At 32.7% G+C, this 57,671-nt stretch carries 65 protein-coding genes, 1 other RNA gene and 1 riboswitch (1 of these 67 running past the window's edge); of the genes, 19 read left to right on the top strand and 47 right to left on the bottom strand.

Features of this window, described 5'->3' with window-relative positions:
- Window positions 1–178: 178 nt before the first annotated feature.
- The gene (locus AC1RRU_RS04795; RefSeq protein WP_011276307.1) at window positions 179–373 is read right to left on the bottom strand and encodes a CsbD family protein; all 195 of its coding nucleotides are present in this window, start codon (window positions 371–373) and stop codon (window positions 179–181) included.
- 168 nt (window positions 374–541) lie between these two features.
- On the opposite strand from AC1RRU_RS04795, the gene AC1RRU_RS04800 reads away from it, so the two are divergent.
- Window positions 542–706, top strand: coding sequence for a hypothetical protein (locus AC1RRU_RS04800; protein ID WP_016931019.1), 165 nt, complete (start codon window positions 542–544; stop codon window positions 704–706).
- 47 nt (window positions 707–753) lie between these two features.
- Here AC1RRU_RS04800 and AC1RRU_RS04805 read toward each other — a convergent pair whose 3' ends face one another.
- From AC1RRU_RS04805 to AC1RRU_RS04835, 7 genes are all read right to left on the bottom strand, one after another.
- Window positions 754–1,569, bottom strand: a complete 816-nt coding sequence (locus tag AC1RRU_RS04805) for a MetQ/NlpA family ABC transporter substrate-binding protein (RefSeq protein ID WP_011276309.1) — start codon at window positions 1,567–1,569, stop codon at window positions 754–756.
- A 20-nt stretch (window positions 1,570–1,589) separates the two neighbouring features.
- A complete protein-coding gene (locus tag AC1RRU_RS04810; protein ID WP_011276310.1) occupies window positions 1,590–2,285 on the bottom strand; it encodes a methionine ABC transporter permease in 696 nt (231 codons plus the stop codon).
- A complete protein-coding gene (locus tag AC1RRU_RS04815) occupies window positions 2,278–3,303 on the bottom strand; it encodes a methionine ABC transporter ATP-binding protein (RefSeq protein ID WP_011276311.1) in 1,026 nt (341 codons plus the stop codon). The genes AC1RRU_RS04810 and AC1RRU_RS04815 overlap by 8 nt, the downstream gene beginning before the upstream one ends.
- An 84-nt stretch (window positions 3,304–3,387) precedes the next feature.
- Window positions 3,388–3,493, bottom strand: a riboswitch (SAM riboswitch).
- 57 nt (window positions 3,494–3,550) lie between these two features.
- The gene (locus AC1RRU_RS04820; protein WP_011276313.1) at window positions 3,551–3,847 is read right to left on the bottom strand and encodes a thioredoxin family protein; all 297 of its coding nucleotides are present in this window, start codon (window positions 3,845–3,847) and stop codon (window positions 3,551–3,553) included.
- Window positions 3,840–4,226, bottom strand: a complete 387-nt coding sequence (locus tag AC1RRU_RS04825) for a toprim domain-containing protein (RefSeq protein ID WP_011276314.1) — start codon at window positions 4,224–4,226, stop codon at window positions 3,840–3,842. Before AC1RRU_RS04825 ends, AC1RRU_RS04820 begins: the two co-directional genes overlap by 8 nt.
- A 191-nt stretch (window positions 4,227–4,417) precedes the next feature.
- On the bottom strand, window positions 4,418–4,798 hold the full coding sequence (gene gcvH, locus AC1RRU_RS04830) for a glycine cleavage system protein GcvH (protein WP_011276315.1): 381 nt from the start codon (window positions 4,796–4,798) through the stop codon (window positions 4,418–4,420).
- A gap of 115 nt (window positions 4,799–4,913) precedes the next feature.
- Window positions 4,914–5,267, bottom strand: a complete 354-nt coding sequence (locus AC1RRU_RS04835) for an arsenate reductase family protein (protein WP_011276316.1) — start codon at window positions 5,265–5,267, stop codon at window positions 4,914–4,916.
- Between the two features lie 141 nt (window positions 5,268–5,408).
- Here AC1RRU_RS04835 and AC1RRU_RS04840 point away from each other — a divergent pair, with 141 nt between their 5' ends.
- Window positions 5,409–5,732 carry a thioredoxin family protein gene (locus tag AC1RRU_RS04840; RefSeq protein WP_011276317.1) on the top strand — a complete coding sequence of 108 codons (324 nt, stop codon included), beginning with the start codon at window positions 5,409–5,411 and terminating at the stop codon, window positions 5,730–5,732.
- A 170-nt stretch (window positions 5,733–5,902) separates the two neighbouring features.
- Here AC1RRU_RS04840 and AC1RRU_RS04845 read toward each other — a convergent pair whose 3' ends face one another.
- Together AC1RRU_RS04845 and aroD are read right to left on the bottom strand one after the other, a co-directional pair.
- Complete coding sequence (locus AC1RRU_RS04845; RefSeq protein ID WP_011276318.1) at window positions 5,903–6,442, bottom strand: nitroreductase family protein; 540 nt, start codon at window positions 6,440–6,442, stop codon at window positions 5,903–5,905.
- Window positions 6,443–6,512: 70 nt separating this feature from the next.
- Complete coding sequence (gene aroD, locus AC1RRU_RS04850) at window positions 6,513–7,238, bottom strand: type I 3-dehydroquinate dehydratase (RefSeq protein WP_016931016.1); 726 nt, start codon at window positions 7,236–7,238, stop codon at window positions 6,513–6,515.
- 162 nt (window positions 7,239–7,400) lie between these two features.
- Between aroD and AC1RRU_RS04855 the strand changes: the two genes are divergently transcribed.
- The 3 genes from AC1RRU_RS04855 to AC1RRU_RS04865 all read left to right on the top strand — a co-directional run bounded on the left by AC1RRU_RS04855 (window position 7,401) and on the right by AC1RRU_RS04865 (window position 9,339).
- Window positions 7,401–7,823, top strand: a complete 423-nt coding sequence (locus AC1RRU_RS04855; protein WP_016931015.1) for an organic hydroperoxide resistance protein — start codon at window positions 7,401–7,403, stop codon at window positions 7,821–7,823.
- 276 nt (window positions 7,824–8,099) lie between these two features.
- A complete protein-coding gene (locus AC1RRU_RS04860) occupies window positions 8,100–8,591 on the top strand; it encodes a GNAT family N-acetyltransferase (protein WP_016931014.1) in 492 nt (163 codons plus the stop codon).
- 130 nt (window positions 8,592–8,721) lie between these two features.
- A complete protein-coding gene (locus tag AC1RRU_RS04865; RefSeq protein ID WP_016931013.1) occupies window positions 8,722–9,339 on the top strand; it encodes a LysE/ArgO family amino acid transporter in 618 nt (205 codons plus the stop codon).
- Window positions 9,340–9,526: 187 nt separating this feature from the next.
- Here the strand turns inward: AC1RRU_RS04865 and AC1RRU_RS04870 are convergent, their stop codons facing one another.
- Window positions 9,527–10,135 (bottom strand): histidine phosphatase family protein, encoded by a 609-nt coding sequence (locus AC1RRU_RS04870; RefSeq protein WP_016931012.1) that lies wholly within the window; start codon window positions 10,133–10,135, stop codon window positions 9,527–9,529.
- A 226-nt stretch (window positions 10,136–10,361) separates the two neighbouring features.
- Between AC1RRU_RS04870 and AC1RRU_RS04875 the strand changes: the two genes are divergently transcribed.
- Window positions 10,362–10,604, top strand: coding sequence for a hypothetical protein (locus tag AC1RRU_RS04875; RefSeq protein WP_011276324.1), 243 nt, complete (start codon window positions 10,362–10,364; stop codon window positions 10,602–10,604).
- Here AC1RRU_RS04875 and AC1RRU_RS04880 read toward each other — a convergent pair.
- The gene (locus AC1RRU_RS04880) at window positions 10,596–10,799 is read right to left on the bottom strand and encodes a sterile alpha motif-like domain-containing protein (protein ID WP_016931011.1); all 204 of its coding nucleotides are present in this window, start codon (window positions 10,797–10,799) and stop codon (window positions 10,596–10,598) included. The two genes, AC1RRU_RS04875 and AC1RRU_RS04880, sit on opposite strands and share 9 nt — an antisense overlap.
- Before the next feature lie 550 nt (window positions 10,800–11,349).
- On the opposite strand from AC1RRU_RS04880, the gene tsaA reads away from it, so the two are divergent.
- The 3 genes from tsaA to lnsA all read left to right on the top strand — a co-directional run bounded on the left by tsaA (window position 11,350) and on the right by lnsA (window position 12,517).
- Window positions 11,350–11,607 carry a type II toxin-antitoxin system antitoxin TsaA gene (gene tsaA / locus AC1RRU_RS04885; RefSeq protein ID WP_016931010.1) on the top strand — a complete coding sequence of 86 codons (258 nt, stop codon included), beginning with the start codon at window positions 11,350–11,352 and terminating at the stop codon, window positions 11,605–11,607.
- Window positions 11,608–11,629: 22 nt separating this feature from the next.
- On the top strand, window positions 11,630–11,818 hold the full coding sequence (gene tsaT, locus AC1RRU_RS04890) for a type II toxin-antitoxin system toxin TsaT (RefSeq protein WP_011276326.1): 189 nt from the start codon (window positions 11,630–11,632) through the stop codon (window positions 11,816–11,818).
- Between the two features lie 141 nt (window positions 11,819–11,959).
- Window positions 11,960–12,517 (top strand): lipoprotein N-acylation protein LnsA, encoded by a 558-nt coding sequence (gene lnsA / locus AC1RRU_RS04895; RefSeq protein ID WP_301401055.1) that lies wholly within the window; start codon window positions 11,960–11,962, stop codon window positions 12,515–12,517.
- Window positions 12,518–12,564: 47 nt separating this feature from the next.
- Here lnsA and AC1RRU_RS04900 read toward each other — a convergent pair whose 3' ends face one another.
- A complete protein-coding gene (locus AC1RRU_RS04900; protein WP_016931008.1) occupies window positions 12,565–12,801 on the bottom strand; it encodes a hypothetical protein in 237 nt (78 codons plus the stop codon).
- Between the two features lie 160 nt (window positions 12,802–12,961).
- Between AC1RRU_RS04900 and AC1RRU_RS04905 the strand changes: the two genes are divergently transcribed.
- Window positions 12,962–13,717, top strand: a complete 756-nt coding sequence (locus tag AC1RRU_RS04905; RefSeq protein ID WP_308902642.1) for a hypothetical protein — start codon at window positions 12,962–12,964, stop codon at window positions 13,715–13,717.
- Window positions 13,718–13,786: 69 nt separating this feature from the next.
- On the opposite strand, the gene AC1RRU_RS04910 is transcribed toward AC1RRU_RS04905, so the two are convergent.
- Window positions 13,787–14,395: a GNAT family N-acetyltransferase gene (locus AC1RRU_RS04910; RefSeq protein WP_016931006.1), complete on the bottom strand. Its 609-nt coding sequence runs from the start codon at window positions 14,393–14,395 to the stop codon at window positions 13,787–13,789.
- A 136-nt stretch (window positions 14,396–14,531) separates the two neighbouring features.
- On the opposite strand from AC1RRU_RS04910, the gene AC1RRU_RS04915 reads away from it, so the two are divergent.
- The 5 genes from AC1RRU_RS04915 (at window position 14,532) to AC1RRU_RS04935 (ending at window position 17,339) form a co-directional block, all read left to right on the top strand.
- Window positions 14,532–15,278, top strand: a complete 747-nt coding sequence (locus AC1RRU_RS04915; protein ID WP_016931005.1) for a poly-gamma-glutamate hydrolase family protein — start codon at window positions 14,532–14,534, stop codon at window positions 15,276–15,278.
- A gap of 75 nt (window positions 15,279–15,353) precedes the next feature.
- Window positions 15,354–15,641, top strand: coding sequence for a hypothetical protein (locus AC1RRU_RS04920; protein ID WP_016931004.1), 288 nt, complete (start codon window positions 15,354–15,356; stop codon window positions 15,639–15,641).
- Between the two features lie 239 nt (window positions 15,642–15,880).
- Complete coding sequence (locus AC1RRU_RS04925) at window positions 15,881–16,105, top strand: hypothetical protein (RefSeq protein WP_016931003.1); 225 nt, start codon at window positions 15,881–15,883, stop codon at window positions 16,103–16,105.
- A 127-nt stretch (window positions 16,106–16,232) separates the two neighbouring features.
- The gene (locus AC1RRU_RS04930; protein ID WP_016931002.1) at window positions 16,233–16,964 is read left to right on the top strand and encodes a hypothetical protein; all 732 of its coding nucleotides are present in this window, start codon (window positions 16,233–16,235) and stop codon (window positions 16,962–16,964) included.
- A gap of 198 nt (window positions 16,965–17,162) precedes the next feature.
- The gene (locus tag AC1RRU_RS04935) at window positions 17,163–17,339 is read left to right on the top strand and encodes a hypothetical protein (protein ID WP_016931001.1); all 177 of its coding nucleotides are present in this window, start codon (window positions 17,163–17,165) and stop codon (window positions 17,337–17,339) included.
- 548 nt (window positions 17,340–17,887) lie between these two features.
- On the opposite strand, the gene ssrA is transcribed toward AC1RRU_RS04935, so the two are convergent.
- The 12 genes from ssrA to AC1RRU_RS04995 all read right to left on the bottom strand — a co-directional run bounded on the left by ssrA (window position 17,888) and on the right by AC1RRU_RS04995 (window position 30,666).
- Window positions 17,888–18,249, bottom strand: a transfer-messenger RNA (tmRNA) gene (gene ssrA / locus AC1RRU_RS04940).
- 204 nt (window positions 18,250–18,453) lie between these two features.
- Window positions 18,454–18,924, bottom strand: coding sequence for an SsrA-binding protein SmpB (gene smpB, locus AC1RRU_RS04945; RefSeq protein WP_011276368.1), 471 nt, complete (start codon window positions 18,922–18,924; stop codon window positions 18,454–18,456).
- A 24-nt stretch (window positions 18,925–18,948) separates the two neighbouring features.
- The gene (gene rnr, locus AC1RRU_RS04950) at window positions 18,949–21,327 is read right to left on the bottom strand and encodes a ribonuclease R (RefSeq protein ID WP_016931000.1); all 2,379 of its coding nucleotides are present in this window, start codon (window positions 21,325–21,327) and stop codon (window positions 18,949–18,951) included.
- Between the two features lie 42 nt (window positions 21,328–21,369).
- A complete protein-coding gene (locus AC1RRU_RS04955) occupies window positions 21,370–22,110 on the bottom strand; it encodes an alpha/beta hydrolase (protein WP_016930999.1) in 741 nt (246 codons plus the stop codon).
- 223 nt (window positions 22,111–22,333) lie between these two features.
- Window positions 22,334–22,567 (bottom strand): preprotein translocase subunit SecG, encoded by a 234-nt coding sequence (gene secG, locus AC1RRU_RS04960; RefSeq protein ID WP_011276371.1) that lies wholly within the window; start codon window positions 22,565–22,567, stop codon window positions 22,334–22,336.
- Between the two features lie 67 nt (window positions 22,568–22,634).
- On the bottom strand, window positions 22,635–23,105 hold the full coding sequence (locus AC1RRU_RS04965; protein WP_016930998.1) for a hypothetical protein: 471 nt from the start codon (window positions 23,103–23,105) through the stop codon (window positions 22,635–22,637).
- A gap of 266 nt (window positions 23,106–23,371) precedes the next feature.
- Window positions 23,372–24,676: a surface-displayed alpha-enolase gene (gene eno, locus AC1RRU_RS04970; protein WP_493196460.1), complete on the bottom strand. Its 1,305-nt coding sequence runs from the start codon at window positions 24,674–24,676 to the stop codon at window positions 23,372–23,374.
- A gap of 154 nt (window positions 24,677–24,830) precedes the next feature.
- Entirely contained in the window at window positions 24,831–26,348 is a 1,518-nt protein-coding gene (gpmI, locus tag AC1RRU_RS04975; protein ID WP_016930997.1) for a 2,3-bisphosphoglycerate-independent phosphoglycerate mutase, read from the bottom strand.
- A gap of 2 nt (window positions 26,349–26,350) precedes the next feature.
- Window positions 26,351–27,112 (bottom strand): triose-phosphate isomerase, encoded by a 762-nt coding sequence (gene tpiA, locus AC1RRU_RS04980; RefSeq protein ID WP_011276375.1) that lies wholly within the window; start codon window positions 27,110–27,112, stop codon window positions 26,351–26,353.
- Window positions 27,113–27,239: 127 nt separating this feature from the next.
- Window positions 27,240–28,430, bottom strand: a complete 1,191-nt coding sequence (locus AC1RRU_RS04985) for a phosphoglycerate kinase (RefSeq protein WP_016930996.1) — start codon at window positions 28,428–28,430, stop codon at window positions 27,240–27,242.
- A 163-nt stretch (window positions 28,431–28,593) separates the two neighbouring features.
- Window positions 28,594–29,601 (bottom strand): type I glyceraldehyde-3-phosphate dehydrogenase, encoded by a 1,008-nt coding sequence (gene gap, locus AC1RRU_RS04990; protein WP_011276377.1) that lies wholly within the window; start codon window positions 29,599–29,601, stop codon window positions 28,594–28,596.
- A gap of 51 nt (window positions 29,602–29,652) precedes the next feature.
- Entirely contained in the window at window positions 29,653–30,666 is a 1,014-nt protein-coding gene (locus AC1RRU_RS04995; protein ID WP_016930995.1) for a sugar-binding transcriptional regulator, read from the bottom strand.
- Window positions 30,667–31,003: 337 nt separating this feature from the next.
- On the opposite strand from AC1RRU_RS04995, the gene AC1RRU_RS05000 reads away from it, so the two are divergent.
- Window positions 31,004–31,213: a hypothetical protein gene (locus tag AC1RRU_RS05000; protein ID WP_016930994.1), complete on the top strand. Its 210-nt coding sequence runs from the start codon at window positions 31,004–31,006 to the stop codon at window positions 31,211–31,213.
- Window positions 31,214–31,279: 66 nt separating this feature from the next.
- Here the strand turns inward: AC1RRU_RS05000 and AC1RRU_RS05005 are convergent, their stop codons facing one another.
- Complete coding sequence (locus AC1RRU_RS05005; RefSeq protein ID WP_016930993.1) at window positions 31,280–32,029, bottom strand: DUF4887 domain-containing protein; 750 nt, start codon at window positions 32,027–32,029, stop codon at window positions 31,280–31,282.
- 207 nt (window positions 32,030–32,236) lie between these two features.
- On the opposite strand from AC1RRU_RS05005, the gene AC1RRU_RS05010 reads away from it, so the two are divergent.
- The 3 genes from AC1RRU_RS05010 to AC1RRU_RS05020 all read left to right on the top strand — a co-directional run bounded on the left by AC1RRU_RS05010 (window position 32,237) and on the right by AC1RRU_RS05020 (window position 33,829).
- Window positions 32,237–32,416 carry a hypothetical protein gene (locus AC1RRU_RS05010; protein WP_016930992.1) on the top strand — a complete coding sequence of 60 codons (180 nt, stop codon included), beginning with the start codon at window positions 32,237–32,239 and terminating at the stop codon, window positions 32,414–32,416.
- 305 nt (window positions 32,417–32,721) lie between these two features.
- Window positions 32,722–33,621, top strand: coding sequence for a TIGR01777 family oxidoreductase (locus AC1RRU_RS05015; RefSeq protein WP_016930991.1), 900 nt, complete (start codon window positions 32,722–32,724; stop codon window positions 33,619–33,621).
- A gap of 22 nt (window positions 33,622–33,643) precedes the next feature.
- Window positions 33,644–33,829 (top strand): hypothetical protein, encoded by a 186-nt coding sequence (locus tag AC1RRU_RS05020; protein ID WP_076684465.1) that lies wholly within the window; start codon window positions 33,644–33,646, stop codon window positions 33,827–33,829.
- 68 nt (window positions 33,830–33,897) lie between these two features.
- On the opposite strand, the gene clpP is transcribed toward AC1RRU_RS05020, so the two are convergent.
- The 20 genes from clpP to AC1RRU_RS05120 form a co-directional block, all read right to left on the bottom strand.
- On the bottom strand, window positions 33,898–34,485 hold the full coding sequence (clpP, locus tag AC1RRU_RS05025) for an ATP-dependent Clp endopeptidase proteolytic subunit ClpP (protein ID WP_016930989.1): 588 nt from the start codon (window positions 34,483–34,485) through the stop codon (window positions 33,898–33,900).
- A 628-nt stretch (window positions 34,486–35,113) separates the two neighbouring features.
- Entirely contained in the window at window positions 35,114–36,058 is a 945-nt protein-coding gene (gene whiA / locus AC1RRU_RS05030; RefSeq protein WP_016930988.1) for a DNA-binding protein WhiA, read from the bottom strand.
- Between the two features lie 131 nt (window positions 36,059–36,189).
- Entirely contained in the window at window positions 36,190–37,176 is a 987-nt protein-coding gene (locus tag AC1RRU_RS05035) for a gluconeogenesis factor YvcK family protein (RefSeq protein ID WP_016930987.1), read from the bottom strand.
- The gene (rapZ, locus tag AC1RRU_RS05040; protein WP_011276388.1) at window positions 37,173–38,087 is read right to left on the bottom strand and encodes an RNase adapter RapZ; all 915 of its coding nucleotides are present in this window, start codon (window positions 38,085–38,087) and stop codon (window positions 37,173–37,175) included. The genes AC1RRU_RS05035 and rapZ overlap by 4 nt, the downstream gene beginning before the upstream one ends.
- 198 nt (window positions 38,088–38,285) lie before the next feature.
- Window positions 38,286–39,227, bottom strand: coding sequence for a thioredoxin-disulfide reductase (gene trxB / locus AC1RRU_RS05045; RefSeq protein ID WP_016930986.1), 942 nt, complete (start codon window positions 39,225–39,227; stop codon window positions 38,286–38,288).
- 63 nt (window positions 39,228–39,290) lie between these two features.
- A complete protein-coding gene (locus AC1RRU_RS05050) occupies window positions 39,291–40,730 on the bottom strand; it encodes a tetratricopeptide repeat protein (RefSeq protein WP_016930985.1) in 1,440 nt (479 codons plus the stop codon).
- Between the two features lie 16 nt (window positions 40,731–40,746).
- Entirely contained in the window at window positions 40,747–41,226 is a 480-nt protein-coding gene (locus AC1RRU_RS05055; protein ID WP_016930984.1) for an acyltransferase, read from the bottom strand.
- Window positions 41,223–42,071 (bottom strand): prolipoprotein diacylglyceryl transferase, encoded by an 849-nt coding sequence (lgt, locus tag AC1RRU_RS05060; protein ID WP_016930983.1) that lies wholly within the window; start codon window positions 42,069–42,071, stop codon window positions 41,223–41,225. The genes AC1RRU_RS05055 and lgt overlap by 4 nt, the downstream gene beginning before the upstream one ends.
- Window positions 42,072–42,074: 3 nt before the next feature.
- The gene (hprK, locus tag AC1RRU_RS05065; protein WP_011276393.1) at window positions 42,075–43,010 is read right to left on the bottom strand and encodes an HPr(Ser) kinase/phosphatase; all 936 of its coding nucleotides are present in this window, start codon (window positions 43,008–43,010) and stop codon (window positions 42,075–42,077) included.
- Window positions 43,011–43,346: 336 nt separating this feature from the next.
- Window positions 43,347–46,181 carry an excinuclease ABC subunit UvrA gene (gene uvrA / locus AC1RRU_RS05070; protein WP_493196461.1) on the bottom strand — a complete coding sequence of 945 codons (2,835 nt, stop codon included), beginning with the start codon at window positions 46,179–46,181 and terminating at the stop codon, window positions 43,347–43,349.
- 7 nt (window positions 46,182–46,188) lie between these two features.
- Window positions 46,189–48,174, bottom strand: coding sequence for an excinuclease ABC subunit UvrB (uvrB, locus tag AC1RRU_RS05075; RefSeq protein ID WP_016930981.1), 1,986 nt, complete (start codon window positions 48,172–48,174; stop codon window positions 46,189–46,191).
- Window positions 48,175–48,624: 450 nt separating this feature from the next.
- Window positions 48,625–48,852, bottom strand: a complete 228-nt coding sequence (locus tag AC1RRU_RS05080; RefSeq protein WP_011276396.1) for a CsbA family protein — start codon at window positions 48,850–48,852, stop codon at window positions 48,625–48,627.
- Between the two features lie 5 nt (window positions 48,853–48,857).
- On the bottom strand, window positions 48,858–49,499 hold the full coding sequence (locus tag AC1RRU_RS05085; protein WP_016930980.1) for a YfbR-like 5'-deoxynucleotidase: 642 nt from the start codon (window positions 49,497–49,499) through the stop codon (window positions 48,858–48,860).
- Window positions 49,500–49,705: 206 nt separating this feature from the next.
- Window positions 49,706–50,524 (bottom strand): oxidoreductase, encoded by an 819-nt coding sequence (locus AC1RRU_RS05090; protein ID WP_016930979.1) that lies wholly within the window; start codon window positions 50,522–50,524, stop codon window positions 49,706–49,708.
- A gap of 400 nt (window positions 50,525–50,924) precedes the next feature.
- Window positions 50,925–51,782, bottom strand: a complete 858-nt coding sequence (locus AC1RRU_RS05095; protein ID WP_029376648.1) for a COG3942 and LysM peptidoglycan-binding domain-containing protein — start codon at window positions 51,780–51,782, stop codon at window positions 50,925–50,927.
- A 260-nt stretch (window positions 51,783–52,042) separates the two neighbouring features.
- Window positions 52,043–53,159 (bottom strand): peptide chain release factor 2 gene (prfB, locus tag AC1RRU_RS05100; RefSeq protein WP_100208218.1). Its coding sequence is split into 2 segments (ribosomal slippage): window positions 52,043–53,086 and window positions 53,088–53,159, totalling 1,116 coding nucleotides; the frame shifts between segments, so codons are not numbered across the junction.
- 103 nt (window positions 53,160–53,262) lie between these two features.
- Window positions 53,263–55,800: a preprotein translocase subunit SecA gene (secA, locus tag AC1RRU_RS05105; RefSeq protein ID WP_493196462.1), complete on the bottom strand. Its 2,538-nt coding sequence runs from the start codon at window positions 55,798–55,800 to the stop codon at window positions 53,263–53,265.
- Between the two features lie 430 nt (window positions 55,801–56,230).
- Window positions 56,231–56,809, bottom strand: a complete 579-nt coding sequence (gene hpf / locus AC1RRU_RS05110; RefSeq protein WP_016930975.1) for a ribosome hibernation-promoting factor, HPF/YfiA family — start codon at window positions 56,807–56,809, stop codon at window positions 56,231–56,233.
- Window positions 56,810–56,870: 61 nt separating this feature from the next.
- Window positions 56,871–57,545 (bottom strand): ComF family protein, encoded by a 675-nt coding sequence (locus tag AC1RRU_RS05115; RefSeq protein ID WP_016930974.1) that lies wholly within the window; start codon window positions 57,543–57,545, stop codon window positions 56,871–56,873.
- On the bottom strand, window positions 57,538–57,671 hold the final stretch of the coding sequence (locus AC1RRU_RS05120) for a DEAD/DEAH box helicase family protein (RefSeq protein ID WP_016930973.1). It continues 1,123 nt past the right edge of the window; the window shows 134 of its 1,257 coding nt (coding positions 1,124–1,257); the start codon falls outside the window, past its right edge — the gene reads right to left on this strand; it ends in the stop codon at window positions 57,538–57,540. The genes AC1RRU_RS05115 and AC1RRU_RS05120 overlap by 8 nt, the downstream gene beginning before the upstream one ends.

The following is a 57,671-nucleotide window of genomic DNA, read 5'->3' on the forward strand; positions in this document are numbered from 1 at the left end:
CGAGACTCTTGAGGGAACAGGACAAGCTGAAGACTACAGGCTGAAGCTGTCCCCTAAGAAAGCGAGCCAACAATACGGAGTATTGTAAATAAAGAAGCCAGTAAATGAATTTGTTAAAACTCATTTACTGGCTATTTCTCTAGGGTTTATGTCCCAGACTCTTTATGATATAGACAAATTATTTGTTATCGTTATTACCTTTTACTTTATCGATAAGGTCGTTAGCTTTATTTTTAACGTTTTCAACTGCTTCTTTGGCTTTACCAGAAGCTTTATCGTTTTGACCTTCTTTTTCTAAATCTTTATTGTCAGTTACGTTACCAACAGTTTCTTTTAAGTTACCTTTTGCTTGTTCAAATTTATCTTCAGCCATTTAAAATTCCTCCTTGATTGTCTGTATCTTCACTTAATGATTAAATACCCCTATAATCTTATCATTAAACACCTTATTCATAAATTTTATATATTATAGAATATTTTCATTCTATTGAATAATTCTTATATAATGACACTGTAACAATAAAATTAAAGGGGGTATATGATGAAATTTATTAATTTTACCGCTATGACTGAAAGTGGTTTAACTAAAAAAGTAAATCGCTTTTTAGAGGAGAACCCGTATATCGAAGTTATTAAATTTGATTATACAATGGGATCTGGTGGACAAGGCGTCGGTATATTGTATAAGGACAGAAAATCTTTCTAAATAATAGAAACTCCGTAATCAAAATGGTTACGGAGTTTCTTTCATTATTATTTCGCTGGTACAACTGCACCTTTATATTTGTCTTTAATGAAATCTTGGATTTCTTTAGATTGTAACACTTCAATTAAAGCTTTAATTTTTTCATCATCTTTATGTCCTTTTTGAACTGCGATTAAGTTAGCATAAGGGTTGTTATTTGGTTTTTCAATAGCAATTGAATCTTTTTGAGGGCTTAAGCCTTGATCAATCGCATAGTTAGAGTTGATGATTGCAGCATCTACATCTTCATTTTGATAGATTTTTGGAAGATATTCTGCTGATTGTTTACTGTTGAATTTAATGTCTTTTTTGTTTTCAGTGATATCTTCGAATTTAGCATCTTCGATTTTTACACCTTTTTTAATTTTAATTAATCCTTCATCAACAAAGAATTTTAAGAAACGTCCTTGTTCAGCTGGGTTATTTGATACATAAACTGTTGCACCTTTAGGAAGGTCTTTTAAACTTTTATATTTTTTAGAGTAAACAGCCATTGGTTCTAAGTGAACTTTACCTGCGTCTTCAATTTTGTATCCTTTTTCTTTACTTTCAGTTTTTAAATAAGGTACATGTTGGAAATAGTTAGCATCCAATTCACCTTTATCTAATAATTTGTTTGGCGTAGTGTAATCATTAATTGTTTTAATTTCTAAGTCATAGCCTTTCTTTTTAAGTAAAGGTTTAGCCTTTTCAAGAATTTCAGCGTGAGGTGCTGGAGATGCGCCTACAACAATTTTTTTATCTTTATCCCCACTACCATTACCACAAGCTGCTAAAACGACTGTTAATGTTAATACTAAAAATAAGCTTAAAAGTTTTTTCATTGAATCATTCCTCTTTTCTTTTAGCGTTTGTCAATTTTATTTGTAATCCAATCCCCAATAAATTGAATTATAAATACGATAATTAAAATAAATACAGTTGAAACTAAAATGACATCGTTTTGGTTACGAGTGAAACCTGTTAAGTAAGCTAAGTTACCTAAACCACCTGCACCAATTACACCTGCAATTGCAGTAGAACCAACTAATGCGATTGCTGTTACAGTAATACCTGAAACTAGTGCTGGCATTGCCTCAGGTAGTAATACTTTTCGGACAACTGTCCAAGTACTAGCTCCCATTGACCAAGCCGCTTCGATAACACCTTTATCTATTTCTTTGAAGGCAATTTCTACTAATCTTGCATAGAATGGTGCTGCACCAATAACTAGAGCTGGTAAGGCACCAGTTGGACCACTTATTGTTCCAAGGATCACACTTGTAAATGGAATTAATAACAAGATTAAAATGATAAATGGAATCGCTCGGAATAAGTTAACAATAAATGAAACGATGCTATAAAAGACTCTAGCACCTTTAGAATTACTCTTAGCTGATAAGAATAATAATACTCCTAAAATCAATCCAAAAATAAATGCGAAAATAGTTGAAACTACAGTCATATATAATGTTTCATAAATGGCTTGCCATACTTCAGGCCATTGGACGTTAGGCATTGTAATCATCTCTTTAAAAATATCACCATAAGATTTATCCATGCTTAACCACCTCCACATTTACATGTTGCTGATGTAAATCTTCTTTAAATGTCTCAAACTCTGTTTCAGCAATATGTGGAATATGAACCACCAAGAACCCGACAGAACCACCACGGGTATTTTTTATGTTTGCTTCAAGAATATTTATATCAATGTTATGCGTTTTACTTATGTAAGATACAACTGGTTCAGTCGTATTACCACCATTGAAATTAAGTCTAACAATGTATGCATCTGAATCTAATGGTTCTAGATGTTTGATTGATTCTTCAAAATCATCATCCAAATCATCTTTCACAAATCGTCTTGTAACTTCATGTTGTGGATTTTCAAATACTTGCGTTACTTTACCTTGCTCAATTACACGTCCACTTTCCATAACGGCTACTTCATCACAAACACGTCTGATAACATGCATTTCATGAGTGATAATCACGATTGTAAGGTTTTCACGTTCTTTAATTTTTAGCAGTAGGTCTAAAATCTCATCTGTTGTTTGTGGATCTAATGCGCTTGTAGCTTCGTCACATAAGAGGACGTCAGGTTCATTAGCCAAAGCTCTTGCAATACCCACACGTTGTTTCTGCCCACCTGATAATTCTGATGGATAAGCATTTTCTCTGCCATTTAAACCAACAAGGTCAATTAATTCTTTCGCCCTTTCATTTGCTTTGGTTTTAGAATACCCTGCAATTTCTAAAGGGAACGTGATATTTCGAAGTACTGTTCGTGACCATAATAAATTAAAGTGTTGGAATACCATACTTACTTTTTGTCGTTTTCTTCTTAATTCTGCTTTTGAAAGTTTGTTAATATTATCGCCATCTATAATAATATCGCCAGAAGTAGGTTCTTCTAAATTATTGAACATTCTGATTAACGTACTTTTACCAGCACCAGAGAATCCGATAACTCCGAAAATAGAGCCCGTTTCTATATTTAAGTTAACGTTATCAACTGCTAGTACATCTTTATCTTTAGTGTGATAACGTTTTACAACTTGATTTAACTCAATCACGTTTAGTGCCTCCTTAAAAATCATTATGTAATTAAAAAATGCTTTCTCACTTTAGCAAAGTTGAGAAAGCATTGATTCATCTTTCTCTCATCTTCTAAAGTAATCAACTTTATGTGAATTGGCACCATTTCTATAACTAGACGGTTGCCGGGCTTCATAGGGCACATCCCTCCACCTCTCTTGATAAGAATTTTCGCACTATTTAATTAATTTATATCCTACCATTGCACTATAATTTCGTCAATAATTATTTTAACTTTTCTAACAAATAAGGAACAGATTGAAAAGCATAGATTCTATCTATTTCTATATCTTTATTCATTACTATTAGAACAGGAACTGACATAATTTTGTTACGCTCACTATATTTAGGATGGTAATTCAAATCGATTTTTTTAACGGGTAATTGTAGTATTTCATTCGCAATATCTAGCATTCGCTCTGACATTTTACAAGTACCACACATCGGTGTGTATCCAAAAATTAGATGTTTTTCTTTATTAAAATTCTCACAAATATCTTCTATTTCTACAGATTTACTCATGCATGATTACTAACCTTTCAGTCGTTAAATTAGGAATTAGACGTTTCTCTTTACGAACTGTAAAACCATGTTTACTCAATACATGCGCAAGATAATTCTTTGGGCATCTAGCTACCTCACAAAATGTTTTATCCACATAGATATGTTCACATTCGCTAAGATGACGTTTAAACCATTTTCTTATCTTTTCACCTTCGTCATCTGAGTCTGCTAGAACAAAGACTTGCTTTTCATATAATGTTTCAATCATGTCATCTAATTTATCAATACTCATTGTACCATGCGTACAAATAATATTTATAGGTTCAGCGATGACTTGTTGTACTCTCTTCTTATCAGATTTGCCTTCAACAATAATAACTTTATTTAAAATTGCCATGATAATCCACCTTCTAAGTCGATAATAAACAATCAGTTACTTTTTCACATAACGCTAATAGATTAAACATTATTTACGATTACTTAACATTTTATATCAACAAAGTATAAATTTTAAAATTTGTTGATTATTATTTACAAAAAATAGGCAAAATAAAAACTCCATGACCGCAATCAAGGAGTTTAAATTAATTATTCACCAATCATTTCTTTGTATTGATCAGCTGATAATAAATCATCTAATTGGCTTTCATCGCTAAGTTCAACTTTAACCATCCATGCTTTCTCATATGGTGATTCGTTAACAAACTCAGGACTATCTTCTAATTCTTCATTTGATTCAACAACTTTACCAGATACTGGCGCATATAATTCAGAAACAGTTTTAACTGATTCTACACTACCAAAAGTATCCCCTTCGTTGATTTCGTCATCAACTTCTGGTAATTCAACGAATACGATATCACCTAATTCACCTTGTGCGTATTCAGTAATACCAATTGTTACTGTGTTGCCTTCAACTTTTACCCATTCATGTTCTTTAGAATATTTTAATTCGCTCGGTACTGCCACGAGAATCCCCTCCTAAAATTAATTACAATTTAATGATGCCATACCGTAAGTTTTCATTCAACTATTAAAACAAAAAGTTACAATAATTTATATAATTAGAATTTGTAATTTTAAACTATAACCAAATTTCTTTGTATTGATCTTCTTTAAATCCTAATGTGATATTATCTCCAGCAATAGCTAATGGTCGTTTAACTAACATGCCATCTGAAGCTAATAAATTTAATTTTTCATCAGTTGATAAATCTTTTAATTTATCTTTTAACCCTAGTTCTTTATATTTAGCACCATGGGTATTAAATAATTTATTAACCTCTACACCTGTTTTATCGATAATTTCTTCAAACTCTTTTTTAGTTGGTGTGTGTTGTACAATATCAATTGGTTCGTAACTTACGCCATGTGTATCTAAAAATTTTGCGGCTTTTTTACAAGTTGTGCAATTTGAATATTGATAAAATTTAATCATTCAGATGTAACCTCCTATTCTGTCTTAATTTAAATATATCAGATAATCTATGTAAACGCTCTATATTTTAAGCTTAATTTTTTAATTAAAGGAAATTATTCGTTATAATACATTTAGTAATTATCTAAAGGAGCGTTTATTATGCAAAGTATTAATACAACTGATGCGTTTAAATCAACAATTGAAAGCGATAAACCAGTTATCGTAAAATTTGAAGCTGGTTGGTGTCCTGATTGTAAATCTATGGACATGTGGATTGATCCAATCGTCGAAAAATATAATGACTATGATTGGTATACTGTTAACCGTGATGAACTCGAAGATGTAGCTGCAGATAATGATGTAATGGGTATTCCTAGCTTATTAGTATTTGAAAATGGCAATAAACTTGCGCATTTACACTCTGCTAATGCTAAATCACCTGAACAAGTAGAATCATTCTTATCAGAAACATTTAATAAATAGGATATAGAATAGTTATCTAATTTGAAAAATTAATTTGATGATACTATTCTGGCATAGATGACTAGAACTGAATAAAGTTTGTTATAGATGCTTTCTCAGTTCTGTTAGCTATGCCCGTGTAATAATAAAGACGGTTGAGACATTTATTTGTCCAGCCGTCTTTATTAATTCTAGTATTTTGAAATTAAATGTTTGTTTTTACGCGGTGCTTTTGGTGGCACTTCTTCTAAATCTGTTAGGTAAAGGAAACCTGCAATGACTTCATCTCCATGAACGCCAAATACCTTACGAACTTTAGGTTCAAAAATGTATGGTGGTGTCTTCCAACATGTACCAATCCCTTGTTCATGTAATAGCAACATTAAGTTTTGAGCATACGCACCCATTGCAAAAAAGTTTTCACGATTTTGTCGTTGTCTTGGGTCAGTTTTAAGTACTAACACTAACATACCACCAAGATTAGTCACATTATTATAATGATCTTCTTGTTTCTCAGGATGATTTGGAAATGCAAAATGCGTTACATCTCTGCTCATTTCACCTAATCTATCTTTGGCTATATGGATAATTCTCCATGGTTCTCGCATGCCATGGTTTGGAGCATCTGCAGCTTTTTCAATCGCTTGATAAAGCTTATCATCATCTATTGTCATATCATGTTTGAATTTCTTTATACTTCTTCTTGAAGCAATTGCCTCTTGTAATTCCACAATTATCGCTCCTTATTGTTGATAACTCTTCTCAATTATAAAACCTTTACCTCTTAATTTCAAATGTATCTTAATGATTACTATAAAATAATAGTTGTTGTTTTAAAGTTTTAACATGTATTTGTCCAGGCGCTTGGGGCTCACCTAAACATCCATAGGATACAGTGCCTCCAAACACACCTTGAGCTGTTCTACTAACTAAGCCAACACTAGACATAGAAATACCAATCACCTTAGCATCAAGAGTGTCGGCACTTGTTGCTACCGCTTCAAGCAATGTAGCTACGTCTTCTTTGTCTTGTGGCATGACAGCTATTTTGACATAATCTGGGTTTAATTGATTCATTTTATAATATGTGAATTTTAAAATATCTATATCAGGTGTTTCTTGAAAATTATGATAAGATACAACAACTTGTTTATTATATCGATGTGCTAGGTCAATTAAATCACGATGCGTGAAAACATCAAAATCACTATTCCATTCAATATCAATCATTGGGCAATGATGATTTTTAATAATTTCTTTTAATAATGTCATGTATGCTTCATATGTCATTTCACCTTTACCGCCTTGTGAGACCGTGCGATACGTTACCAAGACGTTAGCGTTTATATTTAATTCTTGTAGTTGTTCTAAATTGGATTTAAGCAATTCAAGGTGTCGATCTTCCCATTGGTCAATTCGTAATTCGATTATATCAATATCATTACTATATTCTTTGATATTATTTATTGTTAATGTATCCAGTAATTGATTGGGAGCAACTGTGGCAGCCACTTCAACATTCGTCATAATGATCCCTTCTTCCTCAATTTAACTTGTATTTATTTTAAACTATTGGCTGTCTCTCTCCAACCTTGAGTAACTTACTTTTCAATAAAATTAATATTCAATGATTTAAAATTATGTAAATGGGTAGATAATATATGTATACAAATTTAGGAGGTAATAATAATGGCAGTTCAATATGAAACAAAAGCTACTAACGTTGGTGGACGTAAAGGACATGTAAACACTGACGATAATGCAATAAATGTAGATGTATTACCACCACAACAAGCGGACGGAAATGCAACTAACCCTGAGCAATTATTTGCTGCTGGTTACGCTTCATGTTTCAATGGTGCGTTCGATCTTATCTTAAAACAAAATAAAGTACGTGACGCTGAACCAGAAGTTACTTTAACTGTTCGCCTTGAAGACGATCCTGATGCGGAAAGCCCAAAATTAAGCGTAGCGATTGATGCTAAAGTTAAAAATGTATTGTCTCAAGAAGACGCTGAAAAATATTTACAAGATGCACACGAATTCTGCCCATATTCTAAAGCAACTCGTGGTAACATCGATGTTGATTTAAATGTTCAAGTAGTAGATTAAATTTATATATAAAATAAATATGTGATTATTTTTAATCATATACTAATTTTTAGACACAAAAATCTTTTCAAGGATTTTTGTGTTTTCTTTTTTTGTGAATTTTTCAAATTTAAGTTATTCTATAAATACAGTAAATAATTAACTTTATAAAACATTTATACATATTAAAACTCAAATAGTTTTTTATAAAATCATTTTTATACCAAGTTTTTTGATTTTAACCTATTATATATATAAGTAAGAAACGTTAAACTATGACAGTTATGGGAGGACATGATGACTAATATTCGTATACTAAATCAAAATGATTTAGACCATTATACTCAACTATTATTCAGCAACACGCACACTTATTCGTGGGACAAAGTCTATTTAGAAAATCTTTCAAACGAAGATCTTAAACAAATGCTATCCGATGAAGATGAATTTTGTAATATTATCGGTGCTTTTAAAGATGATAAACTTGTAGCATGTGTTACTTTGCGTCAATTAAAGCAAGTTGGAAGTTCGCACAAAGCTATGATAGAGAATTTATTTTTACTTGATAAAAAAGATGAAAGTACGATTTTAAATTTAATGCAATTTGCTATAGATCACGCTAAATCTCGCAACATTGAAAAATTGATGACTTGTGTAACTTCTAATAACATTAGTGGTAAAATCTTTTTCTCATCTATAGGATTTGAAACTTTGGGTCTCGAACCGAAGTCTTCAAAAATTGGTGACGAATATTTCGATGTTCATTGGCTGTTGTATGATATCGTTTAATCCCTTATTTTAACTATACTATTAAAAATTTTTCTCTAGACATTTAATTTATAGCCACTTTAATAATTGATATATTCTAAATTTTCAGATTTTATAAAATTTAAAAATACTTAAGTCTAGGGGGATAAAATTGTTAGAAGCTATTTTTCATGGAGTATTGTTAGCTATAGGCTTAATACTACCATTAGGCGCTCAAAACATATTTGTTTTTAACCAAGGCGCTAACCAAACGAAATTTAGGCGTGCACTTCCTGCTGTTATTACAGCTGGTTTATGTGATTCTTTACTCATCATACTAGCAGTGGTTGGCGTGTCCCTTATACTTATGTCATTTCCAATACTTCAAATGATTGTTTACATAATAGGATTAGTATTTCTACTTTATATGGCGTGGACATTGTGGCATGAACAAAGTAGTGATATTGATGAACAAGGTGGCATCTCACCTGCAAATCAAATAAGCTTCGCACTTTCTGTTTCATTACTTAATCCTCATGCAATTATGGATACCATTGGCGTAATAGGTACAAGCGCTTCTGCCTATGGTGGTTCAGGAAAGGTAGCCTTCACTGTTGCGACAATTAGCGTTTCATGGCTATGGTTTATCTTTCTATCTATTGCTGGTCGTACTGTAGGTCATTTTGATAAATCAGGTCATCTATTAATCTTACTAAATAAAATTTCAAGTATTATTATCTTAATTGTTGCATTAATGATACTTCAAAAAATTTATCAACTCATATTTTAAAGGTGTTTTTCTAAACAATAGTAGCAGGCTAGAACTTAAAATAACTTATCATAAGTGTTTTTAGGTTCTAGCCATTTCTGTTTTGAAGATTTAAAAAGCAAAAAACCTCTACAAGTAATTGACCTTGTAGAGAATGTTGAGTTACTATTTTATTTTTTGACTTGTGTCTATCTATATTTGCTATATTTTAATTTTCATGTTTAGTAATTTCTCCGTTTTCTGGATCAATCTTTTCAATAAACTGAAATTCATTATTTCTATATTCAAATTTTAGAATATGACAATTGCCAATAAAGTAATTAATTGCATCTGTATCTCCAATAACTTTTCTTAAAAATACGTCAATCGTAGTTCCATGACTTACAACTAAATTCGAATCACTATCTGATGTGCGCATTATTTCAGTTAATGTACCTATAAAACGTTCTTCTACTTTATTTTTAGACTCTCCGTCAAACACTACTAAACGATCCCCAAAAGCATCTGTAATATCATAATTTGCATTTAATAAATCATTACTTTCGCCTTCTAAAATACCAAAATGCCATTCTTTGAGTCCCTTTAAACGGTTATAGTCTTGGTTTGGTGCGACGCATTCCAATGTATCACATGCGCGTTCAGAGCTCGATGAATATAAATTTCCAAATGAAATATTATGTTCGTTAAAATATTGACCAGCTTGTTTGGCTTGAGAGGTTCCTAAACTTGTTAAAGGAGAGTCACTTGCCCCCTGCACCTTACCTCGTAAATTAAACATTGTTTGTCCATGTCTCATTAAATAAAGTGTTTTTGACATTGTATACACCTCAAACTTAGTTTTTGTTTCAAATTACTGACATTAATTGAACGCTTTTATTTGTTATTAACCGTTCTAAGTACAATTGTATTTTCGAGTAATAGTATACATTAATTTTTTAATTTTCAAAAACAAGAACATAGAAAAAATTTATAAAGTGGTTTGAGTCCCGTCATGGTGGGTATAAAATATTATAAGATTCACAATTCTAAAAGGAGTGTCTTTCATGAGCGACCATAATCAATATAATTATGTTAATCCAAATAAGCTCTCGTTAGATTGGGAATGTTTAATCATAAGTAAAACAGATATGTTATTAGATGGTGTTCCAAAAGAATTAATTAATTCTTGGATGGACAGAAATATTATTGAGCCTTTTTCAATAAAAGATAATGAAATTAACTTTAAAACTAAAGATGTGTGGAATGCGCTAAACACCCAAAATTGGTATTACGCTCACTCAAATTAATTTATATAGACTTATTGCTCTATTAGTACTTTCAATAAGTTGATGATCGGCGTAGTTAGACATAACATACGATCTAATAGCTTTGTTATTTCGTTCATGTTTTGGAAACTCACAGTCGTTTTCAATATATTGAGCTAAAATTCCTAGAGGTGTATCATCGTTTATAAACCCAATTACAAAATCATAGAATGTCATAGTTCCCCTCCTCAGTTTAATTAATCTCTCTTAAAATATTTCATTATTAATATTGTCTAAACATATAAGATAACTCAACTTTAATATGTAATTAGCAACTTTTGCTTGTTTCTAGTATATAACTCATTGCATTAAATATACTGTTTAAGATTATTAAATCATTTACCCAATAATTAATCACTAAATTTGTTATTTATTAAGATGGTAACTTGTCGTAATTGTTACAATATGGTGAAGAAATCGAAGTTCATTTGTTTAGTTACGTAGCTTCATGCAAAAATGAAAATAAATATTAAAACATTCATCAAAAGTTATAAGGGATGTTGTGTCAGCCGCTTCATTAAGTTGGTTGGCATTTTTGTATATAAAGAAGATTAAATATAAGTTTGATATTTATTACTGCTCACTTTTACAATATTAGCAACTAAATTTTTGACAAAATCTAATATTAAGATAAAAACATACAATTACTTTGATTAACTCATTTTACCGGTATACAATAAATGATATGATTATATAAAGTTTTACTATTTAATAAGAGGTGACACCCATGAATAATAATAAAATTTTTTGGATAAATATTTTTATTACGCTATTATTTTTGGGTTTCAATATCATTGTTACTTACAATGCAGAATTAGATGATTTCTTCTGGCTAATTCCAGGACTTACAATTAGTGGTATCACAATTGTACTAAGCTTAAGTACTGCGCTCATTTGCAAGAACCTGGTTAGCGAAGTTATTTTTCTAATCAATATTGCTATGCTTTTATACTACATTTATCCTATAGTATATACATTCTTTTAATATAAATTTAGGAGGCTTACACATGAGTTTGCATTTAACTATATTGTTATGGCTTGGTATCATTTTTGTAATAGCAGCCTCAATTATATTGGGCTTATTACTTAAATCTAAAAAAGAAGAACGTAAAGAATCCTATTTAGGTTTTACCGTAATATTTTATATTTTTGGATTTGCTTTACTCATCTACGTATTCATATTTGGTATATTATAGCGTAGAATTAAAGAACAAAATGACACTGTTATTTTTGTTCTTTTTTATTTATATCTATATGTAATATTCATTAATAACTCATCAAATATGATTTATTAATTTCTAAGGAGTATCAAAGTGAAATATTCAATTTCTCCATTTATAAAAATATTATTTGTTACACTGATAATTCTTATAACTTTTCCAACACACTTATTAGCTTATACGAGTAACTCTAATCCACTTTCATCAACTGAAGATGATTTTGATTTACAGCCAGGTGATATTATACTTACTAAGGGCCCAGTTTTATATGGTTTCTTTGGTCATTCTAGTATCGCACTTGATCACGATACCGTTTTACAAATAGAAGGCCCTGGGGACAAACCTATTACAGAGTCGTTCCATTCTTTCAAACAACGATTTGGTGAAGGCAAAGATGATTGGATTAAAATCTATCGTTGTTCTATGCCTGGAGCTGGAGAGAGAGCCGCTAAATGGGCTGAAGAACACTATAAAGATACAGATAAGACATATCTAGTCACTTTAAATCTTAAAAGTGAAAGATTTACATACTGTACTAAGATTATTTATCAAGCTTATAAATATGGCGTAAGTAAAAATTCAATTAACGAACATGGCTTACTCATCATTTCTCCATACGCGCTTGTAGATAATTTCACGAAAAATTATCAACTCAAATTAGTTAAACAATATTAAATATCCATAGTAAAAAGAGTAGCTTTGAAATAGCTACTCTTTTTTCGCTAGACAGTTTCCTTGAAATAATTTATGAAATGCTCATTTTCTTCTAATAAATCAATATAAGAAATAGAGCTAAACGGGATAATACGCGTACAATTTTTTAAAGGATAGATAATAATTTCATTTTCATAATCTAGATGAATATCATTTTCTAACACCATTTTTTTAGAACCCACTACAATCGCAATTGCTTTAAAATCATTATTATCAAAGTACTTTTTTAATAATTTTTTATCCATGTTATCTCACATCCTATTCACTTCATATTTACCATTATTTTGTAAAATAATAATGAACTTACCTTATAATTTATGTAAATATATCTTTTAAAATATTTTCAAAAATTTAAAACATTTACTAGTCATTTCGTTATAAAATAATATTATATTAAATTTAGGAGTGACTATATTGAAAAAAGTTTTATTTACATTATTATTAGGTCTTTTTATATTAACTGGTTGTAGTTTTTCGAATGAAGATAAGGAAGAAGATCATTCTAAATCTAAATCTTCCTCACAGAATAAAAAAGAGAATGATGATACTAAAAAGAAAAATGATCAACATTCTGATTCTAAGTCATCAAAATATGATGCAGAAAGCGATGATGAATCTACTGATCAAAGCAATGAAGACAGTTCTTCCAACGAACAGCAATACACTTCTAATTCGAATTCTCAGAATGCAAAGCAAATCGATATTCATAATATAACTGACCGTGCCACATTAGAAGCAGTTATTAACAGCAACAATTACTCTGAAATAGATAAAATTGCTGCATATAATAGTGCAGTTGCAAATGGTGTTATTCCACAAGGTAATGTAATGGAAGGCCCTGCAAGTGAAGCTTATGCAAGTTCACTACGCGTGGAAAGTGGTCAAGAAAAATCTGTTTATGATCAGTCTAACCAGTCTTCAGAAGAAGAAAACATAGACGATCCAAATGCAGAAATCAACGCTGCAACTAATGAGGATGAATACGTAGATGCTTTGAGAAAAAAATATAACGGCGGTTTATCTTCTGGAGAGATTCAAACTAAGCATGCAATTGAACAAGGCTATTATGATGGTGATGATGCTGAAGAAGTTTATCAAACAATACAACAACGAGAACAAGATATAGCTAACGGTAAATACGATAAATATAAGAATAATTAATAAAGTTCATTGGACTTAGAGAGAGGCAAGCTATCACATGTTAAATATGTGATGTGACTATGCCTCTCTCTATTTTACTTCTTTTCTCATTTGATATAAATAATACGGTTTTCTATTAATTTCTCCAACAATTTCAAATCCCATTTTTTGATATAGTTTCAATGCTACATCATTATCTTGTACTACTGTTAATGAAAGTTTACTGAAGCCTGATTCTTTAGCTTTTTGTTCAGCAAAATTTAATAATTGTTGTCCTACTCCTTTTCCCCTTGCATTAGGCATAGTCGCTAGCATACTAATATGGTATTCATCTTCATTACCCTCGTCCATCGTTACAAGTGAATAAAAGGACTTCGGATGTGAGATGATTGATAAGAAAGGTTTCAACTTATTCATTGAAATAATTTGAAGTACTGTTGGCGTCATCGCTTTATCAATCTGTTTTAAAGGATTGCACGTAATAGCTCCAAGCACTTGATTATCATCAAGAGCTACAAATGACATATCATGACTAAAGCGATTCGCACGATTATTCCAAAGTTGTTGTAAGTCACCAATAATTTCATTATCACTTGACTTACCTAATATAATTTTAGCCATGTCATCTATTGCCGAGTAAATTAACTGACCCCCTTCATTATGGTGAGGCTTCGCTGATTGAATTGTTATTTTCGTCACTTTCATTCCTCCTTATTTCAATTATTTACTTATTTTTCTAAATTAAACAATATTTGAGGTTATCAGTAATATAATTTATAATATAAAAGTTAAATTACACATTTTTATTATTAAAATCAATATAAAGGAAGGTCATATGAGAAAAAGAAAAAACTGGTATTCTAAATTATATTATATTTTTATTTCTGTCTTAATTATTACTATTATAGCTATTGCATTTATACTTTATAAAACACGTGAAGATAAACAAAATCGTTCATTAGATTATTATTCAAATTTCGAAGAGCTAAAAGAAAACACAACAGAAGGTAAAGATTGGCGTATTAAAACGAAAAATCGTAAAGATAATCACATGCTTGTCACAGCGATACATGGCGGAGGTATTGAACCAGGTACAACTGAACTTGCACGTCGTGTGGCCAATATAGGTGAATATGATTTTTACACATTCGAAGGATTAATGCCAAAGCATAACGAACGCTTGCATATCACTTCAACTGTGTTTGATGAACCGACACTATTAAAAATGTTAGACCACTCAGATGAGACAATATCCATTCATGGCTATTCTGGTGAAGACCCTATTGTTTACGTTGGCGGTAAGGATAAAAAATTAGCGAAATCTATCACAAAATCATTAAAAAATAGAGGTTTCACTGTTCAAAAGAGCCCTAAAGGTATTGAAGCGACATCATCATCTAATATTATTAATAGAAGTGATAATGATTCAGGCGTTCAACTTGAATTAACTACTGGACAAAGAGCATTATTCTTTAAGGATAAACAATTAGATCAAAATACAAGAAAGAACCCAGACAATTACACACATACATTTTACAAATTCGCTAAAGCAGTTAATAAAGGCATTGAAGATGCACAGTAGTTTATTAACCTCTACACTACGTTTTCAATCATATTTAATTTGGGTATAACGTATTATAGTGAGGGGGAACATGTCATGTTAGATTCATTAACTCAAGAACAAAAATATACGATAGCTAAATTTTATAAATTATACATGGAACGTTCTAATGAAGGGCAATCTGAAAGTGAAGCGAATTATTTTGGAGATAGTATAAAAGCACAAGATGATTATTTCTGTGATCGTGAATACGATGATTTTTTAGAGAATTGTAAAGTTCTAATCGATCATGGTTATCTTGAAGGACAACTTACAGCAGATAGAATTGATGACATTAGCGTTACTAACAAAGCTTTTACAGAAATAGAGCAAAGTTTTAAATAGTTAAACTACTGGGCCTAGGGCATAAGTAAAATAATGATGCTATTTTGCAATTTCGTAGTAGCTGATTGAACTGAAAAGGTGCTTAAATTATGCTTTTTCATTTCAAGTCATCCTTGCGGGCGGAGCCCCAACAAAGAGAATTTCCCTAAGAAATTCTACAAGCGAACCAAGCTGGAAGTGGAACGAATTAAAAAATTCTGTCCTACTTCCAGTTTTATTTTTACGAAAAAGGTGAATATATGACTAACTGGAAAATAGATAATCAATCACAAAGACATTTGATGATTCAAGAACATGCGAATGAAATATCTATTGTTGAACCTTATCATAATGGATCTTTCAAAATATTAGCTGAAATTAACTTAAATCAAACATCAAACGAAGCACAACTTAACGATGAAAACTTATATGTATCTGTAAGTAAAGAGCATAAAGAGATTAGCATTTTCGATAAGGTGAAATAGCTTGATTAATTATACGTTTACACTACTGTTTTTAAATAGTAATTAGATGTTAACTACAAGGTAATATGTATTATATTATATGTGTAGTACAATACAATTAATGATGTAAATTTAATGGAGGTAGCGTATGGAGAAACTGTTGTTCTATACAGGCACGGTATTACTAATTATTGCGATTATATTAATCTTGTTCGCTATTGTGGCAGTATTTAAAAATAAGAATTATTTTAAATATTTTGCGATGGCTATTACGATTATTCTACTAAGTATACTTGCTTTAGGCATTCATAAAATGATTGAAAGTAATAATCCATCTAAAAATCAAGCAACTCAATCTAAAGATAAGCAATCTAAAGAGGATAAATCATCTAAAGATAAAAAGAAAAAAGACAAAAAAATGGACGACAAAGATGATAATAATGTTACTCAAGAAGAACAAAATCGTTCTGAAGAAACATCAACTAATGAAGAATTAAATACTCAAGAACAACAAAGCTCACAACAAGAGCAACCAACAACTGAAGAATCAAATAACGAAGCACCTTCTACTCAACAAGATACTACACAAGATAATACTGTAAACAATCAAAATAATACTTCTTCTAATAATAATCAAAATGCGAATCAAGCAAACGACACAAATCAAAACTATAATCAAAGTAATAGAAATAGTAATGACAATGATGATAATAGCGGTTCAAACGGAAATATTTCTACAGAGGATAGTTCAAGTACTGATAATCAGTCTAATGAAAATCAAACACAGACATATTCAGAAAATAGCTCCGCTGAACAATCTGACAATGGCGAAGAAGCAACTGAGACTAATACAGATGAATCAAATAATAGTGCAAACTAATTAGTATAATCAATATATAAATTAATTAATACAATTACTTTTACCGGGATAATCAACTTTTCGACTTATCCCGGTATTTTTTAATTTAAATTATCAAATATTATTAACTGTTGAATTTTTAGAAAAGTGTGACATACTTATAGTAATAATATTTATATCAATTAGATATTAAATATAATTAAATAAAGGGTGACACTTATGAAGAAAGTAGCTTTTGTACTACTCTCAAGTTTTTTACTATTAGGGGCATGTGGTAACAATGATGATTCAGTAGATAATGTTAAGAAAAGTACTCACAAAAAAGACAACCCTAAGGTTCACAAAGATAAAGGCGAATCAGATCGTACAGATGGTAAAAAAATCAACGATAACTAATAGCAAAACAAGCATTTACATGCTTCTTTAATTGAAACGTAAATGCTTGTTTTTTCTATCAATATTACTGACGCAACAAATTTATTAATCCACCTTCTGTCACTTATTATAATAAATATTTAACGAATCCAAATACTTTTCTATCTAAACCATTACTTGTATAAAAAGAATGAGCATTTTTTCTTTCTTCCTTTATACCACTATTCAGGGTAAGTACTTTACATCCCAATGTACATACTAAACTCTCTCCTTTATTAAGTAAAAAATGAGCCGTAACCTTTTTTCAATAATTAGAATTAATGACAAATGCTAAAACCCTCATATATTCTCCACTTTAAAAAAAACAACATTTTACACATACCACTTAAGCCATTAATTTTATTATCTTTCAACTATAATAACAAATAATAATCATCGCGTTGATTTAAATTTTTCAGTCTATCTTTTAATTCCTATTTATTATAGAGCCATTTTTTGTATGGCAATTTTGGGGCAATACTGTGGCAACAAAAACAAAAAACCCACAACCACATGGGTTGCAGGCTATATAATGGAGACGGCGGGATTCGAACCCGCGTCCAGAGGTCCTGATACACATCTTTCTACGTGTGTAGTCTATTGATGAATTTCGCATAATAGTAAGCAACAGACAACCAGTATTATGCTAGTTTGATTAAATTTCATCTAAACAGACTTCAAACGGCAGTGTTTAGCATATCCTACTAGGGTTGAATCGCGTTAACAGCACGTAGGAGATGCTGTTAGGCGATGCAGAGTGCTATTACGCAGCTACTGCGAAATTATTGTTTGATTTGTCAGTTATATTTACTGAAATGTGTTGATGTCGGAGACAACCCTCCGACACGCTTAATGTGCTCGAGGGACCCCTGTCGAATCCAAAAACGCCCCCGTAATAAAATTTATAAATCATTACAATACGTAGTGACTGACTGAACTAAGAAAGCAATATAAAGCAATTCTTAGTTCTAGTCATTCATACTAAAGTGAAATAACACAATCGAAAGAATCCTACTTCACTCTCTATCTAACGTATTTTTTTATTCACAACATCAGTTATCATACCAAATAGCACCAGATTAAGCAACAAACACGCTTAATAACGGTCTTTGATTGCACGATCAACATCACGTTTCATTGCTTTATCTTTTAAAGCTTGACGTTTATCATGTATTTTCTTACCACGTGCTACGCCTAATAAGACTTTACATTGACCATGTTTTAAATAAAGTTTTAATGGAATAAGTGAATAGCCAATTTCTCTCGTACGTTCGCCAAGTTTAATAATTTCCTTCTTATGAAGTAATAACTTTCTAGAACGTAAAGGGTCATGATTGAAACGGTTACCTTCCTCATAAGGTGCAATGTGCATATTATTAATGAACATCTCGCCACGTTTAACTTGCGCATAGCTATCTTTCAAATTGGCACTACCACGACGAATAGATTTAATCTCTGTTCCCTTTAAAGCAATACCCGCTTCAATTGTATCTTCAATATTATAATCATGTCTGGCTTTACGGTTTTCAGCTAGTGTACCGGGTGATTTCGTTTTCTTCTTAGCCATTAATCTGTGTCACCTCTTTGCTGATTATTTTTTCTTACGACGTGATTTTTTCTTCACACTTTTATCTTTATAGAATGGTTTGTGATTCGTTTTACCTTGTTTATCACGACTACGTTGGTTTTTACCTTTTCGTTGCTTGCGTTTTTTCTTCTTGCCTTTATGATCATCATCTTTTGATTTATCTAAAGATTTGCCACGTGTTTTAGCTTGAATCGTTTTACCTCTCGATGGTCGTTGACTCCGATCATTTTTTGGCAATGGCATACCAACAATTTGGAAATCAATCATTCGTTCATCTACATCGACATGTGTGACTTTCACTGTAACTTGATTGCCAATACGGAATACTTTTGCTTGGCGCTCACCAATAAGTGCCATTTGGCGTTCATCAAATTGATAATAATCATCTGTCATATTTGAAATATGAACCATACCTTCAATTGTGTTAGGTAGTTCGATAAACATACCGAAATTTGCAACAGAGCTTACAATACCTTCAAATTCATCACCGATATGTTGAATCATATACTCAGCTTTTTTCAATTCATCAGTATCTCGTTCTGCTTCAATTGCACGACGTTCACGTTGAGACGTGTGCTCAGCTAATTCAGGTAATTTATCTTCCCATTTGTGTAATTCTTTGTTATTCATTGAATTATCGATGAGATATTTTCGAATTAAACGATGAACTGTTAAGTCCGGATAACGTCTAATAGGTGATGTAAAATGTGTATAGTATTCCGCTGATAAACCGAAGTGACCTAAGTTTGTATCATCATAATGTGCTTGTTGCATTGAACGTAACATCATTGTTGAGATAACCATTTGTTCAGAACGACCTTCAACTTCTTCTTGGATAGATTGTAATGTTGAAGGATGAATATCTTCACCTGTACCTTTAATCATAATTCCAAAGTTTGTAATAAAGTCGAAGAACTGTCTTAATCGATCTGATTTAGGTTGTTCGTGAACACGGTAAATGAAAGGAACTTCAAGTTTATTGAAATGTTCTGCAACCGTTTCGTTAGCAGCTAGCATAAATGATTCAATTAAACGTTCACCTTCGCCTCGCTCACGTAAAACCACATCAGTTGGTAAGCCTTCGTTATTCACTAACACTTTAGCTTCACTAATATCAAAGTCAATTTCACCACGACGTTTACGCATTTGGATTAAACGATTTGATAAATCTTGTGCTAAATCAAGCATTGGTGTAATTTCTTGATATTGCTTACGTACGTCATGGTCCTTTTCAGTTATAATTTGATTAACCGCATCATATGTCATTCTGTAATTAGAATGGATTACACTATCAAAAATGTCATGATTAACCACTTCGCCTCGTTCATTGATTTCCATGCGACAACTTAGTGTTAAGCGATCGACTTCTGGGTTCAATGAACAAATACCGTTACTTAAACGGTGTGGAATCATTGGAATAACACGGTCTACTAAATAAACACTTGTCGCTCTATCGTAAGCTTCTTTATCAAGTTCTGAGTCTTCTTTAACATAGTAGCTAACATCCGCAATACTTACAGTTAATTCAGTGTGACCATTTTTTAATTTTTTTACACTAATAGCATCGTCTAAGTCTTTTGCGTCTGCACCATCAATGGTAATCGTTAACTCGTCACGCAAGTCTGTACGACCTTTAATTTCATCAAGCTTAATCTCTTCAGGAACCGCTTCGGCTTCTTTCAATACATTATCAGGGAATTCGATTTCGATACCGTGTTGATAAATGATTGATAAGATATCTACTCCTGGGTCATTTTTATGGCCTAGAATCGCAGATATATGTCCTTCAGGATTATCTGTACCATCTGCATACTTCGTAATTTGAACGAGTACTTTATGACCATCTACCGCACCAAGACTTTGACCTTTCGGTATGAAAATGTCTTGCATAATACGTTTATCATCTGGGATAACAAAACCAAAATGTTTCGCTTCACTATAGGTACCGACTACTTGAGTGACAGAATGTTTCTCGATTGATTTAACTTCGCCTTCAATTTTACCTTTATGCTCACCTTTAGAATTCTGTATTTCTACAATAACTATATCACCATCTAATGCACGATTAATCTTAGTTGGTGGAATAAAGATATCATCCATATCTTCTTGTTCAGGACGTAGGAATGCAAAGCCCTTCTTATTTTGACTTAACGTCCCTTTAATCAACTTAGAATTCGAACTTTTATGCGATTGTTTGCGTTGGTATCTATCTGTTTTAGTTCGTTCAACTAAACCTGCTTGTTCAAGTTCTACTAGCACCTTTATTAAATCTCTAAACGAGTCGGCACTATTAAGACCTAAAGCATCTTGAAAATCAGATACCGACATCGGTTCGTAATCAGGCTGCTTTATGATTTCTTCAATGGATTGCTTTAAATTCATCATGCCCCTCCTTTCTTCTTTCGTTTAATATTTTTAAATTTATTATTCAGACCAATCTAAAGATTCTAAGAAACTGTATACATCTTCGAATACTTGTTCTTTTTCTTTATCGATTGTAATGACATGTCCTGAATTTGCATACCATTTGATGTCTTTTTCATCTGAGTCGACATTCTCATATATATAATTTGCTGATTGAGGATTAATCATTTCATCATTTTCAGCTTGTACTACTAAAATTGGATCTAACACTTCATCGATTTCGTTTCTAACGTTATTTAATGTTTCGCTTAACTCTTTTAACGTTTCAGTAGGATGGAAGTCTTCCATTTCTTTATCAATCGTTGCTTGATCTTTGCCTTCATATTTTTTGAAGTTTCGTGCATATTCTAAAAAGCCTTTGTATATCGCACCTTGCGTTTTACCTTCAGCGGGTGCACACATAGTTACAATACCCTTTACAGAACGATTTAAGCTCAATTTCAATGCGAATACACCACCGAGAGATAAGCCTGCTACGGCAATTTCTTCATAGCCTTGATCCACTAAATAATCATAACCATCAAGCACATCTTTAAACCACACATGTGGGCTTGATTTTAGAATTTCTTCAGGTGATGCAGCATGCCCTTCGTATTGAGGCGCATAAGAAGTGTAACCTTTCTTCTGTAGGAATCTTCCTAATTGTCTTACGTCTGATGAATTACCTGTAAATCCATGTAGAAGCAAGACTGCTCGTTTCCCTTCCTCAAAGAAAAACGGTTGTGGTAATTTAATTTGCATTTAAAATCCCTCTTCCATCATTATCTCAAAATTATTCTTGCGTTATATTTTTAATTCAAATACAATGCTTCGTATTAATATTATATTTAACTAAGTATTCCCTTATTATCTCGGAAATATACATTATTTAAATCGGACCTTAGGTCTCCTGACTAAATATCAATGACGTCGTCCGTCACTATTCATTATAAATAAAAAAGCCCGACATTAACATCGTCGGACCTTATAAACCAAAGTAACTGATACCAATCATTATTAAAAAGAAAATGACTGCTAAAATAATTGTTAATCTATGCAAGAATAAATCGACGCCACGTTGTTTTTGTTTACCAAATAACTGTTCTGCGCCACCACTAATAGCACCTGAAAGTCCATTACTTTTACCTTCTTGGAGTAATACAACAGTGATTAATGCAATACAATCAATAATTAAGAGTACTATAAAAAGTGTATGCATGAAAATTGTCCTCCATTCATTATATACGTTCCGAATTATATCATATACTAGTCTTTATAATCAATGACTATCGATTAAAAGTACTCTTACGAATGATTGAAATAACTAGCATGTATAATGCTAATACTGTAGAGCCCACAATTACGATTATAATAGGAATAATAAACAACACTGATTTAGCTGTTATTATCGCATTTATAACCATAGTTACGTTTACTAATGTAAATAATACATTTGAAACATAGACTGCAAACATAAACCACCACAGATATTTATGTCGATTCCATAATGCAATGACACCTGCTAAATATGCCAAAATATACATAATGCCAGTATATCTAAAGCTATTTAATATATTAGCTACTGCACTATCACTTGCTTTCTGTCCTGCCTGTGATAATAGTGTCTTAGCAGTTAACGTATCTAGTGCAATAAAGTTATGGATGATCAATAAAATACATAAAATTAAAGAACTGTAGCCTATTAATTTACCTGCATTGCGTTCTCTTTGACTAGGTTGATTAAGTTGATTCTCCATCTTTATTTCTCCTTCTTTTATATACATAACTATTATATCAGTTTGTATACCTAAATTAAATCTGTTCCATGTTCGTTAAAAATCATTAGTAGGTTAGATATATGTGATAAAAGTTGCATTAATGATTTTGTCATTATGATTTTACAATTTAGTTAATCACTTACATTGTTTAATAATTTAAAAAACCTGCCACAGTCTCAACTCTGTGACAGGTAATACATAAGCGTGAACTCTATTATTGTTTTAAATAGGTTAAATTATTAGACTTATTTGTCTAAATTGTAGAATGATTTGATACCATCGAATTTAGCAGTTTCAAATAATTCATCTTCAATACGTAATAATTGATTGTATTTAGCAATACGGTCAGTTCTTGATAATGAACCAGTTTTAATTTGACCAGCATTAGTAGCTACTGCTATATCAGAGATTGTAGTATCTTCTGTTTCACCTGAACGGTGAGAAACTACTGCAGTATGGCCAGCTTTTTGAGCCATTTCGATTGCTTCGAAAGTTTCTGTTAAAGTACCAATTTGGTTAACTTTGATTAAGATTGAGTTACCAATACCTTGTTCAATACCTCTAGAAAGGATTTCAGTGTTAGTTACGAATAAATCGTCACCTACTAATTGAACTTTATCTCCAATACGATCAGTTAATTGTTTCCAACCGTCCCAATCATTTTCATCCATACCATCTTCGATAGTGATGATTGGGTATTTACCAATTAATTCTTCTAAGTAGTCAACTTGTTCAGCTGCGCTACGTTTCGCACCATGTTCACCTTCGAATTTAGTGTAATCATATACACCATTTTCGTAGAATTCAGATGAGGCACAGTCGAATCCTAAGAATACATCTTCGCCAGGTTTGTAACCTGCTTTTTCGATAGCTTTAATGATTGTTTCTACAGCATCTTCAGTACCTTCAAATTTAGGAGCGAAACCACCTTCGTCACCTACTGCTGTTTCTAAACCACGTTCACTTAAGATTGATTTTAAGTTATGGAAGATTTCAGCACCCCAACGTAATGCTTCTTTGAATGATTCTGCACCTGTTGGTAAAATCATGAATTCTTGGAATGCGATTGGTGCGTCTGAGTGAGAACCACCATTAACGATGTTCATCATAGGAACTGGTAATTGTTTACCGTTGAATCCACCTAAATATTTGTATAAAGGTTGACCTAATAAGTCTGCTGCTGCACGTGCAACTGCGATAGATACACCTAAAATAGCGTTTGCACCTAATTTACCTTTGTTAGGTGTACCGTCTAATTGAATCATCATTTTATCAATAGATACTTGATCTAATACTGAAAATTCACCTTCAACGATTTCTGGTGCAATAATTTCGTTAACATTTTCAACAGCTTTAGTAACACCTTTACCGCTATAACGTGATTTATCTCCATCACGTAATTCAACTGCTTCGTGTTCACCTGTAGAAGCACCTGATGGTACTAATGCACGACCGAAAGCACCGCTTTCAGTTAATACTTCAACTTCAACTGTTGGGTTACCACGTGAGTCTAAGACTTCGCGAGCATAAACATCTGTAATAATTGGCATGTGAAAAATCTCCTTTAATTTAGATTCTAAAGCTATTATAGCTTGATTTAATCTTTAAATAAAATATTTATATCAGATAAGGACTGAATCCCTAAAGTTTCAAATATCGTATTAGGGATTTCAATATTCTTACCATTTATAACTGGACTAATTTTTAGTGTTTAATAAGTGATTCACCAGTCATGTCTGATGGTTGATCTACATTTAATAAATCTAATAGTGTTGGTGCTAAATCTCCTAGACGACCAGTTTCACGTAATGTAACGCCTTCTTTAGTTACAATAACAGGAACCGGATTAGTCGTATGAGTAGTCATTGGTTGATCATCATCTGTTAATACTTCGTCAGAGTTACCATGGTCAGCTGTAATAATTGCATAACCATTCATGTCTAAGATTTTATCAACAACTTCACCTAAGCATTCATCCACTGCTTCAATTGCTTTGATAGTTGGTTCTAACATACCACTATGTCCAACCATATCAGGATTAGCAAAGTTTAAGATAATTAAATCTAAATCACCTTTATCTAACTCTTCTAATAACGCATCTTTAACTTCATACGCACTCATTTCTGGTTTTAAATCGTAAGTCGCTACTTTTGGTGAATCGATTAAACGACGACGCTCACCTTCAAATTCTTCATTACGTCCACCACTCATGAAGTACGTTACATGTGGATATTTTTCAGTTTCAGCAATACGTAATTGTTTTAAGTTATTATTTTGAGCAACTTCACCAATTGTATTTGTTAAATCCACTTTCTCGAAGACAACTTCAGCATCTACATTGTCATTATATTTAGTAAATGTTGCGTAGAATAAATCTTTAACTTGTTCTACTTTAAAGCCATCAAATGCTTTATTAGTAAATACTTCTGACAACTGAGCTGCTCTATCAGGGCGGAAATTGAAGAAGATAACTGCATCTCCATCATTGATGCCATTATTTTGACCTTCAACAATAAATGGCTCAACAAATTCATCTGTTAAATCATTAGCGTAGTTAGCTTCAACGCCTTCTTTTGCTGAAGCATAAGCAGGCCCTTCAAAGTTACGGATAGCATTATATGCTTTTTGTTCACGGTCCCAACGTTTATCACGGTCCATAGCGTAATAACGGCCAGAAATAGATGCGAACTCACCTACACCTAATGATTTAAATTTAGCTTCTGTGTCCTCAATGTATTTTAGTGCTGATTTTTGGTCTACGTCACGACCGTCTAAGAATGCATGTACATAAACTTTATCTAAACCTTTTTGTTTAGCAAGTTCTAACAATGCAAATAAATGTTGGTAATGACTGTGTACACCACCATCAGATAGTAATCCAAAGACATGTAATACAGAATCATGCTCATTAACATGTTGCACGGCGTTATTTAACACATCATTTTCAAAGAAATCGCCATCTGCGATTGATTTATTGATACGTGTCAAACTTTGGTAAACAATACGTCCTGCACCAATGTTCATATGACCAACTTCTGAGTTACCCATTTGGCCTTCTGGAAGACCTACGTCTAAACCACTTGCTTCAATTTGTGTAGTTGGGTATTTACTGTAATAGCGGTCAAAATTTGGTTTATGCGCTTGTTTTACAGCATTACCATGTTCACTTTCACGATTAGCGAAACCATCTAAAATGATTAAAGCTGTCGGTTGTTTAGCCATAATTATTTTGCACCTTCTAACAATTGTACGAAATCTTCAACTTTTAATGACGCGCCACCTACTAATGCACCATCAATGTCAGATTGAGCCATGTATTCTTTAACGTTGTTAGGTTTAACACTACCACCGTATTGAATACGTGTTGCATCAGCAACATCTTGACTAGCCACTTTCGCTACTGTTTTACGCACGTGAGCACACATTTCATTAGCATCATCAGAAGTAGCTGATTTACCAGTACCGATTGCCCAAATTGGTTCGTATGCAATAACAACTTCTTTAAGTTGCTCTTCTGATAAACCTTCTAATGCTTTTTCAACTTGATTGCTAACGATTTCATTAGCTTTGCCATTTTCGCGTTCTTCATCTGTTTCACCAACACAAATAATTGGTGTCATGCCATGATTAAATACCGCATGTGCTTTTTTATTCACATCTTCATCTGTTTCATGGAATAATTCACGACGTTCTGAGTGTCCAATAACTACGTATTTAACACCTAAGTCAGCTAATGCCACTGGAGAGGTTTCTCCTGTGAATGCACCATTATCTTCAAAATAAGTGTTTTGAGCACCAATTTTCAATCCTTTTGCTTTGCCATCATTCACTAATGAAATTAATGCATCTAATTGAATTGTTGGTGCACAAATTACTGATTCAACTTCTTTTTCATCAGGTAATGTTGGTAAATTATTAACGAAGTCTTTAGCTTCTTTAACTGTTTTGTTCATTTTCCAGTTACCAGCTATGATTGGTTTTCTCATTGATTACACTCCTATATATTTAAAATTGTAATTTTAGCGTTAAATAACTTTTTAAGACGTAAAGTCTTATTCTTTGTACATTTTCCCTTGAAAATACTTAGAAAAACGTACACCTTTTATAAAATGATTATTTATCATTAATTGCTTTAATTCCTGGTAATTCAATACCTTCTAGGTATTCTAATGATGCACCGCCACCAGTAGAAATATGTGTGAAGTCATCTTCAAAACCTAAAGAAATTGCAGCAGCTGCTGAGTCACCACCACCGATAATTGTAGTAGCGTCTTTTAAATTAGCAATGGCTTTACATACACCGATTGTACCTTGAGCAAAGTTACTAAATTCAAATACGCCCATAGGTCCATTCCATACTACTGTATGTGCACCTTCTAATTCTTTAGAGAATAATTCTACAGTTTTAGGGCCAACGTCCATTGCTTCTTGATCAGAAGGGATGTTATCAATTGATACTTCAGTAATTTCAGCGTCATTTGAAAATTCTTTCGCAACTTTCGCATCTACTGGTAACACAATTTGATCGCCGTTACTTTCAAGTAATTCTTTAGCAAAGTCGATTTTGTCTTCTTCTAGTAAAGATAAGCCAATTTCTTTGCCTTGTGCTTTTAAGAAGGTATACGCCATTCCACCACCAATAAGAATTTTATCAGCGATATTTACTAAGTTTTTAATAACACCAATTTTGTCAGATACTTTTGCTCCACCTAAAATTGCAACTACTGGTTTATGTGGGTCGTTAACAACACCACCGATAAATTTAATTTCTTTTTCCATTAAATAACCAGCCGCTGTTTCTAAATGCGTTGAAATACCAACATTAGAAGCATGTTCGCGGTGAGCTGTACCGAAAGCATCATTTACAAATACATCGCCTAGTGATGCCCAATATTTACCTAGTTCAGGGTCATTTTTAGATTCTTTTTTACCATCTAAATCTTCGAAACGTGTATTTTCAACTAATAGTACATCGCCTTCACTTAAGTTTTTGATAGCTGATTCTAATTTTTCACCACGTGTTTCAGGTACGAAAGTAACTTCTTTACCTAATTTTTCAGATAAAGCATCAGCAACAGGTTTTAATGTAAGACCTTCTTTATCACTTTCTTGTTTAACTTTTCCTAAGTGAGAAAATAGTACTAATTTACCACCTTGTTCGATGACATATTTAATTGTTGGTAAAGCCTGAACAATACGGTTATCATTTGTGATCTTACCGTCTTTTAAAGGTACATTGAAATCAGCACGTTCTAAAACAACTTTCCCTTTTAAATCTAAATCAGAAACAATTTTCTTTGCCATTATAATTTCCTCCTCTAAATAGGAATTACTAATATAAAAATAAGCGGAGAAGCGTTAGTGCTCCCCGCTTACTCATAAGCTAACTTATTTCAATAATTTGTACAAGTGTACTGTGAATAGTACATCCATACTGAGCACAAGTTTATTTAACTATGCTTCTAAATTATTTAGATAATTCTGCTAAATATTCTAAAGTACGAACTAATTGAGCCGTGTAAGACATTTCGTTGTCATACCAAGCTGCAACCTTAACTAATTGACGGTCACCAACAGACATTACACGAGTTTGAGTAGCATCGAATAATGAACCGTAAGTCATGCCAACTACGTCAGAAGAAACGATTTCGTCTTCAGTGTAACCAAATGATTCGTTTGAAGCGTTTTTCATTGCTTTGTTAACGTCTTCAACAGTAACATCTTTTTCTAATACAACTGTTACTTCAGTTAATGAACCTGTAGCAACTGGTACACGTTGAGCACCACCGTCTAATTTACCATCGATTTCAGGAATAACTTTACCGATTGCTTTTGCAGCACCTGTTGAGTTAGGTACGATGTTTTGAGCTGCTGCACGCGCACGACGTTTGTCACCTTTTTTATGTGGACCGTCTTGAGTCATTTGGTCACCAGTGTATGCGTGAATAGTTGTCATTAAACCTTCAACTAAACCAAATTCATCACTTAATACTTTAGCAACTGGTGCTAATGAGTTAGTAGTACATGATGCACCTGAAACAACTGTTTCTGAACCATCTAAGTCATTGTGGTTAGTGTTGAATACGATTGTTTTTACATCACCTTTAGCTGGTGCAGAGATTAATACTTTTTTAGCACCTGCATTGATGTGTGCTTCTGCTTTTTCTTTATCTGTATAGAAACCAGTACATTCTAATACTACGTCGATATCTAAATCGCCCCAAGGTAATTTGCTTGCATCTGGTTCTTCGTATGATTTAACTTCTTTACCATTTACGCGGAAACCACCATCAATAACTTCAACTTCTCCTGTGAAACGACCTTGCATAGTGTCATATTTTAATAAATGAGCTAACATTTCGTCGTCTGTTAAGTCGTTTACTGCAACTACTTCAATACCTTCTACGTCTTGAATTCTTCTAAATGCTAAACGACCAATTCTACCAAAACCATTAATTGCTACTTTTACTGCCATTATAATGGCCTCCTTTAAAATGATATTTAAAAAGCTTTAAACTTTTTATTACTAATTTAATATTACCTTTGCTGCTGCTTCATCAGTAATTAAAACTGTATTTTTAGGTGCAATACTTAAGTAAGCTTTAATTGCTTCACCTTTAGATTGTCCACCTGCAACAGCGAATATAAAATCTTTGGTTTCTAAATCTTCAAGTTGTAGTCCTATTGTCTTTACTTTGTAGACTACATTTCCTTGAGCGTCAAAATAGTAACCGAAAGCTTCTGCGACGGCTTGATGATGTTGAAGGTTTTCAATCACCTGTTCTGACGATTGTCTACGATACGCCATCTTCAGCGCATCACCAATACCGTGAATTGTTATATTTGCTTGTCTAATTTTATCTAATGTATGAACCACAGAGGGTTCCATCAGAAGTGTATTATACGTTGATTCACTTACATTATCTGGTACATAAAGTGTTGTATAATAACCACCTGTTTGTTGCGCCATGCTCGCTGAAATCGTGTTAGCTTGATAAATAACATTCTCACCAAGACCACCACGAGCTGGTACGAAAAATACATTAAATGGTAGAAGATGCATGGCTCGGCTTACATTTGCCATTGTTGAACCACCTGTTACTGAAACAATAGCGTCTTCATATAAGATGCTTTCTAATAATTGGCCAGCTTGTCTTCCCATTTCGGATTTAACATTCTCTTGAGCATCTGCATCACCAGGTATAACGTGAACTTCTTTAATACCAAAAGTTGACTTAATTTGATTAGCTAATTGATTATCATCAGTATAAATATTGAAATATTCGTTAAGCTGATTCAAAACTGACTTGCCTTCTTCAGTGATTTCCATTCCAGTCGATTTGACTTGAATTAAATCTTGCTTTTTCAACATATCAGTTTCAGATCTTAAGACACGTTCGGTAATATCCATGTGCTCACTTAAACTTCTTCTACCTACTGGTTGATTATTTGAGATAGTAGTTAAGATAGAAAAGCGTCGATACATTTTATCAATTAAATCAGGTATCAGCTTCTGTTGAATTTTAATCAAGTCCTTCACTACTACCTTCCTCCTTTATGTATAAAAGGTAACCAATAGCACAAACCCAGTTTGACTTATTGTGTCCCGCGCGGGACAAAATCTAACCTCTTTACACTTGCAATAGTACTATTGTGTTGTTGAAAATGCAAGAGAAAAACTCTAATATTTAAAATTATCTGTAAAATCCCCTAATTTAAGTAGTATTTCCCTTTTTGTAAAGTGCCACAAAATTTAATTAAACCCTTATTTTATAGTATTACCCTTTAAGTTTAGAAATTATTCTTTTGCAAAATACTTTCTTGTTTAAACTATTTTAATTTACAATATAAGAAATTCATTTAAGGAGGATGAAGAAATGGCTCGAGAAAATGATAATAATGTAGAAGTCATTGACCCTAAAGATCGTAGATATAAAGATGATAACTATTTTAATGGTAATGAACGTAACAACTATTCAATAAGATATCATTATGGTTGTGGTTGTCCATTTGGTTGCCTTTCTTCAATAATCATTTCTATTTTGCTTTCAATTATTTTTACCTTTTTACTCAATTGGATGTTTTAAAAAAGTAAAAAGTGAGACTTGAAACATGACTGTTTCAAAATCTCACTTTGATAACTACTAACTATATTATTCATTACTATTTGATGATTCTTGGCTTGACTGACTTTGACTAGACGTAGCACTTCGTTGTGAAGTTTGTCTTGTGGTTGATTGCTGCGTAGACGACTGAGTTGTTGATCGTTGTTGGGTCTGTTGTGATTGTTGTGTTTGCGGTGATTGTTGCGTTCTAGTTTGATTGCTTGTCTGGTTACTATTAGACTTATCCGTATTTGACTCACTAGAATTACTATCACTGCTATTATTACTGTTACTTTCTTGAGTTGCTTGTTCTTTAGTGCGAGTTTCTTTTGTTGTAGCTTCTTCTTTAGTTGTTTTCTCTTGTGTTTTTTCTTCCTTAGTCTGTGCTTCTTTGGTTCTTTGTTTCTCTTCTGTTGATGGTTGTTGTTTAGTTCTTTGTTGAGTTGAAGGTGTTGCTTGTTGTGTCTGACGTTGTTGGGTTTGAGCTGTTTGCTGCGTAACATTTTCTTGAGTCACATTCGAACTATCTTCACTTGTTTTTTTATCTTTATCTGACTTATCCTTTTTGTCTTTATCTTCTTTGTCTTTTTTATCATTTTTATCTTTGTGCTCTTCAGTTGATTGATTGTTTAAGCGTTCACTTGAACGATTTGAATGATCTACAAATGCAAAAATCGCAAATGCTAATCCGCTTAATAATAATAAAACGATAATCGTACTAATAAGTTTCGAAATGCCACTCATTTTTTTCTTTTCCGGTTCACCAAAGTCATCTCTATTTCTATTGTTCTTAGACATAAGTTACCTCACTTTAATATATTAAAATTGTCTAGTCCCCTAAATGTAGCATATAATTTTACAGTAATTCGCGCGGAAATGAAATAAAAAGGTTTAAGACATTAATTATAATGATACATAATCACTTATATATGATAACATCATAAGTAATTACAAACATCAATTATGCAAATTTAATTTTATTATAATGTGAAAGTGTGAGACATAATGAAAAAATTTGTTTCTGAAGATATATTTGAAGATGAAAATGTCCCTAAACATAATCTAAAATCTATGATGTTGAATAATGATGATTATGATGACAGTCATACATCTCAGTTTGACCTTATATTTTTATCAGTCATTTTCATTCCTCTAATCATATTATTCTTAATCTTTATTCATTAGTACTATAATAGATATACAAAGAGCCCACACGATTCTCGCATGGGCTTCTACTAAAGGGAGTCAAAATTGACCTTCGTTTATTTTGTGTAGTCTATGGGGTATACTCAGTTTACTCAAAGATATTGAAATCTACTATAGCGAAGGTACAAATTAATTATAACTTAACTTTAGATAATTTAAATCCTGTTTACAGCTTAGTAAATGACATATTATTGACTAATCATTGTACATTTTTTGAACAACAAAAGTTCAATGATGATAATAGAAAGGCTATCTTAATACTATAAATTAATAGAGGTGTAAATATGAAGCAATTCTTAATAACTGGCGGAACTGGAATGGTAGGAAGTCAATTAGTAAATGAATTAAAGAATCGCGATGTACATATTACAATACTAACTCGTAGTGATAAGCAAAGTGATGATCCAAAGATTTCTTATGTTAATTGGTCAAAAGACGGTTGGATGTCCCTAGTTCCAGATATAGATGTTGTTATTAATTTGGCTGGTGCAACTTTAAATAAACGCTGGACACCATCATATAAACAATTGATTATGACTAGTCGTATTCAGTCAACTCAAGCACTTGTCGATTTATTTAGCGACCGAGAACATAAACCTGAAGTGCTCTTTAATGCTAGTGCGATGGGTTATTATCCACCTAGTTTATATCATACTTATACAGAAAAATATCAAACACATCCGTTTGATTTTCTATCTGATGTGGTTTATCAGTGGGAACGTTTTGCTAAACGCTTTGAGTCATTTGGTACGCGAGTAATACTTGGCAGATTTAGCATGATTTTATCTGATGATGGAGGCGCCTTACAGACGATGAAGCTTCCTTATAAATTCTTCGTAGGTGGCAAATTAGGATCTGGATTCCAATGGTATTCATGGATTCACATTAATGACTTAGTACGCGCAATTCTATTCACAATCGATAATCCTAAAGCAAAAGGTCCATTCAATATGGCTGCACCAATTGCTGAACGCCAAAATTTATTTGGGTACACACTTGCGCGTGTCATGCATCGCCCTCACGAAACGTGGGTGCCATCATTCCTAATGCGATTAGCACTTGGTGAAATGTCTACGGTTGTTTTAGATACGCAAAAGGTATTACCAAATAAACTGGATGCGCTCGGTTTTACATTTAACTATCCTAATCTAAAAATTGCTTTCGAAGATTTAATAGATGCATAATAATTTAATTGGAGTTTTAAAAATGAATGACGAGAAATTAACTTATATTCTACTTATCATCGCAAGTCTATTTCTTATACTCAATGGTGTTTTCGCTTTCGAACATAATTTAATAATTATTTTAATGTCCATATCTTTCATTTTAATTGGCATTATTTTATTTATTATATCTATTCGACTGTTCCTAAAACATTCTTCAAACAATTAAAATAGTCATAAAAAAACGGGGAGTGTTAGTTTAAACACCCCCCATTTCTATGCCATGGTTAAATTTGATTATTTTTCTTCTGGTTGCATAACATTATCTATTAAACCATATTCTTTAGCTTCGTCAGCAGTTAAGAAGTTATCACGATCAGTATCTTTTTGAATTTTTTCAATACTTTGACCTGTACGTTCAGCTAAAATTTTGTTTAATTTTTCACGTGTTTTTAAAATGTGGTTAGCAGCAATTTCGATTTCAGTTGCTTGTCCTTGTGCACCACCTAATGGTTGGTGAATCATAACTTCAGCGTTTGGTAATGCAAAGCGTTTACCTTTTGCGCCAGCTGCTAATAGGAATGAACCCATTGATGCAGCCATACCGATACAAATTGTTTGTACATCTGGTTTAATATGTTGGATTGTATCATAAATTGCAAATCCAGCAGTGACACTACCACCTGGAGAATTAATATATAGATAGATGTCTTTCTCAGAGTCTTGAGCTTGTAAGAATAATAATTGTGATACAATTGAATTTGCTACATTATCATCAATTGCAGAACCTAACATAATAATACGGTCTTTCAATAAACGTGAATAAATATCGTATGCGCGTTCACCGCGATTTGTTGTTTCAATTACTGTAGGAATTAAATTCATTTATATTTCCTCCTTGTGATTAACTGTTAATTAGTATTTTACATCAAAAGTCAAAAATGGTCAAAATTTAAACTCATCTAGCACTAAGAAAAGTTGACCATATTTTAATAGATTTTGTACACTATAAACATACATTCAGATTGTACTTTTAAAATAACAATTAGTACAGAAATTTGTCTTTATCATTTAATATCTCCTCGTAGTGTAACGGATAGCACGTAAGATTCCGGTTCTTAAGATAGAGGTTCGACTCCTCTCGAGGAGGCTAATAGCTTTAATTATGCACATTTTAATTTCAAGAATGGAAGTGTGACAGAATTCTTTTTAAATTCGTCGTCCCTCTCTCAACTTGCTTTGCTTGTAGAATTTCTTAGTGAAATCCTCTTTGTTGGGGCCCCGCCCGCAAGGATTACTAGAACTGAGAAAAGCTTGATTTAAGCGGCTTCTGAGTTCAGACAGCTACTGCGAATTTGCAAAATAGTATCATCATATTATTTATGTCCCAGGCTCGTTCTTTTTTATTTGTCTTTTAATTAAAAACCAAAGAAAACTAAATTTCAGGGACTTTTCAGGGATCCAAGTCCCTAGTTCTAAAAAAAGAACTCGCCAATCCATGACGAGTTTATACTTATAATTCTATTTTTTCACCACTTCGAATTTTGTCTGCAAGTTCATTTAACTTTCTTAAACGGTGGTTGACTCCAGATTTAGATATCGGACCAGTCGATATCATTTCTCCTAGTTCTTTTAAAGAGATTTCTTGATGCTCAACTCGAAGTTTGGCAATCTCTCTTAAGCGATCAGGCAAATTATCTAATCCGATTTCCTGATTAATTAACTGAATACTTTCTACTTGTTTCATAGCGGCACTTACAGTCTTATTAAGGTTTGCAGTTTCACAATTTACTAAACGATTCACTGAATTTCTCATATCCCTAACAATTCGCACATCTTCAAACTTCAATAATGCTTGGTATCCACCTATTAAACTTAGAAAATCAGAAATTTTTTCAGCTTCTTTTAAGTAAGCAATACTACCCTTTTTTCGTTCTAAATGTTTAGCATTTAATCCATAACTATTCATTAATTTAGTTAAACCTTCAGAATGATTCTCATATTGAGAAAATATTTCTAAATGGTAGGATGATGTCTCTGGATTATTTACAGATCCTCCAGCTAAAAATGCGCCTCTTAAATAACTTCTACGCATTTCATCATCTTTAATCATGCTAGCATCAATATCGTGAACAAAAGTACCATTCTTTAATATACCAAGTTCATCTAGAATTTCTTTAGCTCGCACTTTTGTACGACAAATATAAATATTATTTTTCTTTAATTTCATTTTTTTACGAACTAGAATTTCCACTTCTACATTAAATATGCGTTTAATTAATGAATAAATTCTTCTAGCGGTCGTAGCATTCTCTGTTTGAACATTAATTACGAATTGTTGATTAGATAGGCTAAGTGCACCGTTCATACGAATTAATGCGCTAAGCTCTGCTTTGGCATTGCTTTCATCAACATCAATGCGTGTTAATTCATTCTTCATATCTGATGCAAAACTCATCACATTTCCCCCTCTAATCAATTATATATATACATGTAACTAACATCCTATATAGTTGCACTATATTACGCGAATACATTAATAAACATACGCCCTATATCATACCATAGTTATACAGATGATTAGAAGTGTTATTTTTTAGGTCTAAATTGAATCGTACTTGTCATTTCAAGTGCTAAATCATAGATCAATCTTGCTAAAACTTTAGTATTGTGACGTACTAAATGATCATCTAATATTTCGACTAAATTAGATGACGTAATCATTCTAATATTATGATCTGTAATTTTATGTTCATCCATAACAACCGGTTTAGCATTACGCTCTCTATAACGTTCTAACACTTTATCATCGTATTTATCATTACTACAGATGACATAATCAATAAAATCACTTCCAGCATGTTTATGTATCGCTTGAATATGGTCCATAACATCGTAATCTGATGTTTCTCCCGGTTGAGTCATAACATTAGATATGTATAATTTAGGTGCTTTAGAACGTAAAATAGCTTCTGACATACCTTTAACACATAAATTCGAAATAACACTTGTGTATAGTGATCCAGGTCCAAGCACGATTAAATCTGCATCTTCTAATGCGTCAATTGCTTCTTCCATAGGTTCAACATTTTCAGGTTCTAAAAAAACACGATCAATACATTTGTTTTTCTTTGGTATTTGAGATTCTCCTCGTACAATTTCTCCGTCTTCTAACACTGCGTTTAGCATAACATTAGTATTCGTTGAAGGAATCACTTTACCTTTAATATTTAAAATCTTACTTAATTCTTTAACTGCATGACCGAAGTCATTCTTTATATTTGTTAAGGCTGCTAGTAATAAATTACCTAGTGAGTGTCCTTCGATTTGATTTTCTTTAAATCGATATTGAAATAATTCTTCTATGACCGGTTCAGCATCGCTTAGTGCTGCGATAACATTTCTAATATCACCTGGAGCAGGTATATCCATCTCACTACGTATTTTACCAGTACTGCCACCATCATCAGCTACAGTAACGATGGCCGTTATATCAATGGGGTACTCTCTCAGCCCCCTCGCCAATACTGATAGGCCTGTTCCACCGCCTATGAGTACAATCTTTAATTGTTTCATTTTCTCACGCCACTTTCGATATGTGCATCTCTGTGATGAACATAGACATTATAATCAAATATTTCTGTTAATTCTTCACCAATGCGTTTAGCTAACGCAACAGAGCGATGTTGACCTCCTGTACAACCTATTGCAATTACTAATTGTGATTTACCCTCTTTTTTATAACCTGGTATCATAAATTTCAGTAAATCCATTAATTTTTCGAAAAATATTTCAGTTTCTTTCCATTTCATAACATAATGGTAAACTGGTTCATCTTCTCCTGTCATCGGTCTTAAGTCTTCAACATAATAAGGATTTGGGAGGAAACGGACATCAAATACTAAATCTGCGTCTTTTTGTATACCGTGTTTAAAGCCGAAACTTGATACATTGATACTAAAGGATTTAAAATTCTCATCTTCAAATTTTTCTTTCACTCTAGCTTTAAGTTCTTTCGTCGTCAATTGAGTTGTATCTACAATATAATTAGCGATTGTACGAATATTGCTAAGCAATTGCTTTTCTTCTAAGATTGAATCCATCAAAGACATTTGTCCATTTTCATTTAAAGGGTGAGCTCGTCTAGATTCTTTGTATCTAGAAATTAGTTTTTCTGTTTCCGCCTCTAAAAACATGACATCTACAATTACATCGTTTCTACTTTTGATTGCATCAATTTCTTCTACTAATGATTTAAATAATTCTTTACCTCTTAAATCTATAGCAATAGCTACTTTTTGCAAAGAAGGATTACCTTGTTCCATTAATTCTACAAATTTAGGGAGTAAAATAGGTGGTAGATTATCAACACAGAAGTAACCAATATCTTCTAAACATTGTATGACCACTGATTTACCCGCACCGGATAGACCTGTTACTACTAATAGTTCACTTTTACTCATTTCATTTTCTTTATGGTTCGTCATTTTGACACCGCCTAGTTAATCTTTTTAATATATACATACGTTTTAGAATATCGTTAATTTACTTTCATAATATCATATGAGCTACTTATCGTAACTATTATTGCGATATCTGAATCTAATATTGAATTAAATAAAAAAGGCTAGAATTCATGCTTTAATCACTATATGATGTGACTGCATGCTCTAGCCTAATCTTATTTATGCTTCTTGCTTATCTTTTAATTCTTCAATGTAATCAATAGCACTTTGTGCTGCTATACTACCATCACCCGTAGCTGTTACAATTTGACGTAAACCTTTATCTCTAACATCACCAGCCGCAAATATACCTGGCACTTTCGTACTCATATTATCTTCAGTTACAATATAGCCCATATCATTCGTAATTCCTAGATTCACAAATGGTGCTGTTAATGGTTTCATACCAATGTAGATGAACACCCCATCTGCATCTAAAGTTTGTTCAGAGGCATCTTTGGTAGAAACAAGTGTTACAGAACCTACTTTTCCATCTTTTTCATTAATCGATTTTAAAGTATGACTCCATATAAAATCGATTTTGTCATTTTTAAACGCACGATCTTGCAAGATTTTTTGTGCTCTTAATTCATCTCTTCTGTGTACAATTGTAACTTTATCTGCGAATTTAGTTAGGAATGCACCTTCTTCAACGGCAGAATCCCCGCCACCTATTACAAATAAGTTTTTATTTTTGAAGAATGCACCATCACATACTGCACAATAACTTACACCGCGTCCACCTAGTTCTTGTTCACCAGGGACACCAATTTTTTTATATTCAGCACCAGTTGAAATAATTACCGCACGAGCTGTTATCTCTTTATTGCCTAAATTAATTTCTTTATAGTCACCTTTATCTTCAATTGATTTAATATCTCCATATTGATATTCAGCACCGAATTTTTTAGCGTGTTCGAACATTTTAGTTGATAAATCTGGACCAGTAATCATTTCGAATCCTGGGAAGTTCTCTACTTCCTCTGTATTTGCCATTTGTCCACCAGGCATGCCTCGTTCAATCATTACTGTGCTTAAATTTGCACGTGATGCATAAACTGCTGCAGTCATACCGGCTGGTCCAGCACCGATAATTGCAACATCATAATTTATTTCAGTCATTTTTATGCCTCCTACGTTTTTAATATCATGCGCATTATATATTAATATTTGAAATCTTTAAATTTATATGCTCAACAATTGATCAATTGCGTTATCTAACTTATAACGTGATATATTAAACAATTCCATAATTTTCTTTTTAGTCATATGGCTATGATAATAACGATGATATAGATAAGCATGTGCAGCTACATATCTGTCAACTTCACTAAAATCAACGTCGTTCGCAATTAACCCTTCACCTTTATCAATCCAACTTATAAATAATTCCGTATCTTTCTGTATGTCGTCCATTTCATATAAACTCACTAAACCTTTGTGAATGAAATCTAATTTATTTAAATGCAGTCCCTGTACTAAATAAGTAAGGTAAAGTTTTTCATAGTCATTCATTGTTTCTAAAATAGACCAAATCTCTTGAGTCATTAATATTTCTTTACCATTTAATTGATTTAATAAAAACACACCATAAAGTCTATAATGGCTATCATCATCTAATAACAGTGGTAATATTTTTTGATCAAATGTTTGTTTACTCTCTTCAAGTACCCAAGGTGCGTAGCCCACATCAACTTTAGAAATTTGCAGTAACTTCTCCCAAAATACTTTACTCTGTTCTTTATTTCCGAGGTAATAATAATTAAAGCTCAATGCATTAAACATTTGAATTGAGGCAAACTTACCTTTTTTATAAAGTGGTAATAATATTTGTTGAGATGCATCGTACTGTTTTAAATAGCTTAGTACTATGCCTAATTTAAAACTTTCATCATCATTCATTGGTACTACTTTACTTAATATTTTAAGATATTTGTGATACTTATCTTTTTCATTCGTATTGTAAAGTAGCAATGTATAGTGACATAGTGCATGTACATCTGAATTATCTTCAGCCAATAACGCTTCAAACATATCTTTAGCAATTTCATATTCACTTAAATACAAATAGCACATTGCTAATAAGTTGCGAATGACTCTATGTTCTTGAATTTTCTCATCTTGATTCAAAATATATTTACGTGCATCTTGTAATCTTCCTTGAGAAAATAAATATTGGAATAGTAATTGCGTTGAGAAAAGTTGTGCTTCAAGTTGAATTTTATCTTCACTCATATAAGACACTTCGAATGTTTTTTCTAATTCTTCTCGAAAGTCAGTATCATCAGTTAAAATCACATAATTAATACCAAACAAGAAGGCCTTGTTTGGCTCATTAAGGTCAATGTTTAATTGACTAAGTTGATAGAAACTGTCGGCAACATGATTACCTTCAATAATGCTGTCATAAAACAAATGCTCAGCTCGTCTACCTAAATTAAGTTTATTTAAGCAATAAGCATACTTTAATTTAATATCAAAATCTTGTGGTGACAAATCAAGCACTTTTTTATAGTATTCTACTGCCTTATTAAAATCTTGCATTCTATATTTTTGATCAGCCATTTTACGATAAAATGGTTCATCAAATTTCATCGAGATAATTTTGTCATTGTTTTGCGCCATTCTTTGTCACCTCTCTTTATTTATGATGTATTTGCATAGGATTGCCATATGCAATGGCATAATCTGGTATATCTTTTGATACAACTGTTCCAGCTTTAACGACTACATGATTACCAATATGTACACCTGGTAGAATGGTCGAATTTGCACCAATTAATGTATGGTCACCAATGTACACTGGGCCATAGCGATATTCATCCACTAATACTTCGTGCGTTAATATTGTTGTATTATAACCAATTACAGAATTATTGCCAATTGTAATGAGTTGCGGATAAAAGATGTCAAGCATTACTTTATAGGCAATAGCAGTATGTTGTCCAATGGTCATGTTCAATAGATTAATATATATCCAACGTTTCCATTTTAAATTTGGTATAAAACGACATAATTCAATAAGCAATGTATTGGTAAATACTTTGGGAAAACGTACTAAACTATAAATCCGCCATAGCGGATTAATCTTATGATGGTCTTCTTTAGTTAACCGTCTCATGATTTCACTTTCGCCTTAGAGCTATTCCAAGTTAACGGACCTGCTTCTTTGTACAATGGTGGCTGGTATTTAATGCGACGATAAATTAAAATAACCAAACCAATTATGATTAAAATAACTGATACCAATTGCGCTACTCTAATATGACTTGTTAGCATTAAACTATCCGTTCTTAACCCCTCTACAAAGAAACGTCCAATTGAATACCATATTAAATACAGTGTGAATGTTTCACCTACGCGAAGATGCTTTCTAATTGTAATTAATATGATGAATCCCAATATATCCCATATAGATTCATATAAGAATGTTGGATGGTAGTATATCCCTTCAATATACATATTACGAATAATAAACTCTGGAATATGTAAATTTTCTAAAAAGGTTCTTGAGACTGGACCCCCATGAGCTTCATGATTCATAAAGTTACCCCAACGTCCAATACCTTGAGCTAAAATAATGCTTGGTGCCACAATGTCACCAATTTGAAATGGATTTAAATTTTTAATTTTACATACAATAATACCAGTGATAAATCCACCTAAAAGACCACCATGTATTGCAATACCGCCATGCCATATCATTGGAATTTCAAAAGGGTTTTGGGCGTAATATGGCCATTGAAAAATCACGAAATAAATACGTGCAGTGATAAACCCAAAGATGGCACTGTAAAAGATGACGTCAACAAGCGTATCTTTATGTAAACCAACATATTTCAAGCTTTCTTGAGCTATGAAATAACCAATAAGGATTCCTACCGCAATAATGATACCGTACCATTTTATTGAAAGTGGACCTATGCTAAATGCAGTAGGATCAATATAATTCAGATTAAAAAGCATGTTCTAGTTCTCCTTGCTTTGATGACCTTTTTTTAAGATTTCTTCATTTAAACGTTGATTAAATTCTTCAGCTGTATTAATCCCCATTATATTTAAACGATAATTCATCGCTGCGACTTCTATAATGACTGCAACATTTCGTCCTGGTCTTACAGGAATTGTTTTTTTAGTGATTTCTGTATCAAGAATTTGTAATGTTTCTTCATTCAATCCAACTCGGTCATACAGTTTATCTTTATCCCAATTTTCAAGGTTAATGTTAAGACGAATTTGTTTTTGTGTGAGGATTGACCCCGCTCCAAATAATGTCATGACATTGATGATACCGAGACCCCTAATTTCTAGTAAGTGCTCAATTAATTTAGGTGGTGTCCCTATTAATTCATCTTTAGTTATTTCACGAATTTCTACGTTATCATCAGCTACGAGTCGATGACCTCGTTTCACTAATTCAAGTGCAGTCTCACTCTTACCTATACCAGAATCTCCAGTGATTAACACACCCACACCATAAACATCGACTAACACACCATGTAATGATGTTGTCTTAGCTAATTCATGTTCAAGGAAGGTCGTTAATCGACTCATTAAACTTGTAGTTGCATCCTTTGATACGATGAGTGGTGTATCCATTTCTTGAGCGGCATCAATCAGCTCTTGCGGAGGTTCTAATCCTCTTGTCACAATAATTGCAGGTGTTTCAGGACGACATAATTTTCTCATACGTCCATGACGTTCCTCGTCTGGTAACAAATTATAAAACGATAATTCTGTAGTACCTAGTAATTGAATTCGGTCTGCAGCATAGTGTGAAAAATATCCAGCCATTTCTAGACCTGGTCTAGAAATATCCGTATTTTTAATAGGTTTATGTAATCCTTTTTCACCTGTAAACAATTCTAATTTAAGTAATTTGACTAATTTCTCTGTCGTTAACATGAGTTCACCTCAAAATTTTCACTTGAATTCATTCACCTATTATCATATCAAAAATAAAGACAAGATTAATATAAAAAAGAAGAAATCCTAATATATTTGTTTCATATACACCTTAGATTGCTTTTAAATGATTAAGGGAACAACATATAGTTTGTATTGGATTACTTAACCTCACTTATTGAATTTCTTATTACAATTCCCTTTGTTGAGTTTGATGTTTAGTTATTAAAAAAACTGAGAAAAGCTCGATATGAGCGTCTTCTCAGTTAAGTCAATTAATGCGAGATATCTATGACCCCTTAAATTACTATTAATTTCCATAATCTATAATTTAATTTATTCTACTTTATCTCGTTCAAGTACCGTTTTTAAATATTTACCTGTGTATGATGATTCAACATTTGCAATCTCTTCTGGTGTACCAGTAGCTACTAGTGTACCACCACCATCGCCACCTTCAGGTCCTAGATCAATAATATGATCTGCTGTTTTAATGACATCTAGATTATGTTCAATAATCACAACTGTGTCACCGTTTTCGACTAGACGATTAAGCACTTTTAGCAAACGACTAATATCATCGACGTGCAAACCGGTTGTAGGTTCATCAAGAATATAGATGGAACGACCAGTTGAACGTTTATGCAATTCAGATGCTAATTTAACACGTTGTGCTTCTCCTCCTGATAGTGTTGTAGCTTGTTGTCCAAGCGTGATGTAACCTAAACCAACATCTACAAGTGTTTGTAATTTACGATGTATTTTAGGAATGTTTTCAAAGAAATACGTTGCTTCTTCCACTGTCATTTCGAGCACTTCAGCAATATTCTTACCTTTATAAGTAACTTCTAATGTTTCACGGTTATAGCGTTTTCCATCACAAACTTCGCATGGAACATACACATCAGGTAAAAAGTGCATTTCAATTTTAATAATGCCATCACCTTTACAAGCTTCACAACGCCCACCTTTAACATTAAAGCTAAAGCGTCCTTTTTGATAACCACGAATTTTCGCTTCATTAGTTTGAGCAAATACATCACGTATATCATCAAATACGCCAGTATAAGTGGCTGGATTAGAACGTGGCGTTCTACCGATAGGAGATTGGTCAATTTCAATAATTTTATCTAATTGATCAATACCTTCAATACTGTCAAAGGCGCCCGGTTTAACTTTAGATTTATTTATTTTTTGAGCTAATGATTTATATAATACTTCATTAACTAGTGAACTTTTACCTGAACCAGACACACCTGTTACAACTGTCATTACAGACAATGGAATATCTACATCTACACCTTTTAAGTTATTACTTCGTGCACCTTTGATACTAATTTTGCGATCAGTTACTTCTCGACGATGTTCAGGAACGTCGATACGTTTCTTACCGCTTAAATATTGTCCTGTTAAAGATTTCTTATCTTTCATGACTTTACTTGGTGTGCCACTAGAGACGATTTCACCACCATGATTACCTGCACCAGGACCGACATCTACGAGATAATCAGCTGCTCGCATAGTGTCATCATCATGTTCAACAACAATAAGTGTATTGCCCAAATCTCGCATTTCTTTTAATGTACTTATCAGACGATCATTATCACGTTGGTGTAAACCAATAGAGGGTTCGTCAAGCACATAAAGTACCCCTGTTAAGCGTGAACCGATTTGTGTCGCTAATCGAATACGTTGTGCTTCACCACCAGAAAGAGTGCCTGACGCACGATTAAGTGTTAAATATTCTAATCCAACATTATTTAGAAATGACAATCTTGAAATGATTTCTTTTAAAATTTGATTTGCAATAGCTCTATCTTGTTCTGAAAGCTCAATATTTTCATAGTAATTTAATGCATTCTTGATAGAATATTCGACAACTTCTCCAATATTATATCCACCAACGTAAACAGATAGCGCTTCTTTACTTAAACGTTTACCGTGACAAGTTTCGCAAGGCAGTTCAGTCATGTATTTACTCATTACTTCACGTGTATATTCCGATGGTGATTCATGATAACGACGGTCAATGTTGGCAACAACACCCTCGAATTTCATTCTTCTATGACGTGTCCTACCGTTACGACTGTGGAAAGAGAAATCAATTTCTTTATCACCTGAACCATTCATTAATATGTTTTTCTGTCTATCAGTCAACTTTTTATATGGCTTATCCATATTAATTTTATATACTTCGCATACGCGTTTTAATAAAGTTGGGTAAAAATCAGAGCTCGTAGGTTCCCATGGTTCAATCGCACCTTCATTTAGAGTCTTATTAGGGTCTGGAACTACCAAATCAAGATCGACTGTTAATCTTTGGCCTAAACCATCACAAGTTGGACAAGCACCAAACGGGCTATTGAAACTAAACATTCTAGGTTCTAATTCACCAATAGAGAACCCGCAAATTGGACAAGCGTGATTCTCAGAAAATTTAAGGTCCTCTCCATCAATTACATCGACAGTAATATTGCCATCAGCTAATTCTAAACCTGTCTCAATTGAATCTGCTAAACGTGTTTCAATACCATCTTTAACTACCAAACGGTCTACGACTACCTCGATAGTATGGTTTTTATTTTTATCTAATTCAGGAACCTCATTGACATCGACAATATCGCCGTCAACTCTAAGACGTACATAGCCTTTTTTACCAATATCTGCGATAAGTTTCTCATGACTACCTTTTCTATGAGAAACAACTGGCGCTAAAATTTGAATTTTAGTGCGTTCTTCAAGTTCTAAAATGCGATCAACCATTTGTTGCACAGTTTGAGATTCAATTTCAATATTATGATTAGGACAATATGGCTTGCCTATTCGTGCGTATAACAAACGAATATAATCATAAATCTCCGTTACCGTTGCTACTGTTGAGCGGGGATTTTTACTTGTCGTCTTTTGGTCAATTGAAATAGCTGGTGATAATCCCTCTATCGTATCGACATCTGGTTTATCCATTTGCCCCAAAAATTGACGCGCATATGCACTTAATGATTCTACATAACGTCTTTGCCCTTCAGCATAAATCGTATCAAATGCTAAAGACGATTTACCTGACCCAGATAACCCTGTCATAACAATTAATTTATTTTTTGGAAGTTCAATGTCTACGTCTTTTAAGTTATGTGCACGTGCACCCTTTACTATAATACTTGGTCCCTTCATTTAACTGTCACCCTTCTGCTTTTAATTCAAATAACATATCTCTTAATTCTGTTGCTTTTTCAAAGTCTAAATCTTTAGCTGCTTTTTTCATTTCTTTTTCTATATTTTCAATTGTTTTTTGTCTTTCTTTTTTGGTCATTTTCTTAGGTAATTCGGTTTGTTGTTTTTCATTTGTTTCATCATTATCAACCGTAGCACTAATAACATCATGAATTTTCTTATTAATTGTTTTAGGTGTGATTCCATATTTTTCATTATGTGCCATTTGTATATCACGACGTCTTTGTGTTTCATCAAGCGCATACTGCATCGAATCGGTAATTTTATCGGCATACATAATCACTTCACCTTTCTCATTTCGTGCAGCACGACCTATCGTTTGAATTAATGAGCGATTTGAGCGTAAGAAGCCTTCTTTGTCTGCATCTAAAATAACAACTAATGAAACTTCCGGTATATCAATTCCCTCTCTTAATAGATTGATACCCACAACTACATCATACGTACCCATTCTTAAGTCACGAATAATTTCAATACGTTCTAACGTTTTAATCTCTGAGTGTAAATAATTAACTTTAATACCCGCTTCTTTCATGTAAGTCGTTAAGTCTTCACTCATTTTTTTAGTTAACGTTGTGACTAAGACACGTTCATCTCTATCAATACGTTCTTGAATTTCACTAAGTAAATCATCAATTTGATTTTTAGTTGGTCGAACATCAATTTTAGGATCTAAAAGACCAGTAGGACGGATAATTTGTTCAATCATTTCATCGGTATGTTCAATCTCATAAGGTCCTGGTGTAGCTGATACATATACCAATTGATTCGTTTTTTGTTCAAACTCCTCAAATTTTAATGGTCGGTTATCCATCGCACTAGGTAATCGGAAACCATGATCTACTAGCACTTGCTTACGCGCACGGTCACCATTAAACATCCCTCTTATTTGTGGCAATGTAACGTGAGACTCATCGATCATTACTAACCAGTCATCACCGAAATAATCTAGTAACGTATAAGGTGTTGAACCTAAAGGTCTTAACGTTAGATGTACAGAATAGTTCTCGATACCCGAACAGAATCCCATTTCTCTCATCATTTCTAAATCATAATTCGTTCGTTGCTCTAGACGTTGTGCTTCTAATAGCTTATTCTCATCTTTTAATTCTTTTAATCTCTCTTCTAATTCCTTCTCAATACGTTCTATGGCAACTTTCATTTTTTCTTCACGTGTTACGAAGTGAGACGCCGGGAAAATCGCGAAATGTTCACGTTCGCGAATGACTTCTCCCGTTAAATAATTAACTTCTCGAATTCGATCAATTTCATCGCCAAAAAATTCAACACGAATACACATTTCTTCACGTGAAGCTGGGAAAATTTCCACCACGTCGCCACGTACTCTAAATGTACCACGTTGGAAATCAATATCATTTCTAGAATATTGTACGTCTACGAGTTTACGAAGCAGTTCACTTCGATCCATTTCCATACCAACTCGAACACTTACTACTAAATCTTTATATTCTTCCGGATTACCTAAACCATAGATACAGCTGACACTGGCTATGATAATGACATCATCACGTTCAAATAATGCACTTGTGGCAGAATGTCGTAGTTGGTCAATTTCGTCATTAATTGAGGCATCTTTCTCAATAAACGTGTCTGTAGAAGGTACATAGGCTTCTGGTTGATAGTAATCATAATAACTAACAAAGTATTCTACTCTATTTTCAGGAAAAAATTCCTTAAACTCACTATAAAGTTGTCCCGCTAATGTTTTATTGTGTGCAATGATGAGCGTTGGTTTCCCCACTTCTTTAATAACATTACTCATTGTAAATGTCTTACCTGTCCCAGTGGCTCCTAAAAGCGTTTGATGACGCTTTCCTTCTTTAACACCTTTGACTATTTTCTCTATTGCTTGTGGTTGGTCCCCTTGTGGATCAAACTCAGAATTCAATTTAAACGGGTAATGTTCCACCATTCTGATAAGCCCTCCTCGAATTAAGCATTCTTAACTATTTTTTAAAACTATGGTGTAAATAAATGATGTACGAATCTTTAACAATGATTTGTTTAAATTTATATCTTTATTCTTAATAAAAATTCTACTGAAATAGCTTAAACGACCTTATTAAGTGAAATTCATAAATTCATTCACTTTATAATTTTCTATTATTTGTAAACTACGCTCACTTAAGACTATTTTATCAAACATATAAATAAAAATACAAACGTTTGTTCGCTTACGTTTGTATTTTCAAAAACATTTATTCTTATTTTATATTCCACTAATGCGTGTGATTTATTCATATATAATTTAATGACGCCCGCTCTTAAATACACTTTAAATTTTCACTTCCATTTGGACAAATTGTGCATTTACACTATAAACCAACTTACAGTAACATTCAAAAGTTCTGTTTAATAATGTTTAGTCTTGATGCTTATGAAATTCAAGGTTATCTATGATGACATATCCAGCTAATAAGGATACTACATCGATAAAGATTATCCATTCATTGTGAAAGAACCCTTTGTAAATTGAAGCAGCTATCAAAATTAATGTCACAATAACACCAACCCATTTACTTCGAGTTATGACACTAAACAACACGACTAATACACATGGAAAAAATGCAGCTAAAGCGTACCAAATCATTTATCTCACCTACTTCTTCGATTTAAAATCGCCATAGTAGTTTCTCGCAATTCTGCTCGAGGAATGAAGTTTTCAGTTAGCATTTCAGGTATGACATTTTCTATGAAATCTTGAACAGAACTTAAGTGATCAAATTGCATGATTGTTTCCAAGCTGTGTTCATAAATTTCAAAGAATAAGTCCTCGGGATTACGTTTCTGTATTTCACCGAACGTTTCATACAATAAATCAATTTTGTCGGCTACGGATAAAATTTGACCCTCTAACGAATCATCTTTCCCCTCTTGTAGTCGTTCTCGATAAATATCTTTATAAGGTTCAGGTATTTCTTCATTAATAAACGTGTCCACCATATCTTGTTCAACTTGAGAAAACAACATTTTCAATTCAGTTTTAGCGTACTTCACTGGTGTTTTAATATCACCAGTAAACACTTCTGCAAAATCATGATTTAGTGCTTTTTCATATAAACTTTTCCAATCAATAGTATTACCATGATGTTCTTCTACAGTCGCTAAATATTGTGCAATCTTAGTAACTTTAAAAGAGTGAGCAGCAACATTATGTTCAAAATATTTAAATTTACCTGGTAAGCGAATTAATTTCTCTAAATCAGAAAGTCTCTTAAAGTATTGATGAACACCCATTTTACCTTACCTCCATACTCTATTAAATAAAGATTATACTTACATTTATTATATCAATCAACATTTCAATGAGAAGTGTCAATTCTTTATACATTGTAAATGTTGAAAAAGTATAAAAAATAAGACCCTCAGCATAGTTTCACACTTAAATGAACTATCGAGGTGTCTTATGTATACAATTTGTCGAATGATTATATTACGATTCGTTAAATTGAATTTGAAGCTTTCATCATTTTATCGAATACTTTGGTTGGCAATATAGCATGTAAAAACACAAGAGGTTTAGCTGCAAATCCTATTAGATAACGTGGTTTAGGTTTATTACTATCTATGGCTTTTGAAATCGCTTTTGTGACTACCATTGGATTTGAAAGCAAATTAGAATGATATTGCTTCTTCATACTTTGAGCCACTTTCATCGCAGTAGCTTCATAGGCACCGCCTTTTGCAGAATCAGCTAATTTATCTGCAGCGATGATACCCCAATCTGTTTTAATCCCACCTGGTTCAATAATAGATACTTCTATCCCGAATTCCTCTACTTCCATTCGTAAAGCATCGCTAAAAGCTTCTAATGCATATTTCGTAGCATGATACCAAGCGCCAAAATAAGTTGTAAGTCGTCCACCCATAGATGAAATATTAATGATATGTCCTGATTGTTGTGCTCTCATATGTGGTAAAACGAGCTGTGTAATACGTGCTAAACCAAATATATTTACTTCAAATTGCTGTTTCGCTTCTTCAATTGTGACATCTTCGATTGCACCATATGAACCATAACCAGCATTATTAACGAGTACATCAATTCTTCCTTCGTTTGCGATAATTGTATCGATTGCCGTTTTGATTGAAGCTTCATTTGTTAAATCTAGTTTTAATGGGTTCACCTGTTTTATATTTTCAAGGCTTTCTATCCTACGACCAGCGCCATAAACTATATTTCCCTGTGCTGCTAAATATTCTGCTGTTTTATAACCAATACCACTCGTTGCTCCTGTAATTAAAATGACTTTTCCCAACATTAATTCCACCTTATTATTCTATTTTGAAAACACAATTATGCGTAAAAAGCGCAAAACTATTATTAAATATTCGTTTACATCGAGCTTACTCCAATACATAACAATTATTTCATTTTTCTTTTGTTACCCAATATATACTAGTTACATAGAAATGTATTGTGATAAGTACTTTAATTAAAGATTAGATTATATTCCTAAAATGTACACAAAGCGGTTACTAACTATTTATATACAATAAAACACGCCCTTGCTCTAACTATGTCTCGCTAATTCGTTTAATCTTCCTATAAATTTCTATAAAACGGCATACCGTATAAAAAAGAGTTCAATAACTATGCTAAATTGCATAGCCATTGAACTCTGACATCTGAATATATTAAAAATAATGTCTATAAATTTGTTAGTGAATAAAATTATAGCTTGAAGTGTTTGTAATTGTTCTGTTTGTAACATGGTTATAATGACCATTCCAGTTCATTTCTGAAACATATACTGATCCATCTTGATTAACATGTTCCACGACACCTACATGACCATAATAACCAGCAGTTGTTTGGAAAATAGCACCTACTTCTGGGCGATTATCTACTGTTAATCCGGCATTTTTTGCTGAGTATGCCCAGTTATTGGCGTTACCCCAATAACTACCAATTGAGCGTCCTAATTGTTGTCGACGATCAAATGCATAGTATGTACAATTTCCGAAACTATAACGATTACCTTGATTGGCAGTTGTAACATGTTGATACGATACTGGTGTATTCACTGGTGAATGGTATGAATCGTGCGTAGTAGTTGTAGGTGCACTTGTAGGTACAATATTGTAACCAGTCACATTTGTTGTGCTAGCACTTACCGATTGAGCTACCACATCTGATTGATTAAATGCTATTGTTTCTGCATAAGTTTGTGCATAATTGATCTCTTTATTTTCTAATTTTGCTGCACCTTTTTCACTTACTGCAATTAAGTCACCTGGATGAATTAATGCAGTTACACCTGGATTAAAGTTATATAATTGTTCAAGTGATAAGTGATGTGATAACGCAATTTGGTATAATGTATCGCCAGCTTTAACTTTAACGATATCTTTATTTGTTAATCCTAGATTTGTTTCTTGCTCCACTTGACTATTATTATTATTTGATTGTTGTGAAGTTGAAGGTGTTGAATTTGTATGTTCTTGTGCATTAGCTAAACCACTTAAACCTGCTAAAGCTGCAATAGAAGTCAATGTTACTGTAAGAGTCTTATTAATCATGTTGTCATTCCTTTGTTGTTTTATATTATTATTCTTTTATACTGTAGCACAACATATTTTGTAGAAGTTCAATGTTATCGGCTTGTAATATAAAGGTTAAAAAGGACTTAAATAACATTTGAAATTGTATACTCTAGTAATAAAAAACATTTCAATTTACATCTACTTAGCTATTATTTAGATTTTCAAAAAAATAAGGAGTAAGATAAAGAATTCAAAACGCACTCTATCTCACTCCTATTTTCAATTCTATTACATTAATTGTCACTTTGATTCATTGTATATCTTAGATAAGATTCAATGAATGGTCCAATCTCCCCATCCATGACTGCATCAACTTTACCAGTCTCTTCATTTGTTCGATGATCTTTTACCATTGAATAAGGATGGAAAACATATGAACGAATTTGGCTTCCCCAACCAATTTCTTTTTGTTCACCACGTATTTCAGCCATTTCACGTTCTTGCTCTTCTAATTTTAATTGGTATAATTTGGCTTTTAACATTTTCATCGCTGCTTCACGGTTTTTAATTTGTGAACGTTCATTTTGGTTATTAACTACGATGCCTGTTGGATGGTGCGTAATTCGAATTGCAGATTCTGTTTTATTTATATGCTGACCTCCAGCACCTGATGCTCTAAATGTATCTACTGTAATATCGTCAGGATTAATTTCTATTTCAATTTCATCATTATTAAATTCCGGAATGACATCACATGAAGCAAATGACGTGTGACGGCGCCCAGATGAATCAAATGGAGAAATTCTAACTAGTCTATGAACACCTTTTTCGGCTTTTAAATAACCATACGCATTATGCCCTTTAATTAACAATGTGACACTTTTGACGCCCGCTTCATCACCTGGTAAATAATCAACAGTTTCAACTTTGAACCCTTGTTGTTCACCATAACGTTGGTACATACGTAGTAACATACTAGCCCAGTCTTGTGATTCAGTACCTCCAGCACCCGGATGTAATTCTAAAATTGCATTATTCGCATCATGAGGACCATCTAATAATAATTGCAATTCAAACTGATCAACTTTCTCTTTGAAGTCGAGAACATTTTGTTCTAAATCACTCTTTACATCATCATCTAACTCTTCTTGTAATAATTCCCAAGTTGCCGTCATATCCTCAACTTCTTCTTCTAATTCATGATAACCATTTACAACTGATTTTAATGCATTATTTTTATCAATAACCTCTTGTGCTTTATTCTGATCATCCCAAAAGTCAGGTTCAGTCATCATTTCTTCATATTCTTGAATATTTGTCTCTTTATTTTCTAAGTCAAAGAGACCCCCTAATTTGTGCTAGGTTGTTACGATATTCATCTATATTTCGCTTAATTTCAGATAATTCCATATTTATCTCTCCTATTCTTACCTAATTCATATTTGATTGGATATGTAAAAAGTAGGAGCGTGAATTCTATTTCACAACTCCCACTTATTATTGAACATAAAACCTATTCTTCTTTTCCATGGCAATTTTTATATTTCTTGCCACTACCACATGGACATGGGTCATTACGACCAACTTTGTCGCCTTTAACAATAGGTTGCTTTTTAGCTTTTTCTTTGCCATCTTCAGCAGAGACATGTTGAGCTGTTCCAAAGTCAGTTGTTTTCTCTCTTTCTATATCTTCATCAACTTGAATTACAGATTTAAGGATGAATTTAGATGTATCTTCCTCAATATTTTGCATCATCATATCAAATAACTCATGACCTTCATTTTGATAATCACGAAGTGGATTTTGTTGTGCATATGAACGTAAATGGATACCTTGACGTAATTGATCCATAGTATCAATATGATCTGTCCAGTGAGTATCTATAGAGCGTAGTAATATCATACGCTCAAATTCAGCCATTTGGTCACCAATTTTGGCTTTTTGACTTTCATATACTTTTTCAATTTTAGACCAAACTACTTCGAAGATGTCTTCAGAATCTTTACCCTTAATTTCTTCTTCTTTAAGATCGCCTTCTTGTAAAAAGACATCATTAACGTAATTTATAAACGGAGCGTAGTCAGGATTGTCATCTTCTTCACTTATATGATAGGTCACACCACGTTGTAATGTAGAACGTAACATTGCATTAACTAATTGTGAACTATCCTCTGAATCAATAATATTGTTTCTTTCATTGTAGATAATTTCACGTTGTTTACGTAATACTTCATCGTATTCAAGTATACGTTTACGTGCATCAAAGTTATTACCTTCAACACGTTTTTGAGCAGATTCAACAGCGCGTGATACCATTTTTGATTCAATAGGAGTTGAATCATCCATGCCTAAACGATTCATCATTTTTTGAAGTCTTTCAGAACCGAAACGAACCATTAATTCATCTTGAAGTGATAAATAGAAACGACTATCCCCTCTATCACCTTGACGACCAGAACGACCACGTAATTGGTCATCTATACGTCTAGATTCATGTCGTTCAGTACCAATAACTGCTAAACCGCCAATTTCTTCTACACCTTCACCTAATTTAATATCAGTACCACGACCAGCCATGTTTGTCGCTATTGTCACAGCACCTTTTTGTCCTGCATTTGCAACAATTTCCGCTTCACGCTCATGGTTTTTAGCGTTTAATACATCGTGTCTAATACCACGCTTTTTAAGTAAATTAGAGATATATTCACTTGTTTCAACCGCAACAGTACCTAAAAGAACGGGTTGACCTTGTTTATGTTTTTCGACTACGTCTTCAACGACTGCATCAAATTTACCTTTTTGACTAATGTAAATTAAATCAGATTTATCATCACGTTGAACAGGTTTATTCGTAGGAATTTGTGTAACCGTCATATTATAAATATTACGGAATTCTTCTTCCTCTGTTTTTGCAGTACCAGTCATACCAGCTAATTTATTATACATACGGAAATAGTTTTGGAAAGTAATGGATGCCATTGTTTTCGATTCATTTTGAATTTTAACGCCCTCTTTAGCTTCTATCGCTTGGTGAAGCCCTTCAGAGAAACGACGACCAGGCATTGTACGTCCAGTAAATTGGTCAACAATGAGTACTTCTCCATCAACAACCATGTAGTCCACGTCACGTTGTAATGTTACGTGTGCTTTTAATGCTGTATTAATGTGACTAATAACTTCCACATTCTGTACATCATATAAATTTTCAATTTTAAACATACGTTCAGCTTTGTCTGCACCTTGTTCAGTTAAATGAACTGCTTTTGTCTTTTCATCATATTTATAATCATCTTCAGCTTTTAACATTTTGGCGAATACATTCGCTTGTGTATATAACGACGTAGATTTTTCTGCTTCACCAGAGATAATTAAAGGCGTTCTAGCTTCATCAATTAAAATAGAGTCCACCTCATCGATGATCGCAAAATGTAATGGTCTCATTACACGCTCTTCAGCATAGTTCACCATATTATCTCTTAAATAATCAAATCCTAATTCATTATTCGTACTATAAGTAATATCTTGAGCATAGGCTTCACGTTTTTCATTCGTTGATTTACTATTTAAATTTAATCCTACAGTTAGGCCTAAGAATTCATATAACTCTGCCATTTCTTCACTTTGAACACTAGATAAGTATTCGTTAACGGTGATTACGTGCACACCACGTCCTGCAAGCGCATTTAAATACGTAGGCATAGTCGCTGTTAAAGTTTTGCCTTCACCAGTTCTCATTTCAGCGATATCACCTTTATGAATGGCGATACCACCCATTACTTGTACTTTATAAGGTGTCATATTAAAGACACGTTTTGACCCTTCTCTTACTAAAGCATATGCTTGAGGTAAGATTTTATCTAGATAGTCATTTTGTTTTTTTACATCTTCAATTTCTTGTACTTCTTGTTGAAATTGCTTCGTCTTATTTTTAATTTCTTCATCAGTTAAGATAGCCATATCTTCCTCTAATGAAAGTACTTCATCGGCTATTTTACTTAGACGTTTAGTTTCTTTTTTATTGCCGTCAACAATTTTTGATAAAAATCCCATTACGTCCGCTCCTTTAGCTTAAAAACTGTTTGGCTTACAACAATTTATCATATCATTTATACTTTAGAATTTATACTTAAATACTCATATAAGTGCGACGCTTAATTGTGCGCAACTTAAATAACTTACTTCCTTTTTCCCCTAATTTAAATCGCTAAGCCTAATTTATGATTTAAATATCCAATTACTTCATTACATTAGCACAGCATGATATTAGCGTCCACGAATTACTATAGTATAAGTTACAAAAAAGAGTGGAACAGAATTCATTTTGAATTCATCGTCCCACCCTTATAAGAATAACTATAACTGAGTATATTTGATTATTATTACCTTCTCAGCTTAGTTATATCTGCAAATTGTCATTATGAACTTAACACCATAAATATATTTCAAAATTGATTTAAATTAATAACTTACTATTAATCAATTATTCAGTCGTTTCAATTAATCCATATTTACCGTCTTTACGTTTATAAACAATACTTGTACCATCTGTTTCACGATCAGTGAAGATATAGAAATCATGCCCTAATAATTCCATTTGTAATACTGCTTCTTCAGAATCCATTGGTTTTAAGCTAAATTGTTTAGAACGGATAATCTCAATTTCACTATCATTTGTTGGTTCAGCATTAACGTCATCAACAGTTTCTGGCGGTGCTTCTTGTACTTCAGCTACAAATGCTTCTGGTTCTCCATGCGTTTTATGCTTACGATTAACACGTGTTTTATATTTACGTACTTGACGTTCTAATTTGCTAGTAACTAAGTCAATACCTGCATATAAATCATCATGTCTTTCTTCTGCTCTTAATGTAACATTCTTCAATGGAATTGTTACTTCGATTTTAGTTGTAGAATTTTGATACGTTTTTACTTTTACGTGTGCGACTGCATTAGGCACATCGTTAAAATAACGTTCAAGTTTACCAATTTTGTCCTCAATATAGTTGCGGATGGCATCTGTAATAGTGAGGTTATCTCCATGAATTTCAAATCTAATCATAGCTATCTCTCCTTTAACCTCTTATGTTGGTAATTCTTACTATTATAATACCACATTTAACCTATCTTGAAAACGTAAACACTTTGAATTTTCTGACATTTTTATCGTATAATTTACACCCTGCATGATGAATTGTTAATCCCGTTGTATAAATATCATCAACGAGTAATATTTCTTTATCAGTTAAATCCACATCTTCTTTAATATAAAAAGGGTTCATAGCTTTTGCTCGCTCTACTTTCCCAAGTTTTGACTGTTTGGGACGCAATTCAGTTGCCAATAGGTTCGAATATTGAACCCCCATTTTTTCTAATACTGTTGCGACTGGGTTAAATGTTCTTTGAGTGTCTCGTTCAATTGGAGATGGAATTGGTACAATCAGATCATAAGATGTTTTTGGTAAGTTGAGTTGTGAGGCTATAACCTCAGCTAAATAATAATCTTTCATTAGTTTGTATTGCTGTATCATTTCTTTCATAATACCGGAATATTGGTAGTCACAATAAAGCTGTTCCATTAGTTTAAAATTTTTAGCTAAAAATTGACAATCCAAGCACTCATTTTCTTTGATATCCCGATAATTTAAGCACTTAGGACAACGTTGGTCATTCTTAATTAATTTCACACTATCCCACATTTCTAGACATGATGAACACATACGTTTAGGTACTCGATAAAAGTTAAAAACATCAAGCGGTTCATATATTGGTAATCCACATTGTATACATTTAACCAATTACCCACCCACGTTCTATACCTAATCGATTCATTTTTTTTATTTCTCTTTTAGCTTGTATCATAGCTATACTCACACCTTCATGCATAAATATCACTTTTCCTGTAGGTGCTCCTTGTTTACGAC

The sequence above is a fragment of the Staphylococcus sp. GW821-FHT11H10 genome (genome assembly GCF_058807855.1).

Coding starts and splice junctions, on each gene's coding strand:
- AC1RRU_RS04795 (WP_011276307.1), bottom strand. CDS start 373: ATGGCTGAAGATAAATTTGAACAAGCAAAAGGTAACTTAAAAGAAACT.
- AC1RRU_RS04800 (WP_016931019.1), top strand. CDS start 542: ATGAAATTTATTAATTTTACCGCTATGACTGAAAGTGGTTTAACTAAA.
- AC1RRU_RS04805 (WP_011276309.1), bottom strand. CDS start 1,569: ATGAAAAAACTTTTAAGCTTATTTTTAGTATTAACATTAACAGTCGTT.
- AC1RRU_RS04810 (WP_011276310.1), bottom strand. CDS start 2,285: ATGGATAAATCTTATGGTGATATTTTTAAAGAGATGATTACAATGCCT.
- AC1RRU_RS04820 (WP_011276313.1), bottom strand. CDS start 3,847: ATGAGTAAATCTGTAGAAATAGAAGATATTTGTGAGAATTTTAATAAA.
- AC1RRU_RS04825 (WP_011276314.1), bottom strand. CDS start 4,226: ATGGCAATTTTAAATAAAGTTATTATTGTTGAAGGCAAATCTGATAAG.
- AC1RRU_RS04835 (WP_011276316.1), bottom strand. CDS start 5,267: ATGATTAAATTTTATCAATATTCAAATTGCACAACTTGTAAAAAAGCC.
- AC1RRU_RS04840 (WP_011276317.1), top strand. CDS start 5,409: ATGCAAAGTATTAATACAACTGATGCGTTTAAATCAACAATTGAAAGC.
- aroD (WP_016931016.1), bottom strand. CDS start 7,238: ATGACGAATGTTGAAGTGGCTGCCACAGTTGCTCCCAATCAATTACTG.
- AC1RRU_RS04855 (WP_016931015.1), top strand. CDS start 7,401: ATGGCAGTTCAATATGAAACAAAAGCTACTAACGTTGGTGGACGTAAA.
- AC1RRU_RS04860 (WP_016931014.1), top strand. CDS start 8,100: ATGACTAATATTCGTATACTAAATCAAAATGATTTAGACCATTATACT.
- AC1RRU_RS04870 (WP_016931012.1), bottom strand. CDS start 10,135: ATGTCAAAAACACTTTATTTAATGAGACATGGACAAACAATGTTTAAT.
- AC1RRU_RS04875 (WP_011276324.1), top strand. CDS start 10,362: ATGAGCGACCATAATCAATATAATTATGTTAATCCAAATAAGCTCTCG.
- AC1RRU_RS04880 (WP_016931011.1), bottom strand. CDS start 10,799: ATGACATTCTATGATTTTGTAATTGGGTTTATAAACGATGATACACCT.
- tsaA (WP_016931010.1), top strand. CDS start 11,350: ATGAATAATAATAAAATTTTTTGGATAAATATTTTTATTACGCTATTA.
- tsaT (WP_011276326.1), top strand. CDS start 11,630: ATGAGTTTGCATTTAACTATATTGTTATGGCTTGGTATCATTTTTGTA.
- AC1RRU_RS04900 (WP_016931008.1), bottom strand. CDS start 12,801: ATGGATAAAAAATTATTAAAAAAGTACTTTGATAATAATGATTTTAAA.
- AC1RRU_RS04915 (WP_016931005.1), top strand. CDS start 14,532: ATGAGAAAAAGAAAAAACTGGTATTCTAAATTATATTATATTTTTATT.
- AC1RRU_RS04920 (WP_016931004.1), top strand. CDS start 15,354: ATGTTAGATTCATTAACTCAAGAACAAAAATATACGATAGCTAAATTT.
- AC1RRU_RS04925 (WP_016931003.1), top strand. CDS start 15,881: ATGACTAACTGGAAAATAGATAATCAATCACAAAGACATTTGATGATT.
- AC1RRU_RS04930 (WP_016931002.1), top strand. CDS start 16,233: ATGGAGAAACTGTTGTTCTATACAGGCACGGTATTACTAATTATTGCG.
- AC1RRU_RS04935 (WP_016931001.1), top strand. CDS start 17,163: ATGAAGAAAGTAGCTTTTGTACTACTCTCAAGTTTTTTACTATTAGGG.
- smpB (WP_011276368.1), bottom strand. CDS start 18,924: ATGGCTAAGAAGAAAACGAAATCACCCGGTACACTAGCTGAAAACCGT.
- rnr (WP_016931000.1), bottom strand. CDS start 21,327: ATGAATTTAAAGCAATCCATTGAAGAAATCATAAAGCAGCCTGATTAC.
- AC1RRU_RS04955 (WP_016930999.1), bottom strand. CDS start 22,110: ATGCAAATTAAATTACCACAACCGTTTTTCTTTGAGGAAGGGAAACGA.
- secG (WP_011276371.1), bottom strand. CDS start 22,567: ATGCATACACTTTTTATAGTACTCTTAATTATTGATTGTATTGCATTA.
- AC1RRU_RS04965 (WP_016930998.1), bottom strand. CDS start 23,105: ATGGAGAATCAACTTAATCAACCTAGTCAAAGAGAACGCAATGCAGGT.
- eno (WP_493196460.1), bottom strand. CDS start 24,676: ATGCCAATTATTACAGATGTTTATGCTCGCGAAGTCTTAGACTCACGT.
- gpmI (WP_016930997.1), bottom strand. CDS start 26,348: ATGGCTAAACAACCGACAGCTTTAATCATTTTAGATGGTTTCGCTAAT.
- tpiA (WP_011276375.1), bottom strand. CDS start 27,112: ATGAGAAAACCAATCATAGCTGGTAACTGGAAAATGAACAAAACAGTT.
- AC1RRU_RS04985 (WP_016930996.1), bottom strand. CDS start 28,430: ATGGCAAAGAAAATTGTTTCTGATTTAGATTTAAAAGGGAAAGTTGTT.
- gap (WP_011276377.1), bottom strand. CDS start 29,601: ATGGCAGTAAAAGTAGCAATTAATGGTTTTGGTAGAATTGGTCGTTTA.
- AC1RRU_RS05000 (WP_016930994.1), top strand. CDS start 31,004: ATGGCTCGAGAAAATGATAATAATGTAGAAGTCATTGACCCTAAAGAT.
- AC1RRU_RS05005 (WP_016930993.1), bottom strand. CDS start 32,029: ATGTCTAAGAACAATAGAAATAGAGATGACTTTGGTGAACCGGAAAAG.
- AC1RRU_RS05010 (WP_016930992.1), top strand. CDS start 32,237: ATGAAAAAATTTGTTTCTGAAGATATATTTGAAGATGAAAATGTCCCT.
- AC1RRU_RS05015 (WP_016930991.1), top strand. CDS start 32,722: ATGAAGCAATTCTTAATAACTGGCGGAACTGGAATGGTAGGAAGTCAA.
- AC1RRU_RS05020 (WP_076684465.1), top strand. CDS start 33,644: ATGAATGACGAGAAATTAACTTATATTCTACTTATCATCGCAAGTCTA.
- clpP (WP_016930989.1), bottom strand. CDS start 34,485: ATGAATTTAATTCCTACAGTAATTGAAACAACAAATCGCGGTGAACGC.
- whiA (WP_016930988.1), bottom strand. CDS start 36,058: ATGAGTTTTGCATCAGATATGAAGAATGAATTAACACGCATTGATGTT.
- AC1RRU_RS05035 (WP_016930987.1), bottom strand. CDS start 37,176: ATGAAACAATTAAAGATTGTACTCATAGGCGGTGGAACAGGCCTATCA.
- rapZ (WP_011276388.1), bottom strand. CDS start 38,087: ATGACGAACCATAAAGAAAATGAAATGAGTAAAAGTGAACTATTAGTA.
- trxB (WP_016930986.1), bottom strand. CDS start 39,227: ATGACTGAAATAAATTATGATGTTGCAATTATCGGTGCTGGACCAGCC.
- AC1RRU_RS05050 (WP_016930985.1), bottom strand. CDS start 40,730: ATGGCGCAAAACAATGACAAAATTATCTCGATGAAATTTGATGAACCA.
- AC1RRU_RS05055 (WP_016930984.1), bottom strand. CDS start 41,226: ATGAGACGGTTAACTAAAGAAGACCATCATAAGATTAATCCGCTATGG.
- lgt (WP_016930983.1), bottom strand. CDS start 42,071: ATGCTTTTTAATCTGAATTATATTGATCCTACTGCATTTAGCATAGGT.
- hprK (WP_011276393.1), bottom strand. CDS start 43,010: ATGTTAACGACAGAGAAATTAGTCAAATTACTTAAATTAGAATTGTTT.
- uvrA (WP_493196461.1), bottom strand. CDS start 46,181: ATGAAGGGACCAAGTATTATAGTAAAGGGTGCACGTGCACATAACTTA.
- uvrB (WP_016930981.1), bottom strand. CDS start 48,174: ATGGTGGAACATTACCCGTTTAAATTGAATTCTGAGTTTGATCCACAA.
- AC1RRU_RS05080 (WP_011276396.1), bottom strand. CDS start 48,852: ATGATTTGGTACGCTTTAGCTGCATTTTTTCCATGTGTATTAGTCGTG.
- AC1RRU_RS05085 (WP_016930980.1), bottom strand. CDS start 49,499: ATGGGTGTTCATCAATACTTTAAGAGACTTTCTGATTTAGAGAAATTA.
- AC1RRU_RS05090 (WP_016930979.1), bottom strand. CDS start 50,524: ATGTTGGGAAAAGTCATTTTAATTACAGGAGCAACGAGTGGTATTGGT.
- secA (WP_493196462.1), bottom strand. CDS start 55,800: ATGGGATTTTTATCAAAAATTGTTGACGGCAATAAAAAAGAAACTAAA.
- hpf (WP_016930975.1), bottom strand. CDS start 56,809: ATGATTAGATTTGAAATTCATGGAGATAACCTCACTATTACAGATGCC.